The sequence below is a fragment of the Flavobacterium franklandianum genome, from assembly GCF_007097365.1.
Classification (GTDB): Bacteria; Bacteroidota; Bacteroidia; order Flavobacteriales; family Flavobacteriaceae; genus Flavobacterium; species Flavobacterium franklandianum.
In genome coordinates this window covers 57,672-115,342 of the sequence record NZ_VJZR01000003.1, presented here as the reverse complement: position 1 = coordinate 115,342, position 57,671 = coordinate 57,672, and the positions used below count along the sequence as shown (strand labels likewise).

The following is a 57,671-nucleotide window of genomic DNA, read 5'->3' as shown; positions in this document are numbered from 1 at the left end:
TCTTTGTCGAAAGTAGTATTACAAATCACTGCCAAAGAAGATGCTTTGGGCAAATTTTCGAAATTCATTTGATTAATATTCAATCCCAAGCCTACAATAGAATTAATAGTTCCGTCACTTTTTATACTGTTTTCAATCAGAATTCCACCTATTTTTTTATTGTATGACATAATGTCGTTAGGCCATTTGATACTTAATTCAGGAATATCAAAATCTTCTAACGTCTTAATTACCGAAAGTGAGATGGCAATATTAACATTAAATATTTGATTAATATCTGTAACAAAATCAGTAATCAAAACACTCATTATTAAGTTTTTACTGGGTTCAGAATTCCAAATCGCTCCCATTTGGCCTTTGCCTTTGGTTTGATTTTCAGCAGTAACTACGGTAAAATTTTCTAGAATTTGATTGCTAGATAAACCTTTTAGGAACTCATTTGTAGAATCTATGGCATCGAGTTTGATTAGTTGCATAGGAAGTTATTTGTGTAACAGAATTTAATATTATGTTAAGGTTCAAAAATAATCACAAAAAATGGTAACTTTACAAACTTATTTAAAAATAATTCATGGCAAAAAAGACAATAAATAATGATGTTCTATTGGCAAACATCATCAAAGGGATTGAAGAAGTAAAAGGAAATGATATCGATATTCTGGATTTAAGAGAAATAGACACCGCCGTTTGTGACTATTTTGTAGTCTGCAACGGAAATTCAAATACTCAGGTTAACGCAATTGTTAACTCCATTCAAAAAGTAGTTTCAAAAGAATTAAAAGACAAGCCCTGGCATGTTGAAGGATCTGACAATGCCGAATGGGTTCTGATGGATTATGTAAGCATTGTAGTTCACGTTTTCCAAAAGCACATTCGAGAATATTATAATATCGAAAGTCTTTGGGGTGATGCTAAAATCACCAAAATCGAAAATAAATACTAAAGAAATATACCTCTAATGGCAACAGATAATAAACCAAATTTAAATAAATTTAAAGTAAGTCCTTGGTTGGTTTACACCGCAATTTTATTAATTTTTTTGACGATAAGTTTTTTTACTGGTGGTTCAAGTTTTCAAGAACCAGTCAAGTTAGAACAGCCTGAATTCAATGCATTACTCGAAAAAGGAGAAATTGAAAAAATAATAATCTTCAATAAGAAGGATGCTGAAATATTTTTGACTGCTGCGGCTTTAAAACAAGCATCCAATAAAAAAGTATCCAAAAATGTTTTAGATCAACCCAACAAAGGGCCACATTATATATTAAATCTTGGTGATGTTCAAATTTTTGAAAAAAAATTAGAAATAGCTGTTGCAGAGAAAAAACTAAAAAATTATAATTTTCAAGAAAGCAGTAATTGGAGTGATATCATCATAAGTCTTTTACCAATCATCATCATCATTGGTGTATGGATTTTCATCATGCGAAGAATGTCTGGTGGTGCTGGTGGCGGTGGCGGACAGATTTTTAATATCGGCAAATCAAAAGCTAAACTTTTTGACGAAAAAACAGATATTAAAACTTCATTCAAAGATGTTGCTGGATTGGAAGGTGCAAAAGAAGAAATTCAAGAAATTGTTGAATTTCTTAAAAACCCCGAAAAATACACCAATCTGGGTGGAAAAATTCCAAAAGGAGCTTTGCTTGTAGGTCCCCCTGGAACAGGAAAGACCTTATTGGCAAAAGCCGTAGCAGGCGAAGCTCAAGTACCCTTTTTCTCCTTATCAGGTTCTGATTTTGTCGAAATGTTTGTTGGTGTTGGTGCATCAAGAGTTCGTGATTTATTCAAACAAGCCAAAGAAAAATCTCCAGCAATTATTTTTATTGATGAAATTGATGCTGTGGGAAGAGCAAGAGGAAAAAACAATATGTCAGGTGGTAATGACGAACGCGAGAATACATTAAACCAATTGCTAACCGAAATGGATGGTTTTGGCACCAATTCGAATGTAATTGTTTTAGCTGCAACCAATAGAGCCGATGTTTTAGACAAAGCCTTGATGCGTGCAGGTCGTTTTGACAGACAAATTTTTGTGGACTTACCAGACATTCGCGAGCGTGAAGAAATATTCAAAGTTCACCTTGCGCCATTGAAAAAAGTTGAAAATTTAGATACTGACTTTTTAGCCAAACAAACTCCTGGTTTTTCTGGAGCCGACATTGCTAATGTTTGTAACGAAGCTGCTTTGATAGCCGCTAGAAATAACAAAACTGCGGTTGACAAACAAGATTTCCTTGATGCTGTCGATAGGATTATTGGTGGATTAGAAAAGAAAAATAAAATCATCACTCCCGAAGAAAAGAAAGCTATTGCGATTCACGAAGCGGGTCACGCGACTGTAAGCTGGATGCTACAACATGCAGCACCACTTATCAAAGTAACTATTGTTCCTCGTGGACAAAGCCTTGGAGCAGCTTGGTATCTACCTGAGGAAAGACAAATCGTGAGAACAGATCAAATGCTGGACGAAATGTGTGCTACTATGGGCGGTAGAGCCGCTGAGAAAGTAACTTTCAACAGAATTTCGACAGGAGCTTTAAGCGATTTAGAAAAAGTAACGCGACAAGCTCGTGCTATGGTAACGATTTATGGTTTGAACGAAAAAATAGGAAATGTCACCTATTATGATTCAACTGGGCAAAGCGAATACAGTTTTTCAAAACCTTATTCAGAAGAAACTGCCAAAACTATTGATAAGGAAATCTCGATTTTAATAGAAAGTCAATACGAAAGAGCAATCAAAATATTAGAAGAAAATAAAGATAAATTAAATCAACTTGCAGATATTCTTATCGAAAAAGAAGTAATATTCAAAGATGACTTAGAAACCATTTTCGGGAAAAGAACATTTGACGACAATCTGGCAGGGGAAGTGTCTTAATAGTCTAAAACATATATTATTTTAAAATCTTAATTCAAAAGTGACTTTTGAATTAAGATTTTTTTATCTTTGAACGTTTTCAAATAATTTATCAAGTAGTATAGAAAAAATATGAGTCTTTTTAGAAAATTTTTTGGTTCTAATAATCCAGCTTCAGAGGAAGAAAAAGATAAGGAAAATAGCCCGTTCTCCCTTGAAAATGACGCTCCTTTAGATGAACAGTTCATATATAATTTCAAGAAAAACGGCGGAAAATTTTTGTATTGCGAAAATGAAACTGAAGTAAAAGATCATTTCGAAAATATCCTCGAAGAAAATGATTGGTTCGAAGGCGAAGCTTTGTGTTATGAGCCTGATCTCTTTGGCATTCTAGAAGAGAATAAAATCACACATCATAAAACATCTAACCCTTCATTTCTTTTGGCAAATTGTGAAAACCTCATTGCTGACGAAGGATCTATTCTGTTTTCTTCAAAACAAATTAAACAACACAAACCAAACGAACTTCCAACCAACATCATCATTATAGCAACTACCAGTCAGATCATTGAAACTAAAAGTGACGGATTGAGTGTTATAAAAAAGAAATATGTCAAAGATTATCCAACAAATATAACCACCATCAAATATTTTAAAAAAGCAGTTGATGAAGATTTTACACAATACGGAAGTTCCGCAAAAAATCTATATTTATTGCTTTTAGAAGATTTATAAGATGAATGAAACACTCAAGAGAACTATATCTGGTGCTATTTATGTGATTTTATTACTGACTTCGATACTGTTTTCGACTGAAAGTTTTTTTATACTATTTGGGATATTTTTAATAATTGCAATTTATGAATTTTGCAATTTAATTCAAAATCATAAAACACCTTCGATTCTATTTGGAATTGTGCTCTATACAGCTGTTACCCTTCTCAGTAACTATAATAAAATCACTACCGAAACTATCAATAGGACATTCAAAACTAATTTTAATCTAGCTATAAACACAAAACAATTAGACCTGATTTTATTAGTCATAGCCCTCGTTGTTTCCATAAAATGTATTCTATTTTTATTTTTTGATAAATTTCAAAAAATAAACATCTCTTCAAAATACTTGTATTTATTAGGGTATATTATTTTACCTTTTATATTCATCACAAAAATATCTTTTGGAGTCAATGATTACAATCCTAAAATTATAATTGGATTGTTTATCTTAGTTTGGACAAATGATACTTTTGCATTTATTGTGGGGAAATCCATTGGGAAGAATAAATTATACGAAAAAATTTCACCCAAAAAAACCATCGAAGGATTTATTGGCGGAATTGTTTTTGCCATAATAGCAGGATATTTAATATCAAAATATTATATAAACGCGAGTCCACAATTTAGCGAAAAATCAATTATGATTTGGGTCTCTATTGCTTTAATTACAGGTGTTTTCGGAACAATTGGCGATTTAATTGAATCTAAATTCAAACGCATTGCTGGTGTAAAAGACAGCGGAATCATAATGCCTGGCCACGGAGGCATTCTAGATCGTCTAGATAGTGTTATATTTGTAGCACCAATTATATTTTTATTTTATCAAATTTTATACTATGTTTCATAAAGAGGGCGCACAATCGATATTAATAGGCACAGTGATTACGGCTATTGTACTTTTATTATCCGACAAATTCATTGATACCAATTGGATTAAAATGACCATTCAAATAACTACTTTGTTGTTATTGATTATCATTTTGCAGTTTTTCAGAAATCCAAAACGTAATTTCATCTTAGATGAAAACCAAATCCTGTCTCCCGTAGATGGAAAAGTTGTTGTCATTGAAGAAGTGTATGAAGGCGAATATTTCAAAGAAAAACGCATTCAGGTTTCGATATTCATGTCGCCAATAAATGTTCATGTAACACGTTATGGACTTAGCGGTCTTGTGAAATTTAGTAAATATCATCCGGGGAAATTCTTGGTCGCTTGGCATCCAAAAGCGAGTGAAGAAAACGAAAGAACCACGATTGTTATCGAAAATAAAACATTTGGCGAAGTGTTGTATCGACAAATTGCAGGAGCTTTGGCCAGAAGAATTGTCAATTATGCCAAAGAAGGAATGCAAGTGGTACAAGGTGAAGATGCTGGTTTCATAAAATTTGGTTCCAGAGTCGATATCTTTTTACCTATTGGAACGCCAATTAATGTAGTACTCAACCAAAAAGCAATTGGAGGAAAAACGATTATTGCAACAAAAGTGAATGAATAATAAAGATTTAGATACTCGGTTTTTAGAAGCAGTTGAAATTGCTTCGAATATGACTCAGGCATCGCTACCTCAAGATGTTCAACTAAGACTTTATGCGTTTTACAAACAGGCAACTTACGGAACATTAAGTTACAATCATTCGGAAAGTTATGATTTAAGAAATGCTTTCAAAACTAATGCTTGGATTCAAGTAAGCCACATTTCGATTGAAGAAGCAAAAGAACAATACATAGAAATTATAAATTCCTTATTATAATAACTTGAATATGAAAAAGACAAACTTACTTCTAACCAATTTATTACTCCTTACTCTTTTAATTTCCTGTAACAATAAAAAATACACCGAAGTAGTCGAAGTGCCATTACCAACAGCAGAAGAAAAGGTAATCATGGGAATGCCCGAGGATGTAAAAGCTGATGAAGGTTCTTTTCAACTCGAAAAATTACCGTATTCTTATGATGCTTTGGCACCAAATATTTCTATTTTAACGATGGAAAACCATTATTCCAAACATTATTTGACCTATACCAATAATTTGAATAAAGCGATTGTGGGAACTCCATTAGAGAATCTAACCATCGAAGAAGTATTGGCCAAATTAGATCCAAGCGTTCTTGACATTAAGAATAATGCTGGCGGATATTACAACCATTCCTTGTATTTTAAAAGTATGGGGCCAAAAGCTGGTGGACAACCACAAGATACTTTGGCTGCAGCCATTACCAAAAAGTTTGGTTCTTTCGAGGAATTTACTACTACATTCAAAGACGAAGCTACAAAACAATTTGGTTCCGGTTGGGTTTGGCTCATTGTGGATAGATCTGGAAATCTTCAAGTTACAAGCACCCAAAACCAAGATAATCCTTTGATGCGAAATGCTACAGTTCCCGGCAAACCAATTCTGGCCTTAGACCTTTGGGAACACGCTTTCTACCTAGATTACCAATACAAAAGAAAAAATTATGTCGATGCTTTTTTCAATGTAATCAATTGGAAAAAAGTAGGAGAGAATTATGAAGAGGCTTTGAAGAAGAAGTAAACAATAAAAAAAGCTGAAGCAAAATTAATTTTACTTCAGCTTTTATTTTGGAAACACTATATTTCAGATAATTAGTAAACAATATTACTTAACACCACAACACCCATAGGCGCTATCGTCAATTTTTTCATTGCTTTTTTAGTAAAAACCTCTTTGTAATTTCCTTTTTTAAGAATCGGGTTTACAAAAAGAACTGCTTTATCACTTCGGTTAATAATCACAATCACTTCCTCGCTGCCTAATTTTCGACTAAAAGCATAAGTCTTTTCGGCATCATTGGTTTCAATCGTGGTGTAGCTTCCCAATTTTATCGCTTTGTATTGATTGCGCAAACCAATAAATTTCTTGTACCAATTGAATAAATCCGTATTGAACTCCACTTTATCCCCTTCGTGTTGGCTTTGGTCGGGATTAAAGGTTTCTGCTTTGTGTTTTTGGTCTGCCCAAACCATGGGTTTACGACAATCGGGGTCGTTACTGCCCCACATTCCAGCTTCGTCACCATAATAAATCATTGGCGAACCTAAATATAAGAGTTGAAAGGCTGCAATTAGTTTTTGCTTTTCCAATTGTTTGGCAGTAGGTTTCCGAGCATTATAATTTTTATTATTACTCTTCTGACTCCAGTTAAAATAATCGCCCCAATCGCCAAATTTCTTCCCATCAGGATTGGCTACTGCACTACCTATTCGGGTGGCATCGTGACTATCAACCAAATTCTGCATATTCATGGCAACACCTTCGCCAAATCCTTCACGCAATTCTTTCAATTTTGAATCAAATTGGGTAACTGAACTTCCTTTTAAATCCTGAACAAAAAAATCGTGCACTAAGAAAGAAAAATTATAATTCATCGTGGCGTCAAATTCGTCTCTGCTTAAATACGGTTTGGTTTTTTCAATGGGATCAACCAATTCAGCAGTAAGATAAGCTTCAGGATTAATAGATTTCACCAATTTTCGCCAATCTTTCCAAAAAGGATGGGCAATACAATAGGCTACATCCAAACGCCAACCATCAATTCCATATTGAGTTCCTTTATTCATTGGATTCATCCAACGTTTTGTGGCATTAAAAATATATTGTTTGGGTCCAGAAACAATTCCATTGCTATCCTCTTTAAACTCTGGCAAGGTTTTTACCCCAAACCAACCTTGGTATTCAAACTTGGTGCCTTTAGCTTTATCTTCCCAACTGTCAACCATAAACCAATCTTTATAGGCTGATTTTTCTTGCTTTTCGGCAACATCGCGAAAAGCAAAACTGTTTACTCCCAAGTGATTGAAAACACCATCAAATATGATAAACATTTTTCGTTTGTGAACCTCATCAATCAGTTTAAGTGCCAGTAAATCTGCTTTTGTCCAAACCCATTTTTCAGGATTTAAGGGATCTTCATTCAATATCATTTTTTTATCTCCTTCTGGATCTGGGCCAAATGTAGGATCAACATGATGATAACACAAAGCATCGTATTTATGAGAAGATGGCGCCCAAAAAATAGGGTTCATATAAATGGCATTGACACCCAAAGATTGCAAATAATCCAATTTATCGATAACGCCTTGCAAATCTCCACCATAGCGTCGGCGTTGAATATTATAATAAACATCTTTACGGTTTTTCTGTTCGTAAGGTTGCAGTTCATACCAATCGCTAGTCCAAGAATGTATTTGAAAATCGGAAGTACTATCAAATGGATAAGCTCCATCTTGATCGATCACTTTTGGATCGTTGGAAGGGTCTCCATTATAAAATCTGTCGGGGAATATTTGATACCAAACAACACCTTTACTCCAATTTGGAGTAAAATCATTTTGAGCAAATAAAGGCAAGAATGCTAAAAATAGCAAACTAATTGTTACTGTTTTTTTCATTGAAAAAAGAGGATTATGAAAACTTTAAAAGTTTACAATTGAAAAATAAACGATTCCGAAGGGCCAATACTGATTTGGGCTTTTCCTTCACCGTTTTCAACTCGCAATTGTGTAGTTTTTTTATGATACAATTGATCTATTATCGTGTAAGTTCCATCTTTCAGGTTCCATTTTTGAATAATATCCGCTGGAATTCGTAGGTCGAAATTACTGGAAGCTAGTGAATAAAAATTAGTCACAACTATCAGTTTTTGAGTATCAGACCAACGAGTATAAGCATAAATTGCTATGTCGTAACCTGGAGTACTATTGCGATTGGCAGTTTGTATTTCCTGAAAATTCCCCATCAAAGCTGAACTGTTGATAGAAAAATTCAATAATCTTTTATAGAAATCACGTAAATCCTTTTCGCTCTGTGAAAGTTGCCCACCATCAAATTTTCCTCCATTCATCCAGCGTTGGTGATTTGGAACTCCAATATAATCAAAAATAGAAGTTCGGGAATGCGTTCCAAAACCAGCGTTTTCATTTCCAGCTTCTCCCACTTCCTGACCAAAATAAATCATTGTTGGTGCAGTACTTATCGTTGCCGAAACTACCATTAGTGGTTTTCCTTTTTCTGGTGTTCCTGCAAATTCAGGACTTGCCAAACGTTGTTCGTCGTGATTGTCTAAGAAATGCAACATATGATGTTCAATATCTGCCATGCGATGTTGAATATCCGAAAGTCCGTCAGGCCAAGTTTTTCCTTGAATTACGGCTTTCAAATGGTCGTATGTTTCGACTTTATCATACAAATAATCCATTTTCCCGAGACGAATATAATTGCGATACTCATTTGGATTATACACTTCTGCCATCAAAAAAGCATCTGGATTATTCACTTTTATCGCCGAATTCATATAACTCCAAAATTCAACTGGTACCATTTCGGCCATATCATAACGGAAACCATCCACGCCTTTAGCAGTCCAATACAAAGCAATATCACGAAATTTGATCCAAGAATTCGGTACGCTTTTATCTTTCCAAAAATCGAAATGTTCTTGATAGGACTTGGTATCAAAACCTGCAGGAAGTTCTGGAAAGTCTTTCGAACCATCAGGGCGAATTCCATAATTGACTTTCACGGTTTCGTACCAATCGTTCTTATCTGGTTTTGCCAATCTTGAACCATTTCCAGTCCATTTCGCTGGAAATTCATTGAATTTGCCATCAATAAGTGGATTAGTTTCCCCGTTCAAAGGTTTGCCCGCATCAGGAATTTCGAAACGGGTATTCGGAATATAATAAAAGTTATTGTCACGTTTGTATTCCAAAGAAATATCATCATCGGCACCAAAATCACGAACGCCTATTGGATTTGTTTTTCCCTCATATTTTCGAGCAATATGATTGGGAACAATATCAATAATCACCTTCATTCCCGCTTTGTGAGTTCGGGCAATCAAAGCTTCAAATTCTTGCAAACGATTGGCTGGATTGACAGCAAGATCTGGGTTTACATTATAATAATCTTTCACAGCATACGGCGAACCAGCACGACCTTTTACCACTTCGGGATCATCGTTCGAAATACCAATCGAAGTATAATCACGAACCAAAGCATGATGCGGAACTCCAGTGTACCAAATAGAGGTAACACCCAAATCCTTAATTTCTTTCAAGGCTTTATCGGTAAAATCATTGAACTTCCCTACTCCATTTTCCTCGATAGTTCCCCAAGGTTTATTGGTCGTATTTTGGTTTCCAAACAATCGGGTAAAAACCTGATAAACAACTTCTTTCTTTTCAGGTGCGGTTTCTTTATTTACTGTATCCATTTGTATCGCTGTAGTTTTACAGGCTGCTGCCAAAAGTAGTGTGCTTATACTTGCAACAATAGTTATTTTTTTTATCATAGTAAATTATTTTTCCTGATTTTTAATGCTAATTACGAAATCTAATCCAAATGGATTAACAACTTCTAAAAATACTGTTTTTTTGGCATCAATTTGAGAATTATTCAAAAACTATTGGTTAGAATTGGAACTACAACGAAACAGTATTGCTTTTTGTTGATAATTTTTTGTCAAAATCGAATACCAATCCAAACGCATGATTATTTATAAATAAATCATAATATAGATTAGGGTTGTTTCCTTTTTCTTAAATTTGGCAAAAAATAAATCCATTGAAGAAAGTATTCTTTTTCATAAGTTGTTGCTTGGTAGTATTAAGTTTCCAAAACCTTTTGGCACAGGCTCCAAAAAAAATTATTGTCGAACATTCCGATTATTTTGATGTCAACCAAGTCGAAGCTCCAGATGCTGCTTTACTTACTGGCAATGTGCGCGTCAATCACGATGGCATCATTATGACTTGCAACAAAGCCTATTATTTTCAAAATGAAAATTACATCAAAGCTTTTGGAGACGTACAATTGGTTCAAGGCGACACCTTATTTTTAAACAGTAAATATGCCGAATATAATGGCAATATGAGAAAAGCTTTTGCCACAGGAAATGCCAAAATGCGTTCACCAGAATCTACTCTTGTAACGGACACCATCAACTTTGACCGAAACACCCAAGAAGTTTTTTACAATACCAACGGAACTATTACCAATAGAGATAATACACTAAAAAGCAAGGCGGGAAAATATTATGTTGCAGAAAAAAAGTTCCAATTCCTGACGGCTGTTACCATCACAAATCCTAAATATGTCATCAAGTCCAATCATTTGGATTATTACAGCAATTCGGGGCATTCCTACCTTTTTGGACCATCAACCATTACCAGTAAAACCAATTTTATTTATACCGAAAATGGATTTTATGATACCAAAAAAAATCTAGCCCATTTTCTTCGAAAGTCCTACATCAAATACGATGACCGAATCATTACTGGCGATAGTCTGTATTATGATCGAAATCGGGAATTTGCATCGGCAACTCGAAATGTAAAAATCACCGACTCGATCAATCGCGGTATTATCAAAGGGCATTATGCTGAATTGTACAAAAATCAAGACTCGATGTTTGTGACCAAAAGAGCCGTTGCAATTAACTTAGTCGAAAACGATTCGGTTTATATTCACGGAAAAAAAATGATGGTTACTGGACCTGAAGGCAACCGAATTATTCGCGCTTTCAAAAACGTTCGTTTCTATAAAATTGATATGAGTGGAAAATGCGATTCCTTGCATTCCAATTCGAAAACAGCTTTGACAAAATTGATAGGAAATCCAATTCTTTGGAACGGAGAAAGCCAAATTACAGGCGATTTGATGCACCTTATCGGAAATAATACCACTAAGAAATTAGACTCACTCAAAGTGCTCAACAATACTTTTCTGATCTCGAAAGACACGCTCGGAACAGGTTTTAACCAAGTCAAAGGACAAAATCTGTACGGGAAATTTCTGGATGGAAAACTCCACGATGTCGATATTATAAAAAATACCGAGGTTATTTATTATATGCGAAATGATGCCCAGGAACTCATTGGCATTAACAAAAATGTGAGTAGCAAAATCAATATTATTTTTGATAAAAACGCAATAGAAGACATTACTTTTTTCAAGCAAGTCGATGGTACGATTTTTCCCGAAAAAGAATTATTAGAACCCGACAGAAAACTACGTGGAATGGTCTGGCGTGGTGATGAAAGAATAAAATCGAAAGACGATCTTTTTCCACCCGAAGAAAATAGTGATAATGACAAACTAGTCCAGCAGGGTAAAGACGAAGAAGCCAAAGAGAATGTCCCTATGAAAGTTCGGAAAGAAACCTTGAATTACGATAAGAAGAAGAAAAAGAAGTAGGTTGCAGATTTCAGATTGCAGATTTCAGATTGCAGGTAGCCGTTTTACAGAAATAATATGCCCTTTATTTGTCATTCCGACGAAGGAGGAATCCCAACAAACGAGAGCAATTGATGAGAATGAAAGTTTCGTCATAACAATTAAAGAAGTGGAATGGACTTGTTATAAAAAAGGAAATTATGAAATTAAAGACAATATTCTCACTTTAAAAAAAGACAATCTAATACAAGAAACAGACAGTCTTTTTACCTATAAATACAAAACAGACTCGAAAAAAAAGGTATTAATTCCTCTTGAAAAAGGTTTTAATACCATAACAATCAAATTATCAAATAAAACTCCGTGAACTTTGCGAAAAACTCCGTGAACTTTGCGGTTAAAAACATAAAACGTGAACAACGATTTCATAAAATACCAAGCCCAAACGTCTCCCTATCCTTTAGGAATGGAAGTTTCGCACGCCAAAGGCTCTTATATTTTCGACACCAACAATAAAAAATATTTGGATTTTGTGGCTGGCGTTTCGGCTTGCACTCTCGGACACCAACCGCCAAGAGTCAATCAGGCAATCAAAGACCAATTGGACAAATATTCACACGTAATGGTCTATGGCGAATATTCGCAAAGTCCAGCGGTGGAATATTGCAAATTACTGGCTTCACTCCTACCCAAATCCTTGGACAAAACCTATTTGGTCAATTCGGGTACCGAAGCTATTGAAGGAGCCTTAAAACTCGCCCGAAGAACTACCGGAAGAAGTCAATTGATTTCTTGCCACAACGCCTATCATGGCAACACCATGGGCTCGATGAGCGTGATGGGATTCGAAGAACGCAAGCGAATTTTTCGTCCTTTGATTCCCGATGTCGATTTCATCACCTTCAACAACGAAGCCGATTTAGAAAAAATAACTACCAAAACTGCCGGAATTCTGCTCGAAACAATTCAAGGTGGCGCAGGTTTTATTGAGCCAGAAAACAATTTCTTAAAAAAAGTCCGTGAACGTTGCACCGAAGTAGGCGCATTAATGATTCTTGACGAAATCCAACCGGGTTTTGGTAGAACAGGAAAACTTTTTGGCTTTCAAAATTACGACGTCGTTCCAGATATTGTCGTTATGGGAAAAGGAATGGGCGGCGGAATGCCAGTTGGTGCCTTTACGGCTTCCTCAGAAATGATGGATTTGTTGAGCCACGATCCTAAATTGGGTCACATCACGACTTTTGGAGGTCATCCTGTCATTGCGGCAGCCTGTTTGGCGACTTTGCAGGAAATTACAGAGACTAATCTAATGGCGGAAACATTGGAGAAAGAAAAACTCTTCAAATCACTTTTGGTACATCCTTTGATAAAAGAAATTAGAGGAAAAGGATTGATGTTGGCCGCAATGACAGAAACTGCGGAGATAACCAATGAAGTGATTCTGAAATGCCAAGACAAAGGATTAATTTTATTTTGGCTTTTATTCGAAGGATGCGCCATTAGAATTACGCCTCCATTAACCATTTCAGAAGATGAAATTCGAGAAGGTTGTGCCATTATGATTGAGGTAATGGATTCAATTTATTGATTTTAGATTTCAGATTGTCATTGAAATTGAAATTGCAGTTGCCATTGAAAACCTGTTAATTAAATTGTTCACAACAATTCCAAATTTTTCTCACAACAATACTAAGGTTGCCTACTTTTATTTTGGGCAAACTCAAAAAAATTAACCTATGCAATTAAGCGAAGAAGAAGAGGAATATAACTTATCCTTATCTAAATTTGAGTCGATGTTAAAAACCAACAAAGTGCTCTTTTTTGACTCCGAGGAATTCGAAGACATCATCCTTCATTACCTCGATATGGGAAAAGCCAATTTGGCAAAGAAAGCCTTAAAATTAGCACTCGAACAACATCCAAAATCAACGGGATTAAAACTAGTCCAAGTTGAAATGTTGGTCTATGACGACAAGCTCGAACAGGCTGAAAAGTTGTTGAACGAATTGTACGCCATTGAACCAACAAATGAGGAAATTTACATTCAAAAAGCTAATATTTTTTCTAAAAGAGACAACCACGAAAAAGCGGTTGAATTACTAAATATTGCTTTAGAATATACCGATGATTATGCCGATGTGTATAATTTAATCGGGATGGAATACCTCTTTATGGACAATCTCGAAATGGCCAAAAATAGTTTTATCAAATGTTTAGAAGTCGATCTCGAAGACCAATCTGCCTTATATAACGTGGTATATTGCTTCGAATTTTTAGACCAAAATAAAGAAGCCATTGGTTATTTGACCAAATACATCGATAGTAATCCGTACAGCGAAATCGCTTGGCATCAAATGGGTCGTTTACATTACGGCTTGAAAGAATACGAAAGTGCCATTCGCGCTTTTGATTATGCCACCTTAATCGACGACGAATTCTTGGGCGCCTTTATGGAAAGAGCCAAAGCATTAGAACGTTTGAAAAAATACAAAGAAGCCATCGAAAGCTACAACAGAACCATCGAATTAGACGATGCAACTTCCTATGCTTTGCTACGAATTGGAAAATGTTATGAAAAGTTGGGCAACAAAGTTCAGGCTCTAAAACATTTCAATAAAACAGTTCACGAAGATCCACTTTTAGACAAAGGTTGGATTGCCATTACCGATTTTTATGTTCGCCAAAAGAACTTTCAAAAAGCCTTGTTTTTTGTTAATAAAGCCCTAGCAATCGATAATCAAAATCGGTTGTATTGGAAACGATTTGCTTCTATAAACAAACAATTGAACCAATTTGAAGAAGCGGAATTTGGATACCGAAAAGCAGTAGAATTTGGTGATTACGCATTGGACACTTGGTTGTTTTGGGTAGATATTCTTCAATTTTTGGGCGAATTCGAAAGCGCTATACAAACGTTGTTACAAGCCTCGGAATATTTTCCAGAAGAAAACGAAGTCGAATACCGATTGGCGGGATTGTATTTTATGGTTCAAGATGCCACTAAAGCCAAGTTTCATTTGAGCAATGCCTTGCGATTGAATTTTGACAATTACATCATTTTAGAAGATTTATTTCCAGTAGTTTGGTCTCGTAAAATGGTTCAAAACTACATTGCAAAACATAAAAAATAATTTTCACTATTTTATTTACCGCGAATTAAAATCAACACATAGAAACATAGAAAAAAGAGCAATATAGACCAATTCTTGGTTTCACATAGTTACGAGCTATGATGACTAAAATCAAGTGAAACGTCTGTTTTAAATCAACAAAGCTATGTCTCTATGTGTTTAAAAAAATATAAATTGAATTCTTAACTTGATAAGAATCTTGTAATTCGTGGCTAACAAAAAAACATAATGCTAGATACAATACGCAAACGCTTTGGTTTACTGGGACGCAACATCAGTTATTCTTTTTCGAAAGGATATTTTACGGATAAATTCAACAACAACAAACTCTTTGAAGGTTGTACTTACGATAATTTTGATATTCCAGAAATAACCGCTTTCCCAGAAATCATAAAAAACACACCCGAACTCAAGGGAATGAATGTGACGATTCCGTACAAAGAAGTCGTGATTCCATATTTGGATAAATTATCTAAAATTGCTACAGAAATTGGTGCTGTAAACACCATAAAATTTACAAAAAAAGGCAAATTGAAAGGCTACAACACCGACTATTATGGTTTTATGAAATCATTAGAACCGCTACTTCAACTTCATCACAAAAAAGCATTGATTTTGGGAACTGGCGGCGCATCCAAAGGGGTAGCATATGCCCTAAAAGAATTGGGTATTTTATACACTTTTGTTTCCAGAGAAGCCAAAGAAGGCATCATCGATTACGACCGAATTAACGCCACTACTTTTGATAATTATCAAATCATCATCAACTCGACACCTGTCGGAACAAGTCCAAATTCAGATGCTTTCCCACTGATTCCTTATGAATATTTCACAGACAAACACATCGCTTACGACTTGATTTACAATCCTGCGGAAACCCAATTCCTCAAAAAAGCCGCCGCTAAAGGCGCACAAACCAAAAACGGACAGGATATGCTTGTTTTTCAGGCGGAAAAAGCTTGGAGGATTTGGAATAAGTAGTTTTAAAAATATTTGTAATAAAAATCATTATCTTTGTTCTAACAAAAACAGTCTTTAATGAAAAATATTTTAGGAGTAATTTTTTTAGGGATGTTTTTTAATACTAATGCTCAAGATAGTAGCGTTGAAAAATCAATTTTTGGAATACAAACTGGATTTATGGGAATTTGGTTAAATAATGAAATCAAACTTACAAACAATATAACATTAAGAAGTGAAATTGGAATTGAAAACGATTTTTCAGTTGGCAATCATTATGAAGGTGCTGGGTTTATTATTCAACCTGTCCTAACTTAGAACCGAGATATTATTACAATTTAATAAAAAGAAATACTTACGGGAAGAATATTTATAACAATAGTGGGAATTATATATCAATCAAAACTAGTTATCACCCTGATTGGTATGTATTAAATTTAGATGAAAACATAACCAAAACAGCAGATTTATCAATAATCCCAACCTGGGGAATAAAACGTCAAATATGCCATCATTTTACTTACGAAACTGGTTTAGGCTTAGGAGTTAGAATAGTATATTTAAAACCATACTACTTCAATGGTAACGCACAAAATGTAGATGACTCCCCCGAAAATAAAATTCAATATGTCCCCTATTTAAACTTAAGGATTGGATATGTTTTTTAGCTAACTTTTTTAGGACGAGACAAATAGTCAGGCACGAACAGTAAGCTCGCGCTAATATAAGTTAAGCAGTAGGAATTACTACTCATAAACATCTAGGAAGCTATTGATTCCATATTAATATTTTGAACTTCAATAGAATTCAAATTTTTGAAATCCTTAATCCTATCATTCAATTTCAAAATTCGATTCAATTGTTTCTGTTGAATCTTGAATTTAGTATAATATTTATATAATTCTTTACCAATAAAAAAGGCGGTCAAAGAAACTCCTGTAAGTAAACCAATTAAGTAATAAGTAATCATAAGTCCTATTTTTAAAGTTAAAAATCAGTTAGTTGTATTTGAATTATTTATTTATTTTTAAATATTAAATGCCTTTAGTAATATTCTTTTCTACTATAAGTATTACGATATTTTTTATCCTAAATGGAAACGTTTTTAATAATTACAATACAAACTTATTTACAATAAACTGAAAAAAATATTAAAATCGTTTAAAAGAAGAAAAACTCTTTGAATTGCAAATTTTGTGATTATTTCAGACAAAATAGAGTTGCAGAAAGCTAAATTTGATTAAAAGTAATCGTCTTCAATTATTATTTTTCAGCGACTTTTCCTAAAAATCTATACAGCCATATACTTATCAAAAAAAATAATTACAGGCGCGAGCGGTTACTATCATTAAGATAAAAGGAAATTTATCATTATTTCAAATTGAAGACTCGAATAATTGCATCAAGACGAAGTAAAAAGTATAATATAAGTATCTAATGAAAATCTTCAATTATTGGAATTAAAAATTAGAGACTATTTTGTCCTTAACAGAGTAATATTGAGTGAGCCACCACTAATAGATAAAAAGTTTTCAATCTAATATCAGAAACTCGAACTTATTCTTAGTAAAAACCAAAACATCCAATTTTAAATCAGTTCAACTATTTAAAATTCACTTTTTTTGTGATCAGGAATCTAAAAAATAAACCCTGCTATTTTTGTATATTTGATGTCTTACAATCAAATAAAAAAAATGACATGAAACATATAGGCTGGATTGGTCTTGGCAATATGGGAAAACCTATGGCGAACAATTTGTTTAAGACAGGTTTTCCATTAACGGTATTCAACAGAAGTGCAGCTAAAACAAAATCTTTTGAAAATACCAATGTCATAATTGCCCAAAATATTAGTGAATTAGTGGGACATTCCGACATCATTTTTACCATGCTGAGCAATGATGAAGCCGTTTCAATGGTATATGAAGAAATTTTTGGGATGGAAGAAATAAGCGGAAAACTTTTTATTGATATGAGTACCATTTCTGAAGAACTTTCAGTAGGTATTGCCCAAAAGATGAAACAAGGAAAAGCTTCATTTTTAGATGCTCCAGTAGCTGGAAGCACGCAGCCCGCAGCAAATGGAGCCTTGACGATAATGGTTGGTGGCGATGTAAATGACCTAACTTTAGCCTTGCCTTATTTTGAAAAATTAGGCAAATTTATCAAACACGTAGGCCCAAATGGAAAAGGAATTGCGACCAAACTGAGCGTGAATTATTTCCTCTCGATTTTGTATCTAGGATTAGCAGAAACGGTATTATTTGCCGAAAAAAATGGCGTCAATCGTTCGGATTTATTAGAAATCATCAATGAAAGTGCTTGCGGAAGCGGTGCCACAAAAGTCAAAACCCCCTTGCTAATCAACGAAGATTACAAACCTGCATTTGCCTTGAGCTTAATGCAAAAAGATATTATGCTTGCTCAAAAAAATGGGGTGAATTTTCCTTTGACGAATGCCATTATTGAAACTTACTCCGAGGCAATACAATCAGGTTTGGGAAATCAAGATGTTATTTCGGTTATCAATTATTTAAAAGAAAAATAATTCGTTATTCGTTATTTCATTAAAAACGACACAAAATGGAAACTTTTGGCGCAAGTAAAGAATTTATAAAAGACGACGAATTCGAATGGGAAGTGGTTGACGAAGGCATCAAGCGCAAAATAATGGGCTATGATGACAATATAATGATGGTGAACGTACTTTTTGAGAAAGGATCTGTGGGAACTCCTCACGAGCATCATCATTCGCAAGTTACTAACGTTGCCAAAGGAACTTTTGAAGTAACCATCGGCGGCGTAACAAAAGTGATGAAGCAAGGCGATTGTTTCTATATTCCGCCGCATATTGTGCACGGCGTGGTTTGTTTGAAAGACGGTTTGCTGATTGATGTTTTCAGTCCGATACGAGAAGATTTTATGTGGAAAATGATGTATTAATATTAGACCTTACAGATTTTAAAAACCTGTAAGGTCTGTATCGAAAAACTAATAATTTTCGTAAATTTGCACTTCATTAAAAAAAATAAAAATGGAAAACGGAATATATGCTAAATTCAATACCTCAAAAGGGTCTGTTTTAGTAAAATTAACACACGATTTGACACCGGGAACTGTAGGGAATTTTGTAGCGCTTGCCGAAGGAAATATGGAAAACAAAATTAAACCACAGGGACAAAAATTCTATGATGGTTTGAATTTTCATAGAGTGATTCCTAACTTTATGATTCAGGGAGGTTGTCCTCTTGGAACTGGAACTGGAGATCCAGGTTACAAATTCGATGATGAGTTTCACCAAGATTTGCGTCACGATACACCAGGCGTTTTATCTATGGCCAACTCAGGACCTGGAAGCAATGGTTCTCAATTTTTTATTACACACGTTGCTACACCTTGGTTGGATGACAAACATACTGTTTTTGGTAATGTAATCGAAGGTCAAGATGTAGTCGACGCGATTGCTCAAGGTGATAAATTAGAAACTCTCGAAATTATTAGAGTGGGCGATGAAGCTAAAAACTGGAATTCTATCGAAGCTTTTGTTGGTTTGAAAGGGGCTCGTTTGAAAAGAGCAGAATCTTTGAAATCAGAAACTGAAGCTAAAATGGAAAAATTAGCGGCTGGTTTCGAAAAAACAGAAAGTGGTTTGCGCTACCAATTCATACAAAAAGGAGAAGGCAAACAAGCTGAAGCTGGAAAAACAGTCTCAGTACACTATGAAGGTTCATTAGAAAGCGGAAAAGTATTTGATTCTTCTTATCCAAGAAAAAAACCAATCGAATTTAAACTAGGAATTGGTCAAGTTATCGAAGGCTGGGACGAAGGAATTGCTTTGTTGAAAGTGGGTGATAAAGCGCGATTTGTCATTCCGTCGGATTTAGCTTACGGAGCGAGTGGAGCTGGAGGAGTTATTCCGCCAAATGCAACTTTGATATTTGACGTAGAATTAATGGACGTAAAATAGTATTCAGATTGCAGTCCCGAAGCTTCAGCAGTTAGTCGATTGTAAATTGTAATTAGAAAGATAATCCCAAAGCGAGAGTTTTGGGATTTTTTAGTTAAAAAATTGTAAGCCCCAAAGCTTCTAACTTTTCAAAAATTGGAAGCTAAACTTTATATTTAAAAAAAAACGATGGATTTAACCTGGACAGAATTCGAAAAAGTAGAAATGAGAGTGGGAACCATTCTCGAAGTGAATGATTTTCCCGAAGCTAATAAACCTGCTTATCAGTTGACAATTGACTTTGGCAATGTAATTGGAATCAGAAAAACATCGGCACAAATCACCAAAAGATATCAAAAAGAAGCATTGCTTAACCGACAAATTGTTGCCGTAGTGAATTTTCCTAAAAAGCAAATCGGGAAATTTATGAGTGAATGTTTGGTTTTAGGAGCTGTGGGAGAAGAAGGAGATGTGATTTTATTGGCTCCCGATTTTAAGATTGAGAATGGTTTGCGTATTGGATAAAAAAAAACTGTAAAATAAGAGCTGTTTAAAAAAGCGAATTAATTATTCGTTATGGTAATTATTTTTAAAGCTTTATATCCAGAGGGCAATAACCAATCTACCTTATCATTTTCTTAAAAAACAATAATAGCCACGTATAATGTTGTTAAAACCGCTATAAAAAAATCCGAAAATCTTTCGACTTTCGGATTTGATCATTGAATATTTAGATTATTTGTCAATTGGTAAAGTAGTAGAATGTCCCCATTCTGTCCAAGAACCATCATAAACTGCTTTTGGATTATCTGAAATAAGTTCCGTTGCTAATAAAAGAATGCAAGCTGTTATTCCTGAACCACAAGTAAAATACAAAGGCTTATCGTTTAAGTTGAATATTTCGGATAAAGCTTCCTTAGATTTGTATTTACCATCTTCTAGTAAATTCTCAAAAGGAACATTTATCGCCCCCGGAATATGTCCGTTTCTAATACCAACTCTTGTTTCTTCTATTGTAGCGTGAAAACGATCTGGAGACCTAGCATCGATTAAAACGGCTTCTTCTGAATTTATATTTTCTAGAATCTGTTCTTTGTTTTTGATTAATTCTGGTAGTAATTTAGCTTCAAAATTCCCCGTAGGATAAGTGTTTTTCCTTTGGATTTCAGTAGGAAAACCTTCTTTTATCCATTCGGGAAGACCTCCGTCTAAAACATAAATATTTGAATGTCCCATCGCTTTAAACATCCACCAAACTCTTGGACTCAGATAAATTCCTAAAGTGTCATAAACTACAATTGTACTGTTTTTGTTGATGCCTAATTTTTGACATTCAATAGTAAATTGAGCAACAGAAGGAAAGGTATTGGGTAAAGGATTTTGAATGTCACTAAAGGTGTTTTTTATATCGAAAAGCCGAGTTCCTTTGATTTGTACATCCTGAAATTGATTCTCTAAATGAGATTGGTTTTGGTCTAATCTGGCTTCTAAAATAATTAAATCCAAATAGTCTAAATGTTCAGAAAGCCATATTGGAGAAACGATAGTTTTTTTCATTTTTTCATTTCTGATAAAAGTACAATTCTATTCTAATAAAAAAAAGCCCAAAAATCGTTCGACTTTCAGGCTTCTTTAGGGCTGGTTAGTTATTTTGGTTGTTGTAATAAATTAAATATCTTCAAATTCGATATTTGTAAAACTAGAAGTCGATGGCATTTCTACATCGTCTATTTTGTCTGAATCGTAATCTTTTTTGAAATCTTTTTGGTGTCTTTCCGAAATTACTTCTTCGCCTTTATGGTTCAAAACATAAGAAGTCATTTCTTCTAGAATTTCAGCGAAAGCTGTAAAATCTTCTTTGTATAAATAAATTTTGTGTTTTTTGAAATGAAATGAACCATCTGCTTCGGTAAATTTCTTGCTTTCGGTAATCGTTATATAATAATCATCCGCTTTTGTAGCTCTCACATCAAAGAAATAAGTTCGTCTTCCAGCTCTTAGAACTTTAGAAAATATCTCTTCTTTTTCTAACATATCATTTTCTCTCATAATCCGTCTGTCTATTTAGTGTTGTTAAGCAGTACTCAAAAATCGAAAAAATAGTTGTATTACACAACATTTATTGCAATTCTTTTTCAGAAAGTTGTTTCAAATATAGAGCAGCATAATAACCTTCTTGATTTATCAATTGATTATGAGAACCTTGCTCAATGATGCGGCCTTCCTCAAGGATCATAATTCGATCTGCATTTTTTGCCGAAGAAACTCTATGGCTCACAATTATTGTCGTTTTGTCCCTGCAAATTTCCTGAAGGTTATTCAAAATGGTTTCTTCGGTCTCCGTATCAACAGCGGATAAGCAATCGTCGAATAATAATATTTTTGGATTTTTGATGATGGCTCTCGCAATCGAAACGCGTTGTTTTTGTCCACCCGAAAGCGTGATACCTCTTTCGCCAAGGATGGTTTCGTATTGTTTGTTAAAACCAATAATATTGTCGTGTACCACCGCACTTTTTGCAGCAGCTTCTACTTCTTCATCAGTAGCATCTTCTTTACCAAATTTGATATTGTTTTTGATGGTATCCGAAAACAAAAAAGCATCTTGAGGAACTATTCCAATACTGTTTCTTAAATCGTATAAATTAACTTTGCTGATTTCTTTTTGGTCAATGGTGATTTGACCTTCGGTTACATCATACAAGCGAGAAATCAATGAAATAATAGTCGATTTTCCAGAACCAGTATTTCCTAAAATAGCCAATGTTTCGCCTTCATGAACTGTAAAAGACACTTCTTGCAAAGCCTTAATATTAGTATCTTCGTAAGTGTAGCTTACGTTTTCGAAAGAAATCATGCCTTCGATTATGGATTTTTCTAGATTATTGTTTTGAATTTCTGGTACAATTTTTAGGAATTCGTTGATACGTTTTTGTGAGGCTTCGGCCTCTTGCACCATAGACGAAACCCAACCCAAGGATGCCACTGGCCAAGTTAGCATATTGACATATAAAATAAATTCGGCGATGGTTCCAATGCTTTTGATGGTTCCGTTGATGTACATTAATCCACCAAAATAGATTACCACTAAGTTACTTATACCAATTAGAGCCAACATTAACGGACCAAACAGAGCTTGAATTTTGGCTAAACTCAAACTTTTGATTTTACTTTCATTAGACAAATCTACCATATTATTTTGATGTTGTTCTTCTAAGGAATACGCCTTTATTACTCTAATTCCAGAGAATATTTCTTGGGTAAAACTCGAAACTTTGGATAAATATTGCTGAAAAATAGTACTCCTTATATTGATTTCGGAGCTTATTTTAAATATCGCATAAGACAAAATCGGCAATGGCAGCAAGGTATACAAAGTCAGTAGCGGCGAGACATTAAACATATAAACGATTACAATTGCAAAACGAATAACGGTGTTTATGGTGTACATTACGGCTGGGCCAACATACATTCGCACTTTAGAAACATCTTCGCTGATGCGATTCATCAAGTCGCCTGTTCGGTTTTGTTTGTAAAAATTTTGTGATAAGTTTTCGTATTGCCGGAACACTTCGTTTTTCAAATCGAATTCGATGTGCCGTGACATTACTATTAGCGTTTGACGCATCAAGAAAGTAAGGAAACCAGCGATAATTGTGGTAGCAATTATCAATAAAATATTCGAAATCAGTTCTTGTTGAATGATATCTTTTGTTACCGTTTTATCTTTTGCAAAATCTTCGATTATGGTGAAGGATTTGCTAATTAATTTAGGTGTAAACAAAGAGAATATTTGGGCGACAATTGTAATAACAATGCCTAGTAAAAAACTGTATTTGTATTTGACAAAATATTTATTTAAATATTGTAATTCTTTCATCTGGATTTATATTCTTTAAGAATTTCAAAGGTAATAGTAAAATTAGATATTTTTCAGGTTTAACTCTGTTTTAAAAAATGAAATTCTTATTTTTGCAAACTAATTTAAAAAAGTTCTTACAAGGTGGTAAACAGAAGACATATTCGCGTTAAGGTTATGCAATCCATTTATGCGATGCATCAAAATGGGTCTGATAATTTAGAAAAAGAAGAAAAATTCCTTTTTTATAGCATTGATGCTATTCAGGATTTATACCTTATAATGCTTTCCTCATTGATCGAAATTTGCAAAAAAGAAACCATCTTTTTGCATAAATCTAGCCAAAAACATCTTGCTACTCCGCAAGAACGTAAACCCAACGAAAAGTTTATTAAAAACGCAATTTTTCAGATACTTGCCGAAAATAACTCGTTGAGTATTGCTCTTGAAACCCGTAAAATCGACAATTGGACATTGAATGATGATTATATTTTAATTCTTCTTGACGATATCAAGCAGAGCAAATTATATGCGAAATATATGAGCAATGCGGTCAATACTTTCGAGGAAGATAAGGAATTTATTGTCAATTTGTTTCAGGAAGTCATTGTTCCAAACGAAAAATTATACGAATATCTAGAAGATAACAAATTGACTTGGATTGATGATATTCCTGTTGTAAATACAGAAATCATCAAACAATTAAAGGCTATAAAACCAGTAGAAGACGGAAATTTTAGGGTGCCAAAATTATTCAAAGACAACGAAGATCGTGATTTTGTTCAGCATTTATTTAGAAAAACAGTTTTGAACGAAACGGAATTTGCAAAGGAATATGTTGATAAAACACCCAATTGGGACAGCGAAAGAATTGCCGAAATTGACACCATAATCCTGAAAATGGCGATTTGTGAATTCTTGAAATTCCCATCGATTCCAATAAAAGTGACATTGAACGAATATTTAGAGCTAGCTAAAGAATATTCTACGCCAAAAAGCAGTATTTTTATAAACGGAATTTTAGACAACTTGGTCAAAGAACTCCAAACCGATAACAGGCTCCAAAAAGTGGGACGTGGATTAATGTAAATTTTAAAACAAAAATAATAATCAAATAACAAAAAAGAATTTAAAATTATGGAACAGTTAACTCAATTTGCACCGTTTTTATTAATGTTTGTGGTCATCTATTTCTTTATGATTAGACCACAACAAAAAAGAGCCAAAAACGAAAAAGAATTTGAAAGTGCTTTGAAAGTAGGTGATAAAATCATCACTAAAAGCGGACTTCACGGTAAAATTGCTGAGGTTGCAGAAACTACAGTTGTAATCGAAACAATGGCTGGAAAATTGAAAATGGAGCGTTCTGCTATTTCTATGGAAATGAGTGCTGCTTTGGCTAAAAAATAGTATTTAAGCTACTTCATAAAAAATCCCAAATTCCAATATTAAAATTGGAATTTGGGATTTTTATTTTAAAACAATAGATTTATTTCTTTTTATTCTTTTTGTTTTTCTTTGCTTTTTTAGATTTTGCTTTCGCTTTTTTCTCTTTAGCCTTCGCTTGTAGTTTTGCTTTTTTCGCTTTATCTTTTTTGGCTTTTTTTACCTTTTTGGCTTTCGCTTTCGCTTTTTCTTTAGCCTTAGCTTTTTTCGCTTTTTCTTTCTCTTTCATCTTGTTTTTTTTCTTTTTATTATCTTTTTTGGGTTTTTCCTCAATTATAAAAATGGTTTCTTCTATAATTTCTACTTCTTGATTTTCTTCTGCAACTGGAGTTTCAATTGCTGGCTCAACTACTTTAGCCGGTTTGCTTACTCTTGGTTTTCCAGCTTTTGGACTAACAGTAGCCTCTGTTGTAATTTCTGGGGTGAATTCGACAGAAATCTCTTCTTTTTTCTCTTCCATAATTCTTTTTATTAATACTATTGTTGAATGTAAATTTAATGTTAATTAATCTTTAACAAATGTAGTCATTAAACCAATTCGCCAATGTTAAGTTTTTCCTTAATTAAATTTCAAAAAAAAAACCATCAATGATGGTTTTTTAATAAATACTTTGAATATTTTATAATTTATTTCACTAAGGGTTTAGCGGTTAGTTCAGCGATTTTCACAATTACATCTACTGCTTTTTGCATACTTTCTACAGGAACATATTCGTATTTTCCGTGAAAATTATGACCGCCAGCAAAGATATTTGGACAAGGCAAACCTTTGTATGACAATTGGCAACCATCTGTTCCGCCACGAATGGGTTTTATAATGGGTTTTATTCCCAAATCTTTCATCGCTTTTTCGGCAATATCTACAATATGTTTTACAGGTAAAACCTTTGCTTTCATATTATAATATTGGTCTTTTACTTCAGTAATTACAATATCTTCACCAAATTGTTTAGCAAATTTCTTGTTGAATTTCTTGGTTATTTTTTTAATTAATTCTTTGCGTTTTTCAAACTTTTTCTTGTTGTGATCTCTAATAATGAGTTCCAAAACTGTTTCTTCTATACTTCCAGTTAAATGATGAACGTGAAAAAATCCTTCGTAACCTCTTGTTTCTTGTGGCGTTTCATCTTTTGGTAATTCATTAATAAAGTCATTGGCGATGAGCATCGAATTGATCATTTTACCTTTGGCATAACCCGGATGAACACTTTTGCCTTTAAACGTAATTTTGGCACCAGCTGCATTAAAATTTTCGTATTCCAATTCCCCTACTTGACTACCATCCATTGTGTAAGCCCAATCGCAACCAAATTTCTCCACATCGAAATGATGCGCTCCACGACCAATTTCTTCGTCAGGTGTAAATCCTACTCTGATTTTCCCGTGTTTGATTTCTGGATTTTTTATAAGGTATTCCATTGCGGTCACAATTTCGGTTATTCCGGCTTTATCATCTGCACCAAGAAGTGTTGTTCCGTCGGTGGTGATTAGTGTTTGTCCTTTGTATTGCAATAAATCTTTGAAATATTTTGGCGATAAAACAATATTTTGCTCCGCATTTAAAACAATGTCGCCTCCGTCATAATTGGGGACAATTTGTGGTTTTACATTGGCACCTGTAAAATCGGGCGTGGTGTCAAAGTGAGAAATAAATCCAATTGTTGGCACTTCGTGATCTACATTTGATGGCAAAGTGGCCATAATATAGGCTTTATCGTCAATGGTAACATCTTGCATTCCAATTTGTTTTAGTTCTTCGACCAATTTGTTGGCTAAATCCCATTGTTTTGGGGTACTTGGCGTAGTTTCTGAACTTGAATCTGATTCAGTGTCAATGATGACGTAGCTTATAAAGCGGTCTATTATATTTTGCATACCATTTTGTTTTCAACAAAGATACAAATAGGAATGATTGTGCAATGAAAAGTTAATTAAAGATGAGTTTTTAGATTGCTATTTATCTCTTCTACAACTTCTATAGATAAGTATGTATTTAATTTTTCTTTGGGAACTCAAATTTATACCCTTTACCAATGAGAATTAGTATTCCGTGTAGAATAGATTCGGGGAAAAAATCCAGTTTATCAAATAAATAATCATACATTTTATTGTCATAATTGGTTATGACAAAAGGGGAAGAATTCGAAAGTAAATAAATTTGGTTTGAGTTGGCATCGTTTAAAGCTTTATTTGTAAAAATACTAGCTATTACAATTTCTTTGTTTTCTTCCTTCAATTGGATGTACTCAAGAGTGGACAAAGGAAGTTTTTTCTTGGAGTAATATAAAAATATTGACTTTGCGGCATCGATCATTATCCATTTTTGAAATTCGTTGCAATAGACTTCATTAAATGAATGTCCTCCTGAAACTTGGGAGTCACAAGAGAGGCTTTTCAAACCCCATTCTTTGACTTTTAAATCGTTAATTACACAAAAATTAGAGAAAATTTGGGAAATATCACTGCAAACGCCACCTTCTCCATTCATCATTTTTAGTAAAGCCGTTGTCGATGATTTTCCTAATCCTGGGCCACCTTTGATATTGTTCCTCAGCCAAATGGAAATTGTTTTCGCTTTTTCAAAATCGCTTAATTCTTTATTTTTCCCACTAAATATTAAATTATTAATTTTGGAATACTATTTTTTGTATTGATATCATTGTAACAAAAGTCTTTAATCTCATTAGGAGATACAGTTTTAGAGACTAATCGATATCTAATTTTGTATAGTAATGGATGTCTTCTTAAGTACCAATTTAGGGATTTTCTCATGTTAAATTATCTATTTATGAAAATATTTATTTAAACAAAAGCGAAGTTTTTATGTTATACTTCTATTTCTTTATGTTTTCAAAAGCAGGATTATTTTTTTTTAAAAGTCCAACGAAAATAAAAACGAACAAAAAAATGACAAAACGTTAACTATTATTTACTAAAACCGCAAATTCTCTGACTTTATCCCAATCCGTATATTCAATTTTTGTTTTAGAATTTGTAGGTCCTTTTGTCATCCACATAATCAATTGAATCATCAATCTGTCAGTGAAAGGGTATTTTTGATAGTCCAGTTTTCCGGCAAAAACAGCTGCTGTTTTGGGAATCCAATTGATAGTTTGAAGAAACTTGATAAAATACGGATTGGTTTCTGGACTGGCTTTTTCTGGTTTTCTGGCTACAAGATTGACCGAAAAAAAGGCGTTTTCTATTTTCTCGAGTGCTGCTATATTTTGGTTTATGAATTCTATTATTTTCGGATTGTGTTTTCCGTAGCGGATGCTTGCTCCAATCACAAACTTATCGAAATCGGCCACGTTTCCTTGAAAATCCTCAATCGAAAAAAGTTTGACAGTATTCCCCTTTTCTTCTAAAACTTCTTTAATAACGTTACAAATTTTCAGGGTATGACCATCTACAGTAGAGTACAGAATTCCGATTTTCGTTTTCATATTTTGAAAATTATGATTGCAATAATTTAAGAATGTCTTTGGTTTCAGGGGTACCAAACAATAAAAACTAAAATAACCTTCTCATATACATCTAAAAACGAAGGCTTGCCTCACATTATGATTAATCAAATATATTAATTTTTTCTTGCAAATTATAAAAATTTTCAATAATGCGGATGCAATGCTTTGATAATGTGCCTTTCAGCTTTAATTCCCTGCTGAATTTTCATCACTTTGAACGATGGCTATTAAATCTTCTATAGAAATAGGTTTGGGTATGTATCCTATAATATCAGTGAAGGTTTTCGATTTGTTTTTATCCTCAATGGCTATAGATGAACTTACTATGTATATAATTATTTTTTTATTGATTTTGGATTTTATCAATTTTATTTCTTCCATAAATTCCCATCCATCCATAACAGGCATATTAATGTCTAATAAAATAATATCAGGTAAATATTCACTTTCTTCTATTGTGTTAGTTAAAGTATTTATGGCGTCTTTTCCATTCATAAAAGAAGAATGTGCTGAAAACACACCTGCTTTTTTTATTAATTTCTGAATGATTGTTTGGTAAATAACATCATCATCAACAATCCAGATTATTGTTTTTTTCATTTGATATAAATTTTAAATGTTGTTCCTATATTGAGATCACTTGCAACAGTTATGGTGCCACCCATAGCATCTACCTGGTTTTTTGTAATAAATAGTCCTATTCCTCTGGATTCTGGATTATTACTAAATGTTTTGTACATACCAAAAATTTTATCTCCATTCCTTGCTAAGTCAATTCCAATACCATTATCGCTGACTTCAATGACATTTTCGCCCTTTTCGTTATACAATTTTATTGTTATAATTGGTTTTCGTTGCGGATGTCTGTATCGAATTGCATTTGAAATTAAATTATAAAGAATGCTTTCAAGATACGCTGGATTATAGTTTATTACTGCATCATCTGTGACATTTGTAACAAAAGAAACTTCATTTAATTGAATTTGTTCACAAAGGATGTCTTTTGCTTTTGTAAAATAAATGTTCAAGTTCAAAGGACTTATCATTAAACCTATATTTGTATTTATATTCACTACCTCGTTTAGATGACTCATTGTTTCGTCTAGCGAAAGGGAAACTGATTTTAATAAATGCATCATTTCATTTCGTTCCTCCTCTGTATCTGCCGATTCGATTAACGAGATAATAGACTCGATATTGCTGGTGTGAGATCTTAAATTATGCGAAACGATATAAGAGAAATTCAATAGTCTTTTATTCTGTTCGGAAACTAAGTATAGAGAGTTGTTCAAAGTTTTCTCTGCTTCTTTCATTATGGTAATATCAATCATTATACCTCTTGAAATTACAGGTTTATCTATTTCAATAACAAAATTCACAATATCTCTAATCCATATGATTTTACCATCTTTGGCAATCATTCGGTACTCATAATCGTGATTTTTATGTGTTTTATTTACTAATTTAGAGGTTCTTAATGCGTACTCGCGATCTTCAGGATAGATATGGTCTTCCCAAAAATTAGGAATTCCCATATAAGCAGCTACTGTGTATCCTAAAATAGTTTCCACTTTTTTGCTTACAAAAGTAAAAGTCATAGTTTCAAAATCAAATTCCCAAACAATACCATCAATGGTATTGATTAGAGATTCTGTCCTTTGATGGGAATTTAAAATGTCTGCTTCTGCTATCTTACTATCCGTAATGTCTTGTGTCGATAGAATCACTCTTTCTAATGAATCTTCGTATCCTTCGATTATATTCCATCTTAAATTGATGTCACGAATTTGACCATTCGAAATTTTTATTTGGGAGTCAATACTGAATTGTTTGACGTTTTGAGAAATGGCAACTAGCTGTTGTTTTACTTCGTCAAAAGGCTCTATATCAATTAAATCGATCACGTTTTCTAATAACAATGCTTTGTCTTTGACCTTATGAAGCTTTAAACATTCATGATTAACATCAATAATTTTTACCAGCGAAACGCATTTGTATAATTCATCGGGATGTTCATCGAAAAAGGAATAAACAGTTTCAGGTTTTTTGTTCATTAAATCCAATTCGACTAGATGATTTTTTACTGCCGAAAAATCTTTTTCCCACAACGGAAGTGGTGAATTTTCGAAAATAGATTTAAATCGCGTTTCACTTTTTTCAAGCTGCGCTTGAGCTTCTTTTTTTGATGTGATATCTTTTATAACAGTAATATTAGTAGAAGGCTTTTGGTTTGATTCCCAAAGACGAGAAACCGTCAATTGAACCCAAATAGGATTTCCAGATTTAGTAATGTATCTTTTCTCTACAGAATACTCCTTAATTTTACCTTCTCCAAGACTTTTAAAATTTTGGATACTTTTCTCTACATCCTCGTGATGAGTAAAGTTGGTAAAGTGTTTATCTTTAATTTCATCAGAAGTATAGCCCAACATATCGCAAAATTTGTCATTTGCTTCAATTAAACATCCAGAACTGGCATCCACAAGTGCAAAACCTACGGCAGTTTGTTCAAACATAGACTTAAACTTCATTTCATTTTTTAAGAGTTTTTCCTCCTGTTCTTTTAACAAAAGCTTTAATTCTATTGGTTTTTTCAAGAATCTACTTGTCAAAATACTTAATGCTATTGCTATGATAAGACCTAAAAATAAACGTATTATGACCTCAGCGTAAATAGAATATGGTTTTTTAGCAATTAAATAGAGATTCCAGTCGCTATCAGGCATAGCGTAGTTTTTGTAATAACTTTTAGATAAATCTAGTTTCGAAGGGATGAAAAATTCCTCTTTGTTGGTAATTGGATTTTTCTTTGAAAACTGGAATTCATATTTGGATTTGTCTAGGAATTTAATTCTCGGAATATCTAATAGAGTCTCTAGTTTAATGACAACCGCCGTAAATCCCCAAAATTTATTTTCCTTGTGTACAGGGAGTATTCCCATAATACCTATTCCTCCTTGTGCTAATTTAAAAGGGCCAGCAAAAAAGATTTTTTTTGCTTTAATACATTTATTAGATTCTTTTTGAAGGGAATTAGACGTTAAAACATTTAAATTCATTGCGGCTTCGTTGCCTTTTAAAGGATACATATACTTAATGACACCATTAGGAACTATTTGAACGTTACTCACAATAGGATTTGATTCAAATAGTTCCTTGCCTATTAAATCGAAATTCTGTGGAATGCCCGCATCATCTATAGAAAGTTCTAATGCTACAGTGGTAGTATAACAAATAATAAGAGAATGTTCAATACTTTGATTAATATCATTTAAGATGACATTCATTTCATTATCCTGATTCTCACTTATCGTATAAACCCGTTGCGCAGAAATTATAATAACTGTAAAAACTAAAAATAGAAATAGTAAAAAACCAGAAGTTCTGGGTCTAATCATAAACCAGTTGGCTATGTTATACCATAATTTTTCAGTATTCATTTATTTTATTTAGGTAGGCTTGGGGGCCAATTATTATTGCGAACTACTCATAAAAGTATTTTAATTATTTCCAAAGTAGCTATAAATACCTTTGAGTTGTATTATTTGATTAATGATTTAAAATTATTAATCAAATAATACAGTTAGAATTTTGTTGCTATTTATCTTCTTTGCAAACTGGTGAAGGATTGAGTATTGAAGAGGCCTAATGTTTTTTTTAAGTGATTTGTTATTTAGATTTAATAAAACACGATTTTCTGTAAACAATTAGAATATGCTGCTTTTCCAGTCGTTATTAGTTTGAAACAATAGCGATTAAATCATCTACTGAAATAGGTTTTGGTATATAACCAATAATATCAATAAAGGTTTTTGATTTATTTTTATCCTCAATGGCTATAGATGAACTTACTATGTATATAATAATTTTTTTATGAATTTTAGATTTTATCCTTTTAATTTCTTCCATAAACTCCCAACCATCCATAACAGGCATATTGATGTCCAATAAAATAATATCAGGAATATATTCTTTATGAATTTCCAATATATTATTTAATGTAGTTATCGCCTCTTTCCCATTCATAAAAGAAGAATGTGTAGAAAACACTCCCGATTTTTGTATCAATTTATTGATGATGGTTTGGTATATTACATCATCGTCTATAATCCAGATAATTTTTTTGTTCATTTGATATAGATTTTAAATGTTGATCCTACATTGAGTTCACTATCTACAGTTATGGTTCCGCCCATAGCATCTATTTGATTTTTTGTAATAAACAGTCCAATTCCTCTAGAATCACTATTATTACTAAAGGTTTTGTACATCCCAAAAATCTTGTCCCCATTCCTTGCTAAATCGATTCCTATCCCATTATCTATAATTTCGAATACGTCAATATCATTTTCTTTGTACAGATTTATCGTTATTATTAGTTTTCGTTCGGGATTTTTATAACGAATTGCATTCGAAATTAAATTATAAATAATACTCTCAAGGTATGCTGAATTATAGTTTATCATCACATCATCTGGAATGTTTGTGATAAAAGTAACATCGTTTAATTGTATCTGCTCAGAAAGAATATCTTTTGCCTTATTGACATAATTGTTCAAATATAATGGTTTTGTAACCAAATTGATGTTTGTATTTATATTTACAACTTCGTTCAGGTGTTCCATTGTTTCGTCCAATGAATTGGAAACGGATTTCAGTAGCTGCATCATCTCCTTTCGTTCGTCTTCTGACTCTGCCGATTCTAGTAAATAAATAATAGATTCAATATTGCTGGTATGAGATCTTAAGTTATGAGAAACAATATGGGAAAAATTCAAAAGTCTTTTGTTCTGCTCTGTAACTATTTGTAGGGAGTTATTCAAGTCATTTTCGGCTTCTTTCATTATGGTAATATCAATCATAATACCTCTTGAAATTACTGGTTTTTTATTTTCATATACAAAATTTAGCATATCTCTTATCCAAATTATTTTTCCATTCTTATCAATCATTCGATATTCAAAATTTCGATTATCGTAGCTTTTATTTTCCTTGGCAGATAAGGATATGGCAAATTCCCGATCCTCAGGATGAATATGATCTTCCCAAAAATCAGGACTTCCAGAATATTCATCGACAGAATATCCCAAAATACTTTCTATTTTTTTGCTAATAAATGTAGAAGTTTTCGTTTCCAGATCATATTCCCAAACAATTCCATCGATTGTATCAATAAGTGATTTGAATTTAGCTTGACTTTTTTTAATTAATGAATCCGCCTCTCTCCTTTTTGTAATGTCTTTAATGAAAGCAATATAAGTTGTTGGTTTTTCATTGGCTTCCCAAAGAGGAGAAATAGTCAAACTTATCCAAATATAGTTGCCGGATTTAGTAAGAGTTCTTTTTTCAGAGAAATACTCTGTAATTTCACCAGTGTTAATTTTTTTTAAATTTAATGCTAATTTGTCCACATCATCAGGATGGGTTATGCTCTGAACTCCTTTCTTTTTAATCTCTTCTAATGTAAAACCCAATATATTACAGTATCTGGTGTTGGCTTCTAAAAAATCACCAGAATTGGCATCAATAATTACAAAACCTATTGTAGCTTGATCAAAAATGGTCTTAAACTTTAATTCATTTTTTAAGAGTTTTTCTTCTTGTATTTTTAATAACAAACCCAATTCCTCAGGTTTTTTCAATAATTTGGAAGTTAAAATCCCAAACAGCATCGCTATAATTAAGCCAAAAATAGCTCTAAGTAGAATTTGTGGGTAAACTGTATATGTTTTTTTTGCAACTAAATAGAGTTTCCAGTTGCTATCAGAAATAGATTGCGATATGTAATAATTTTTTGAGAAATCTCTTTTTAAAGGAAGAAAAAATTGTTCTTTGGATGTAATGAGATTTTTCTTTGAAATTTGAAAATAATATTTGGGATGATTAAAAGAATTAATTCCAGTAGTCTTTAATAAAGTTTCTAGTTTGATAACAACTGCCGAGAATCCCCAAAACGTATTTTTATGGTAAATAGGAAGTCTGCCTACAATGCCAATTCCTCCTTGTTTTAATTGTAAAGGACCAGCAAAAAAAATTTTATGGGTTTTAATAGACTTTTGAGCCTCTTTCTTAAGATCTTCAGTTTCTAAAATATTCAAATTCATCGCCGCTTCATTCCCTTTCATAGGGTAGATATATTTGATAATTCCATTCGGCATTAACTGAACAGCACTAACTAGAGGATTTGATTTTATAAGTTGTTTACTAATAGTATCAAAATTTTGAGGGATACCATCGTTGTTAAGAGTCAAAGCTAGAGAAACAGTCGTGGTGTAACAGTTTTTTAGAGATTGCTCTATGTTTTGATGCGCATCATCCAAAAGGAGATCCATTTCATAACGTTCGTCTTCTCTCTCAATATGATTGCGAAGAAAACTTACAGAAATAACGCCAATGCTAAGAATTAAGAACAGTAAAAATCCAGTTATTTTTGACCTTACTGCAAGCCAATTTGTGAAAATAGCCCAGCTTTTTTCATTTTTCATTTAGTAGGTTTTATAAGTTTAAAAGGCTTGGGACCGATTATTTTATGTATTCAATTGGTAAACTTAACAAAATTTTATTAGAAACGGATTTTAAGTTTGATGTTTTTTTTATTTTAAAAAATGAAGGAATTATTAAATAAACGCCATGATTTAAACCTAGTTCTTTCTTTTTCAGAATTATATAATGTTTATGCCAATTGCTCCTGCAAGGCTTTAATCGCATCTCTCAACTTAGCCGCTTGCATAAAATCTAAATCTTTTGCAGCTTTTTCCATAGCTTTTCGTTTTTCACGAATCCGTTTTTCGATTTCAGGTTTCGAAAGATATTCGGTGCTTGGTTCAGCTGCTGTGTTCAAAGTGTGACCCAATTCGAATTCTACCAATTTATTATTGGTAAAGGCACTTTCTATTTTTTTGTTTAAAGCCTGTGGAACTTGATTATTGGCACTGTTGAAATTAATTTGTTTCGTTCTGCGGTAATTGGTTTCGTCGATGGTTTTTTGCATACTTGCCGTAATTTTGTCGGCATACATAATCGCTTTTCCATTCAAGTTTCTTGCGGCGCGACCTATGGTTTGGGTTAATGAACGATGGCTTCTCAAAAAACCTTCTTTGTCGGCATCGAGAATGGCAACCAAGGAAACTTCGGGTAAATCTAATCCTTCACGCAATAAATTTACACCAATTAATACATCAAATATTCCTTTTCTCAAATCCTGCATAATTTCGATGCGTTCCAAAGTATCCACATCCGAATGGATGTAACGGCAACGAATGCCTACTTTATCTAAGTATTTTGCCAATTCTTCGGCCATTCTTTTGGTTAAAGTAGTCACCAAAACACGTTCATCTATTTCGGCTCGTGTTTGAATTTCTTCAATTAAATCGTCAATTTGATTCAAACTTGGACGGATTTCAATAATTGGATCCAATAAACCCGTTGGACGAATGACTTGTTCTATGTAAACACCGTCGCATTTTTGCAATTCATAATCCGCTGGCGTTGCCGAGACATATATTACTTGGTTTTGCATCGCTTCAAATTCCTCAAACTTCAACGGACGGTTGTCCATCGCTGCGGGAAGTCGGAAACCATATTCGACCAGATTTTCTTTTCGAGAGCGATCGCCACCATACATCGCGTGCACTTGCGAAAGTGTGACGTGACTTTCGTCAACGACCATCAAATAATCTTTTGGGAAATAATCCAATAAACAAAAGGGTCTTGTTCCGGCATCTCGACCGTCAAGGTAACGGGAATAGTTTTCAATTCCAGAGCAATAACCCAATTCCCGAATCATTTCCAAATCGAAATTGGTGCGTTCTTCGAGTCTTTTGGCTTCCAGATGTTTGCCTGTTTCCTTGAAATAATCCACTTGTTTGACCAAATCTTGTTGGATTTCCCAAATCGCACTTTGCAAAGTGTCGGGCGAAGTCACGAACATATTTGCTGGATAAATGGTGAGTTGTTCCATTCGCTCGATGACTTTGGACGTTTTCAAATCAAAGCTTTCAATTTCTTCAATTTCGTCCCCAAAAAAATGGATTCGGTAGGCATCGTCGGCATAACTTGGATAAACTTCGAGTGTGTCTCCTTTAATTCTAAAATTTCCTGGATTGAAATCGGCTTCGGTTCTGGAATATAAACTTTGAACCAAAGTGTGAAGTAATTTGGTTCTTGAAATGACTTGATTTTTCTCAATCGCAATCACATTCTTCTGAAACTCTACGGGATTTCCAATCCCATAAATACAAGAAACCGATGCCACCACAATAATATCTCTTCGTCCAGAAAGTAGAGAAGAAGTGGTGCTCAAACGCATTTTCTCCAACTCTTCGTTGATAGATAAATCCTTTTCGATAAACACTCCAGAAACAGGCATAAAAGCTTCCGGCTGGTAATAATCGTAGTAAGAAACGAAATATTCTACGGCATTATTCGGGAAAAATTGCTTGAATTCGGAGTATAATTGCGCCGCCAAGGTTTTGTTGTGTGCCAAAATCAAAGTTGGCTTTTGCACTTCCTCAATGACATTGGCGACGGTAAACGTTTTTCCCGAACCCGTTACGCCTAATAAAGTTTGATAACGTTCGCCTGCTTCAATGCCTTGAGTTAATTTTTCAATAGCTTGGGGTTGGTCGCCTTTGGGTTGGTAATCGGATACTACTTGGAATTTCATTTACTTGTGTTCAGAAGTACAAAGTTACAAAGGAAATCCTGAATAAAGAGTTTAGGGGAATTTAAAACTTTCGCTCCGCAAAGTCTCCGACTTTGAGGATGTGTTCATCAGTCTGTGACTGGCATAGAAATTAAAATAATCTAAAACAAAATCGGTTGAAAACCGAAAGTCACTACCTCAAAGTCGGAGACTTTGCGGAGTGGCCGGATCTAAAAAACTTGTTTTTCCAGTTCAAACTTCCAATTCTTCTGTTGCGCTTCCGATTGGAAAGTCCACGCCAGTATTCGGCTAGTTTTCTGACCTTGTGCCATATCTATGGTTTTTACTTCCACGACTCGCTCCGCAAAGTCTCCGACTTTGAGGATGTGTTCATCAGTCTGTGACTGACATAAAATTAAAGTAATCTAAAACAAAATCGGTTGGAAACCGAAAGTCACTACCTCAAAATAGGAGACTTTGCGGAGTGGCCGGATCTAAAAAACTTGTTTTTCCAGTTCAAACTTCCAATTCTTCTGTTGCGCTTCCGATTGGAAAGTCCACGCCAGTATTCGGCTAGTTTTCTGACCTTGTGCCATATCTATGGTTTTTACTTCCACGACATTTACTTTGTTCAAGGTTTTGTATAGGCTGGAAAGATTCTCTTTTTTGGAAACTAAGGTCGTGAACCATAGGCATTGCATTGGGTATTTGGCACTTTCGAAAATCATTTGGGTGATGAAACCCAATTCACCACCTTCGCACCATAATTCGGCATTTTGTCCACCAAAATTTAGAACAGGCTTCGTCGTCCTTGTACTTTCGAGGTTGTTGACTTTGCGAATGGATGATTTCGTGGCTTCATCTTGGGAGTTATGAAACGGCGGATTGCAAATCGTGAGCGAAAATCGATCTTCGGGCGTGATGATGTTCTTGAAAATAAAACGCGATTCGGTTTGCAATTGCAAGCTGATAGCATCCATTAATCGAGGATTATCTTCAATTATTTTTTTGCAGTTTTGAATGGCTTTTTCGTCGATTTCTGTTCCAACAAATGACCAACCGTAAACAGAATTTCCTAATATGGGATAAATACAATTCGCACCGATGCCTATATCCAATACTTGTACGTTTTCGCCTTCGGGAATAATTCCGTTGTTGTTTGAAGCCAATAAATCAGCAATATAATGAATGTAATCGACACGACCTGGAATGGGCGGACAAAGATAATTTTCGGGAATATCCCAATTCTGGATGTCGTAATCGGCAATTAACAAGGCTTTGTTGAGTGCTTTAACAGCTTGAGGATTACTGAAATCAATAGTTTCAATATTGTGTTCGTTGATGGCAACAAATTGTTGAAGTTCGGGGCAAACGGTACTTAATGCTTCAAAATTATATCCTAATCGGTGTTGATTTCTGGGATGTAAATTGGTTTTTTCGATAATCGTTTTAGACATCTTTTAATTTGTAAAATTGGGTGCAAAGGTACAAAATTCAATTTTGCCATGTGTTTATTATTAGTTATTTAGAAGTTAAATAATTGGTTAATTTAATTTTTTTGAAAAATGGCTAATCAGCTAAAAAAAAATCAAGCCATTTTTGAGTCTTGATTTAATAAAATTGACAAATTTTAAAATTATTTTTGTGCCTTAATCCCAGCATTCCATCAGCATTAAATCGCCTTGGTCATGTTCTATAATTACGATTCCGTCTGCTTTGACGTGGTTGCTGCTTCCGGTTCTGTAACCAATTGTTAGACTATCATTTTCCAATGGATAAAACAAATTCTTGGAATGAATTCCTGTTACATGACCAATTGGAATTAACGAAATTGTTGTATTGGCAGGATACCATTTTTCGTATTTTTTGGGTAATAAAAACACTTTTGAATGGTCGTCGAGTACTACGATTTTTAATAAATCTCGATATCGAGCGATGTTAGTGATATTGGTTATAGTGTGATCGGCACGTTTTCCGGTTGCCCAAACCACATTGACGGCAGGAATTTTTCTTTCTATAAGATAATCAAAAGCTTTCTCTAAATCGGTTTTATTTTGGTCAGGCGTGTGAACAATTTCTAATGGATATTGTTTTTCCTTGTAATAATTGGGGTCAAAACCTCGGTCGAAATCGCCAAGCAAAACATCTACTTTTATACCTAAATCCAAAACACGTTCCATTGCAGAATCTAAGACTATAACCAATGGCGACCATTCGAGTAATTGTCCCAATAATTCAGAGTTACAGGAAGCGCCGTTGGCAATGATTAAAGCCGGTTCTTGGTCATCGCGAACGATATGGTGTGAAGACATTTGAGGTTAGTGGTTAGAAGTTAGAGATAAAGATTAGAGGTTACAATAATAGAAAATGGAGTATAGAATTTAGATTTTTTGTAAATGTATGTAAAAATCTAAAATTTAACCTCTGAAATCTGAAATCACTAACCCAGAAAGCATTGATAATACCAGAGTGCAAAAACTAATTTTTCTTGTCCCATGAGCGACTCCTCGCCCTAGCTTATCTCCAAAGGAGAGGGAAACCAAAAATATTTTTTGAGGCTTAGAAAAAAATTTACTTAAAAGAGGACTTACGATGTTTGGCTGGAATGTCTCCTTATTGGATAACATAATCTCTACCATCGACTTCGCTTAAGGAGAAAAAACCTAATGCGTAATTATTCACATCGTTTTGATTGACAATATTACCTCTAACAGTTGCTGGAGGTGTTTGAAATGGACTTCCACCACCCGAACTATTCGAAATGGAAATGATTTTATTAACATAATTGTAATACAATTCCGAAACTCCGTAATGGGCAATGTCGATCTTAGTTCCTAGTTTTAAATCTTCATCACTAAATTGCCACGATTTTAGATTTCCGTTGGTGAATTCATCTTTTAAAATACTATAACTTGGGGTTTTATAAATGTCTGGAAAGAATTTTACCAGATAGAAATTTTTATCCATTGGATCTTGGAACGAAACTTGAATTTCATAGTCTTTACCCGAAAAGCCTCCATTATTTTTTTGAGAAATAGACAAAATTGGGGTCACGGATTGCATTGTTTCTGTTGCAGTGTAGGTTTCTCCTCTATAGATGACGGTCAATGTGTAGGTTTCGCCAAGTATAGGTTTGAAATTATTACAAACATATTTGCCTGTATTTGGAATTTCTGAAAATATATAATTTAAGTTTTTATTGCTTTTTACAGAAACACTAGCTCCAGAAATTTTAGGAATCACATTGCTGTAAAAATCAGTTGTGGTAGATAAAATTATTTTTTGTTCCGCCCCAGTAGTCCCTTTTTGCCAATTAATGGCGGCATCAATAACTAATCTAGGTGCAGCAGTATTCAAATCGACATTGATAACTTCTTCACAACTTATGAAGATTAAAGTAACAATGATTAATGCTATATATTTAGTGATTTTCATGATTTTAGAATTTGAAATTATAACTTACTGACGGAACTGCTCCAAAAATGGACAATTTCACAGCTTCGTTTGCACCTGAGGTTTGGTTTTCTCTGAAACTGATAGATGCCGCATTTTTTCGATTGTAAATGTTGTAAACACTAAACACCCATTCGCCTTGCCAGCCTTTTGTTTTATCGGGTTTAGGTGTGTATGTCGCCGACAAATCTAAGTGATGGTATATCGGTAAGTTGTCTTCGTTTCTACCACCATAACTAGGAATAGTGATTCCTTGGTATTCATATTGACCGTTCGGGAAAGTTACCGGTTGGCCTGATTGTAGAATGAAATTCCCTGCAAATTCCCATTTTTGATTCAAACTATAATTGGTTGTTACCGCTAAATTATGCAATTTGTGAAAGCCTGTTTTATACCAATTTCCGCTATTGATTCCTAGTTCGTTAGGAGTTCTGCCGGGAGTTTGTTGCTCTGAATTGGATAAAGTATAGGCTACCCAACCATTAAGTTTTCCAAAGTTTTTACGAAGCATAAATTCTAGACCGTAAGCTCTTAATTGTCCGTTAAGCACCACTTGTTCAATAGCATTGTTGGCAATTAAATCGGCACCATCTATGTAATCAATTCTGTTTTTTATTTTTTTATAAAAACTTTCGATTTCCATAGAATACATATCATTTTTGAAGTTTCTAAAATAACCAATAGCCACTTGATCGGCAATTTGGGGTTGAATGTATTGGTCGCTTGGTGTCCAGATATCTAGCGGAGTTGGTGATGCCGTATTCGAAACCAATTGTAAATATTGTACCATTCGATTATAACTTGCTTTAAATGAAGATTTTTCATCTAAAACATAAGAGCTTGAAAAACGAGGCTCTAGATTCGAAAAGGAAGTAATTACCTCATTATAGCCGTACGTTTTGGAACCAATTTGAATTGCTTTTTCGTAAATTTTGAGTTGGTCATTGTAAGTTACCGCTTGATTATTTTGGTATAAATTGACTGTAGAAGTTCCTAATCGATAAAACATACTAAAGCGCAACCCATATAAAAAGGATAACTTTTGTGAAGCTTGATGCTCTGCTTCTAAATAAACAGAAGGTTCGAAAGCATTTTTTTTGTCTAATTGTCTGAAATTGATGCTGGAATATTCATCAATTGGTTCGATAGTTCCAGGATTGAATATGTAATAAATGGAATTTAAACCAAAGTTCAATTTTATTTTGTCATTCATATAGTATTTAAAATCGTACTTCAAATTGAAGTTTTTAATACTCGATTGCCAATCAAAACCAACAGACGAAAGTGTTAAGCCATAATAATAATCACTAAAAATAGCGGAAACATTAGAAAACAATCGCTCTGAAAACAGATGATTCCAACGTAAATTGAAGGTACTGTTTCCGTAGGTATTTTCGAATTCTTTGCTGATATTAAAAAAATCTCTTCCAAAATAACCAGAAATATACAAGCTATTGTTATCGTTTAATTTGTAATTTAACTTGGCGTTTAAATCATAAAAAGAGGCAGAATTTTCGTTGTCAGACAATTTAAGAAACAAGTGAGCATAGGAAGTACGACCTCCAATAAGGAAAGAACCTTTGTCTTTTACAATCGGACCTTCGGCCAATAAGCGACTAGAAATAAGACCAATTCCCCCATTCATATGAAAGGAATTACTATTTCCTTCTTTTTGGTAAATATCTAAAACCGAAGATGCTCTTCCACCGTAACGAGCTGGAATTCCACCTTTGTATAGTTTTAAATCCTTGATGGCGTCGGGATTGAACACGGAAAAAAAACCAAAAACGTGTGAGGAATTGAAAATGGTTGCTTCATCTAATAAAACTAAATTCTGGTCTGCTCCACCTCCACGCACATTAAAACCTGATTGTCCTTCGCCCGCACTTGTAACACCGGGAAGCAATAATATTGATTTTAAAATATCCGCTTCACCCAAAACCACAGGCATTTTTTTGATGGTGGCCATTGTGAGTTTGTTAACGCTCATCTCGGGAGATTTGATGTTGGTGCTTTTTTTATTGCTCGTAACTACAACTTCTTTTAATTGTTGTTCAGCGCTTTGAAGTTTGAAATTTTTTTTGAAGTTTTGTGATAATTCAATTTTTTCTTCAATAGTTTGAAAACCTAAATAAGCGATTTGCAACGTATAATTCCCTTTGGGCAACGTTATTGAATAAAACCCATATTCATTGGTTGTAACGCCTGTTTTTAGTTCAAGAATAGACACATTTACACCAATTAAAGTTTCATTATTGTTCGAATCAGAAATCGTTCCGCTGATGGTGAATTTTTGCTTAGCTGATTCTATTGTGATAGTTTCTTGAGAAAATGAAGAAAGTGTTATTAAAAAAAACAGAAAAAAACCAACAATTTTGTTTGAGTTCATACTAAAATTTTAATGTACAAATTTGGTTAAATTGTAGTGAATTTTTTTTAAACAAATGTTAAAGTTTTGCAAATAAAAAAGACAACCGTTTCCAGTTGTCTTTCAAAATATAATAGATAAATACTATCGTATTAAGCGATTTTTGCCAATATAGAATTGAATGTTTCGCTAGGACGCATTGCCTTGCTGGTCAATTCAGGATTAGGCTGGTAATAACCACCAAGAATTTGTGGCTTACCTTGAGTTCCTATTAATTCGGCATTGATTTTAGCTTCATTTGCAAAAAACTCAACAGCTATTGGAGCGAATATTGTTTTAAGTTCGGCGTCATTATCTTGCGCTCCCAAAGCTTCAGCCCAATACATAGCCAAGTAAAAATGAGAACCTCGGTTGTCAATTTCTCCCAATTTACGTGATGGAGATTTATCGTTGGCCAAGAATTTTTCAGTTGCAACATCGAGTGTTTCGGCTAGAACAATAGCTTTTGTATTGTTTAGTGTTTGTCCGATGTATTCTAATGAAGCACCCAATGCCAAAAACTCTCCAAGCGAATCCCAACGCAAATAACCTTCTTCTAAAAATTGTTGCACGTGTTTTGGAGCAGATCCACCAGCGCCTGTTTCAAACAAACCACCACCGTTCATTAACGGAACGATAGATAACATTTTTGCAGAAGTTCCCACTTCAAGAATTGGGAATAAATCGGTTAAATAATCACGCAATACGTTACCTGAAACCGAAATGGTATCCAATCCTTTTATGATTCTTTCTAATGTAAATTTGGTAGCTTCGATAGGATTTAGGATTCGAATGTCTAAACCTGTTGTATCGTAATCTTTTAAATATTGAGTTACTTTTTCAATTAATGCTCTGTCGTGAGCTCTATTTTCGTCCAACCAAAATACTGCCGGAGTATTTGATAATCTTGCTCTGTTTACAGCTAGTTTTACCCAGTCTTGAATTGGAGCATCTTTGACTTGGCACATTCTAAAAATATCTTTAGCTTCAACAGATTGTTCCATTAAAACATTTCCATTAGCATCAACAACACGAACAACTCCGTCTGCAATAATTTGAAAAGTTTTATCGTGAGAACCGTATTCTTCCGCTTTTTGAGCCATCAAACCTACATTTGGAACGCTTCCCATTGTGGTTGGGTCAAATGCTCCGTGTTTTTTGCAAAAATCGATAGTAGCGGTATAAATTCCAGAATAACATCGGTCTGGTATAATGGCAATCGTGTCTTGTTGCTTTCCGTCCTTATTGAACATCTGTCCCGAAGTACGAATCATAGCTGGCATTGAAGCATCTACAATTACATCCGATGGAACTTGAAGATTGGTAATTCCTTTATCTGAATTTACCATTGCCAATGCTGGACCGCTTTCGATAGCTTGGTTTATTGCTGCTTCCACTTCAGTTTGCATTGGATGTCCTGCAATTTTTGCATACACATCACCCAAACCATTTCTAGTATCAACGTTTAATTCATCGAATAAGGCAACGTATTTTTCGAAAACTGCTGCAAAATATACTTCAACAACAGCTCCAAAAATAATTGGATCGGAAACTTTCATCATTGTAGCTTTCAGGTGAACCGAAAGCAATACGTTTTGTTCTTTAGCTTCTTTGATCGTTTTGGCAACAAAACTTTTCAAAGCGTTGAGGTTCATTACCGAACTATCAATGATTTCGCCAACTTTTAATGGAGTACTCGCTTTCAAAACGGTCGTTGCCCCATCATTCGAAATGAATTCTATTTTTACATCTGTAGCATCTGTAAGTGTAACTGATTTTTCACTTCCGTAAAAATCGCCAGTTTCCATCGAAGCGACTTTTGTTTTTGATTCAGATGACCAAGCTCCCATTGAATGTGGGTTTGCTTTGGCATAATTTTTAATTGCTTTTGGTGCTCTACGATCCGAGTTTCCTTCACGTAAAACTGGATTCACAGCCGATCCTAAAACTTTTGAATATTTGGCTTTAATTACTACCTCTTCGTCGTTTGCAGGTTCATCAGGGAAATTTGGAACCGCATAACCGTGAGATTGCAATTCTGCAATAGCTGTTTTTAATTGTGGTACTGATGCAGAAACATTGGGTAATTTAATTATGTTGGCTTCCGGAGTGTTGGCTAATTGACCTAATTCTGATAAAGAATCTACTACTTTTTGGTCTTCTTTCAAAAACTCAGGAAAGTTGGATAAAATTCTTCCCGCAAGAGAAATATCTCTAGTTTCAATTTCAATATTTGAAGTTGCAGTAAATGCTTGAACAATTGGTAAAAATGAATAAGTAGCCAGTAAAGGTGCCTCGTCTGTAAGAGTGTAAAAAATTTTAGATTTCGTTGACATTTTAATAAAAATTTTTTTAATATTTATTTTGGGTTACAAATGTAAGAAAAACGTTTTCGTAAATGGAAAAACACCTTGATTTAGTTTAAAAAATTATGAAATTATGATTTTTTAATTGGCTGAAAGCGAAATATTAAAAATCAGCTTCTTTTTTTGTCTAAATGAAAATACAAAGCTTTTTTGCCAAAAGTATGTGGAACTATTTTTATAACAAATAGGCTGTTCTTATCAAAAAAAAACTCCCAAATGAATTGGGAGTTTTATAATAAAGTGATAGTAAACTATCTTCTTTTATCTCTAATCTTAGCTTTTTTACCAGTAAGTTCTCTGAAGTAGTAAATTCTAGCTCTACGAACAGCACCTTTTTTGTTGATTTCAATTTTTTGCAAAGCTGGCAAGTTTACTGGGAAGATACGCTCTACTCCAATAGCACCTGACATTTTACGAATAGTAAAAGTTTCTGTGTTTCCAGAACCTCTTCTTTGAATAACAACACCTTTAAAAAACTGTGTTCTTGTTTTTTCACCCTCTTTAATTTCATAGAAAACTGTGATAGTATCACCAGCACCGAATACAGGGAAATCTTTTCTTGTTACAAACTCGTCTTGAACGAATTTCAATAAATCTGCCATTTTAATTTATATTTATGGTTTTAAAAAGAGCAACATTCACGGTTTTCGCCAGAGGTTGGTCTAATGAGGGTGCAAATTTACACCTTTTTTGGTAATTTACAAACTTTTTTTTAAGGTTGCAGATTTCGGATAGCAGGTTTCAGAAATTCAGATTTCAGATTCAAAAAAGGTAGATTGAGAATTCAGATTGCCAACTGCCAACTTTTATTTATTCCAACACTGCAAACTGCAAACTGAAATCTGCAACCTATTCCAACACTGCCATCTGCTAACTGCCATCTGCTAACTGCCATCTGCCAACTATTCCCCAAGCAAATCCGGTCGTCTATTCTTTGTGTGTTCATACGCCATATCCTCGCGCCATTTGTCAATTTTGGCAAAATTTCCGCTGGTGAGAACTTCGGGAACTTTCCAGCCTTTGTAATCGGCAGGTCTTGTGTATATTGGTCCCGATAACAAATTATCCTGAAAACTATCCGTCAAAGCTGAGGTTTCATCACTCAAAACGCCAGGAATTAATCGTATTAATGCATCGCACAAAACCAAAGCACCTAATTCTCCCCCACTCAAAACATAATCGCCAATCGAGATTTCTTTTGTGATAAAATGGTCACGAACGCGCTGATCCACACCTTTATAATGACCACAAAGGATTATAATATTTTCATACATCGACATCGTGTTGGCCATTTTCTGATTCAAAGTTTCCCCGTCGGGTGACATATAAATGATTTCGTCGTAGGTTCTTTCGCTTTTCAAATGCGTGATACAATCATCAATAGGCTGAATATTCATTACCATTCCAGCTCCACCACCATAAGGATAATCGTCGACACTTTTTTGTTTGTTGGTCGTGTAATCTCGTAGATTATGAAAGTGAACTTCCACAATTCCTTTGTCGATGGCACGTTTCATCATTGAAGCCTCAAACGGACTTCGCAATAATTCTGGGAGAACGGTAATAATATCTATGCGCATTTTTTTATTTTCTAGGTCGCAAAGGTACAAAGTTTTTTTTCAGGAGCTAAGTCTAGCACTTCATTACAATCTTGCGTTCTAAAACTGGTTTTTTCTACGCCCCAAAAGGAACTTCCTTTGGTCGTTCTTTTTGGGCAAGAAAAAAATCCATTGTAGCCCACAAGGATTTGCATTGCGGTCGGGGCTAGGGAATTGTACGAGAGCAAAATAATTATTTATACTTTAAAATTTTGTAATATAAATTTTATATATTTGATGAATAATAAAGAAAAACAAACCTTCGACTATATACCCAATTTTGGAAGAATATGCACTAGTATGTAGCGAGTATATGTTAGTGGCAACCAATCAAAAATCAAAAGTAAAATATGCCTATAAACACAATTTCCGACTTCATAAAAGAATTGCAAAAAATACCTAAAAAAAGAGATTTTGAGCTTTATTTTCGAGGACATTCTGATAAAAATTTTGTTTTAGAACCAAGTATTTATCGTTCAAAACGAATAATATCAAATGAAAATAAAATTTTCAAAGAATTTATATTAAGAACTCCGAGTGATTTTTTAAATGAAAAAAGTGCATTAGAAAAATTAGTAAAAATGCAACATTATGGTTTACCAACTAGACTTCTCGACATTACGACAAATCCATTAGTTGCTCTTTATTTTGCCTGCAACGAAAAAAGTAAGCAAGATGGAAAAGTGTTTGCTTTTAAAGTACCAAAAGAAGACATAAAATACTATGATAGCGATACAGTTTCAATAATTGCAAATATTGCAAAAAGGCCTTTAAGTTTTTCAATTGAAAAAATACGTAATTTAAAGAACTATGAATTTAATGAGCAAGAAGATTTAGGTTATTTACTACACGAAATCAAAGAAGAAAAATCATATTTTCAAAATATAATTAACGCAAGTGATATTGAAAGAGTTGTTGCTGTCAAAGTTAAACAAAATAACAACAGAATAATTAAACAAAGCGGTGCTTTTTTAATCTTTGGTGTAAATGGAACAAAAGCTTTACCAGCAAAAATTCCAAATGATTGGATAATTAATTTAGAGTTAAAAGATGTTGATTTTGAGATCAATAACAATAGTAAAGATGACATTATTGATGAATTAAATTTATTAGGGATAAATGAAGCAACCTTATTTCCTGAATTAGAAAACCAAGCTAAATATCTAAAGAAATATTACGGATAAATTGCCAGCCACTAACAGCCACTAAAACGGATTTGGGCAAGAGAGGCTCATTTAAATTAGTTAGTGACTATATTTTTAAATCGTGAACAACAAAACCAATTTATGACACAAAATCCAAAAATTTATAGAATTGATAAGGGAAATCGTCTTTTAAAAAAGTTGAAGACTACGGAATCTGTCATAGAAAAAATAATAAATACTTCGGCTATAGCAAATTTCAATCCTGAAAGTCTTAAACAGACAACAATTGAGAATGTAAATTACTTTTTATACATATTTAATATAAATGATTTTGTTTCCGATTGGCAAGAGTTTTTGCCAACTGAGCTAACTGAAGCCAACGATTTTACACAACAAAAACTGTCTTTAATTTTATTCATTGAAACTGAATTTGACATATTTTGCATAATTGGTGGAAATGCTTATCAAATCATTCTTCCATATATTGACCAATCTTTTGGACTTAATGTTTATGCTCGAATAATGAAACCTGAAAGCGATGAATTAGCTTCAATTAAATCAAGAGGAATTACAGGAGCTATCGTTGGCGAAAATCAACAATTTAGAGGTAAATATAAAATTATAGATTATATTAAGTTCGGTAAAATTCCACAAGAAATACATTTAAGACTGAGTACAGAAATTTCAGATTTACATTTTAATTTCCTAAAAAACAAACCAAATGAGAGAATACAAGTTTTTGTTGGTAAAGCTTTCAAAATAAAAAAAGGAGTAGATTTTGAAAGTCTTCATAAAATAATAAATGAACTTACAATAATAAATGAATTAGTTCCATCTGATTATCTTAGTTCATATCAAGAAATAACCGATCGTGATTTTATAGATAACTTCTGTAAGCCAGAATTAATGAATAGGATTTATAATGACATTGGAAATATTGACAATAAAAATTTAAGTCCTCATAATAAATTTGAACACGAGTTTACAAATCCAAACAACATCGAAAAATTTTACGAAGCTGACTATTATAAATTAAAGGAAAAGGATGAAGAAAAAGGTTATAGTGTTTTCAAAACTGTAAGCGACAGAACAGAAATATATAATGAAGTATTAAAAAGAGCTGTAGAAAGGTTTGGTGATAATGATCCATTTAATTTTAAAGTTTTTCTACAAGGTGTTAGAGTTACTTGTTATCAAAATAACATAAAAAAAAGTACTGTTTCTTCAGGGTTTATATTTCATATTTCTACAGAGTTTCCTGTACAAGGTAAGCCAATATTTCTCATTGATACTAAATGGTATTTATTAAGAGATTCGTTTATTAATGACTTAAAAATTAATACCGAACATATTTTAAAAACTTATGCGACACCTAGTAATGTTTTAAGTTTAAATTGGAATAAAAATGTAATCAAGATTGAAAAAAAATATAACTTACAATATAATGGAATACCTAATTACATTGTAGTTGATACCATAATTGCAGATGGTTTGGAACTTTGCGACATTTTAAAATACGATGATGAAAATCTATATTTAATTCACGTAAAATATGGTTTTAGTTCAAATATGCGTGAATTAACAAATCAAGTGGTTATTTCAGCTAAAAGACTGAAAGAATCTCTAGGAACGGAAGAAAAGACTATTTTAGACAAAGTGTATTCATGTTTAGTCGCTAAGCAACATAACATTGATAATTTATCTCTTCAAGAATTCAAAAATTTGTTCAATAGAAAAATAAGTTACGTTTTAGCTTTTACTTCTCATTTAAAAGAAGATTTAAAAGTTGAATCTAATTTAGACAAATTCACTTCAAATATTGCTCGATTTTCATTAATTCAATGTTCAAGCGATATGAGAACAAATTATTATAATTTGCTAACATATCAAATTAAAAGAGAATGATAGCCACTAATGCACCAGAGTAAGTTAGAATGCTGAACGCACTCTCCCGACTAAAAGTATAGTATTAGTTAAACCTCAATTTACCCTTTTTGCCAAAAAACAAATCATAAAGTATTCAAAAATGTATTGATTTACCGTTTTATATTGGTGAACTTTGGTATTCAATATTACTATTATGAAAAAGGAAATTTTAGCTTGGGAAAGTGCAGCACTCCTCACGGCAACTTTGTTTACGTTGAATTCGTGCAGTTCAATTCCAAAAGGAGCAAAAGCGATTCAGGGATTTGATAAAGAAAAATATTTAGGCAATTGGTTCGAAATAGCAAGACTTGATTTTGTGTTTGAAAAAAATTTAAATAACACCACCGCCGAGTATTCATTGAACGATGATGGTAGTATTAAAGTTGTAAATAAAGGTTACAATTATATAAAAAACAAAAGTGTAGCATCGACAGGGAAAGCAAAGTTTGTAGGTGATGCTACTGAGGGAAGGTTAAAAGTTTCCTTTTTTGGACCCTTTTATTCAGGATATAATATACTGGCACTCGATTCCGATTATAAATATGCTTTAGTTGTGGGTAAAAACCTCAAATATATGTGGTTGTTATCTCGGGAAAAAACAATGCCTGAAGCTATTAAAAAAGACTATTTAAAAATCGCAAAAGACCTTGGTTATGATACTTCCGCACTGATTTGGGTGAATCATAATTGATTACAAATTAATCCAAAAAAAACATCTCTAATTATGTTGCTCCTTAAAAATTTCCAATAAAATATCGGCTTCAATTATTGGGCTTTGTTTCATTTTCATCATTTTTAGAATACGAGCGGAAACAATTGGATTCAGTCCCATATCGATTCCTATTTGCAAAATGGCAACTTCTTCTTTTAGGTGCAAAACACCATCACAATGCATCAATAAAGCCAAACGATACAACTGATGAAACCGCTCAAATTCCGATTTTATCACAATATGAGGCAATTCCTGATGAAACAAATCATTAAAAATTTCCTTATTAATCTTCAATTCATTGGCAACAACTGCCAAAAATGCATATTCTTTTTTATGCAAATTACCGTCAATTGTGGCAAAAGCTATCATTTCTAAAAGTAAACTGATTTTTTCTTCGTGAGTATGCATCAAATTTGTTATTTTTAGCTAAAATATTGTTTTTTATCCGAAACACAAAATATAGCAATGATGCAACGATTGACTTTACTTATTCTTCTTTTTATAGCCACGGATAAAACCTTTGCCCAGAAAAACACTGCTTCAAAACAAGTTTCCACTTTTACTATCGAAGCACCACAATTGAATTGCCCCAAGAAAATCTGGATTTATTTGCCAAAGAATTATGAAACTTCAAAAAAGGAATACCCCGTAATGTATATCCACGATGCTCAAAATTTATTTGATGCTAAAACTTCCTTTGCAGGCGAATGGAATATAGATGAAAAATTGGATAGTCTCAGAGCTCAAGTAATTGTCATAGGAATTGAGCACGGTAATGAAAAACGAATCGAGGAATTAACACCGTACAAAAACGAAAAATACGGTGGCGGCAATGCTGATAATTATCTCGAATTTATCGTCAAAACTCTAAAACCAGCAATAGATTCGAAATACCGAACAAAAACAAATGCTAGAAATACCGCAATTATGGGAAGTTCACTAGGCGGTTTGGTTTCGTATTATGCCGTTTTAAAATATCCTGAAATATTTGGAAAAGCGGGTGTTTTTTCACCAGCATTTTGGTTCAATCGAAAAGAAATCATTGAATTAACTAATAATACTCCAAAACTCAAAACCAAAATTTATTTCCTTTGTGGAGATAATGAAGGGGATGCTGATGTGATTACAAATCTTAATACCATTGATGAATTGATTTCAGAAAAACGATGTGAATGTAAGAATTTGACAATGAAAAAGATAGTCAAAGGCGGACAACATAACGAAAAATTATGGCGAGATAATTTTGTTAACGCCTTTCTGTGGTTATATTAAAAAATAAATTTATATGATCAAACTAAAATCTACAATTTCTATTTCTGGTGTAATAATGCTATTATTATTCACTACAACTAGTTATTCCCAAAAAATTACGCATTATAAAATTAAACATTTGATTGAAAAATCAGAAATCCTTAAAGAACACTTTACTGGTTTTACTCTTTTTGATCAGGACAATGACAAAATAATTTATGAGCAAAACGGCAATAAACACTTTATTCCTGCATCAAATACAAAAATGTACACATTTTATACTGTATTAGAAATGTTGGGCGATTCTATTCCGGCTTTGAAATATGCAATCAAAGGTGATTCCTTACTGTTTTGGGGAACAGGTGACCCAACACTGGCTTATGAAAGTTTTAAATCCAACAAAGTATTGGATTTTTTAAAAAATTCAGAAAAGAAATTATTTTTTGTATCCAACAATTATAAAGGTAACTTTTACGGTTCAGGTTGGAATTATGATGACTATGAAGAATATTTTCAACCCGAAATGAATTCCTTTCCTATTGAAGGAAATATTACCAAAATAACTGCAAACAGCAATGGTGAATTAGTAGTACAACCATCTCTTTTACGACCATTTTTCAAAGTTGATACCAAAATTAATTCTGAAACATTCATTATCAAAAGAGACTTTTATAGCAATCGATTTACATTTCCTTCGTCGATCCCTAAACCTGGATTCAAGAAGCAAATTCCTTTTAAAACAAGTCCTGAGTTAGCCCTTGCAATTCTTAAAGAAAAAACAAAAAAAGAGATATCACTCATTGACATTGTATTACCAGAGAGTTTCAAAATTATTTACAGCGAAAAAACAGATGATGTATTAAGAGAAATGATGCTGTTCAGTGATAACTTTATAGCAGAACAATTGCTTTTAGTTTGCTCCTCTACATTGACTAACGATTTATCTACAAATTCTATAATTGAATATAGTAAAACTAATTTTATGAAAGAATTTGCGAATGATATAGCTTGGGTTGATGGTTCAGGATTATCACGTTATAATCTAATTACGCCAAATACCTCGGTTGCTTTATTGAAAAAAATCAGCGAAAAAATTAACGATGATGACAGATTGCACAGTTTATTTCCTGCTGGTGGTATTTCTGGAACCCTAAAAAGAGCTTATAAAACTGATGATGACAACCCATTTGTTTGGGCAAAAACCGGTACGCTAACCAATGTACATAATCAAAGTGGCTACATTATAACTAAAAATGGTAAACGATTAATTTACTCCTTTATGAATAATAATTTTACAAGAACTACTTTAGAAATTAGAAATGAAATGGTGAGAATCATCACCAAAATCTTTAATGAATATTAATCTCCAATTTCAAAACAGAAATTTTATAGTCAGATTGCTTTTAAAACGTACCTTTTTAAAAAATAAATATATGACGAACAACGATATACTCAAAAAACTACGCGTGGCACTGATGTTACGTGACGACTAAATAGTTGAAATTCTAGAATTAGTAGATTTTAGAATCTCAAAATCAGAATTAGGGGCTTTTTTCCGTGCCGAAGACCACGATAATTATGTAGAATGCGGGGATTAGCTTCCTGCGTAAGGGATAACATTTTTTTCGTATCCAAATCCAAGCCTGCCACAGCATGTTTTTGGTCGGCCATATTTAAGAGCAGATTCCGACCCATTACCCCCAAGGCCAACTATACCAAAATCGAATGTTTTCATATTAGGATCTAAATTTATTATACAAAAAAAAGGCTGGAATTTATTTATAAATTCCAACCTTAATCCAATAATTACGCTACAGTTACACTGTTTATAGCTTCTTTTAATGCTTTAGCTGCAGCAGCGGGATCTTCAGCGCCATATATGGCACCACCTGCAACAGCTACATCTGCACCAGCAGCTACAACATCTTTTATTGTATCGATGTTTACACCACCTGCAACAGAAAAGGGAACTTTTGCTAGTTTTCCTTCGCTAATAAGTGTTTGTACCGAGTATCCTGCTAATGTCTGTTCGTCAAGACCAGCATGTAACTCTACAAAAGCAACTCCAAAAGCAGTTACCTCTTGAGCTCTTTCTACTCTGTTTTTAACTCCAATAGTATCAACTACTACCTTTTTACCGTGTTTTTTTGCAGCTTCTACCGCTCCTTTTATGGTAGCGTTATCAACAGCACCCATAACTGTTACTAAATCTGCACCGGCTAAAAATGCGATCTCTGCTTCTAGGAAACCAGTATCGGCAATTTTCATATCTGCAAAAATTAATTTGTCAGGGAAAGCGGCTTTCATGGCCGTAACCACTTTTAGACCTTCCGATTTAATTAGCGGTGTACCTAATTCTATAATGTCCACGTACGGTGCTACTTTGTGTGCCAATTCTAATGCTGCTTCTGTAGTAAGTAAATCAATTGCGACTTGTAATTTTGTCATGTCTAAATGTATAAAAAAAATTAATAATATAAAAAAAAACGTTATTCCAGGTTGGCGTGTTTGGGCCATAGAGCTTCTTTAGTCAAACCTGATTCTTGCCATAAGGTCATAAAAACACCTTCTAGGATAAATAATGTAAATTGTTCAAAAAGGCTGCCTGCATATTGCTTAGAGACGGAAACGCCGAAGTCTGTTTTTGTTGCAGCGTTTACAAGTATAATATTGTCTGCCAATACGGCTAATTTGCTTTCTTCATCGGCAGTGATAGCGATAACAGTAGCTTGTTGACTTCTAGCTTTCTCGGCCGATGAGAGTACCGAAGAAGTAGTTCCCGATCCCGATGCCAGAAGTAGCAAATCTCCTTTTAAAATAGCGGGTGTATTCGTTTCTCCTACAATGAATACCGTATATCCTAAATGCATAAACCGCATGGCCGCCATTTTTAATGCAAGTCCGCTCCTCCCAGCTGCCATCACAAAAATTCGTTTGGCTGCTTTAATTTCGTGAACCAAAACCTTTATTTGTTGGGGGTTTATCTGATTTGCCAGTTGTCTATTTTCCTCTAAAATAGCAAGCAGATTATTATTTGTCAAAGTATCCGTGTTCATTTGTTTTATTTTAAGTAAAGTTGTGCGGTCCTCAATTCCAATTCGTATATTAACAGGATTGGGCTAATTATGAATGCTATTCTTGATTGTTGGTGTTTGTATATTGTGCGATTAAAACCAAAGGTTACCTTTAATATTTCTATGCAGCATTAAACTAAATAATTGAGCTGGAATCGCTTTTTAGCAACAACAGTTGGTCTTTATTTGAATAGTATTAATTACTGATGCAAAGATATGGCAGCAGTGAAGGGAGGATGTTATATAAACAAGACTATGCGGTATAAATTTGCGCCAATTCGTTTTGTAGGTCCGTTGGGGTTTCCTTTAGTTTAGCTTTTACAAATTTATTAAGTGCAGATGGGGAACTGAATCCAAGGTCAAATGCGATTTCTTTGTGTGAGAGATCAGTAAACAATAATTGTCTCTTAATTTCTGTAAGTATCCGGTTGTGAATCGCATTTATAGCGGTTTCGCCAGAATATTTTTTATTTAGTGCATTGAGCTTTTTAGTACTGATCGCCAGTTTTGAGGCATAGTATTGTACGGTACGCTCGCTTTTATATTGATGATTCAAAAGTTTTTTAAAGTCAATATAAGTATGTTGGTCTGGACCTTGAGTATCAGGATGTAGAACAGGATGCTGGCCATGTATAGATTCGATGAGTCCTAAAAGGAAAATTTTGATGTAAAAACGCGCCTGTTCCTTTTTGACAAGGCTGGGGGCATTATAAATATCTTGTATGTTCTTTATTATCGGAAGCACCTGTTCAAATTCATGGCTAGAAAGTGCGGTGCAATTCAGATGTGCAGATAGGTTAACATTATAAGCACTGAGCTCATTTTTCAATATATCCGAACAAAACAATACTTCTTCAAATAATATAATTTTACCAGTCAAATCACTATTCACATTTGACAAAAAGTGGATTTGATCCGGAAATATAACTGCTATTTTTCCTGAATTTAATAAATATATTTTGTCTTCAATGTGTATTTTAATATTTCCAGACTCCACGAGGATGATACAAAAATGATCTTTTTTATGTGGTTCCAAATAATCTTGAATACTTGCCGTCCCGAGATCAAAAACCCGGAAGGACAAATTTTTATCATCCGTTTTTTGAATGTTTTTCTTAATCTCAAACCTCTTTAAGTACATGTAATATTTTTATTTAACTGACCATCGCGAACAAATCAGCAACTCTAATGCATCGCGGTCATTGCTGTTTTATGTACAATGATATGCGCAACCATAATTTATTTAATTCAATAAGCTTACTAAATACAATTATTTTCTGTTCACATTAAGTCAATAGATTTGTAATCAATGTATAACATTAGAAAAACGCAGCTGAAGTAAATTTAAGTAAAAAAAATAAGTAACAAAGATACGTTTTTCTAAATTTTAAGAGAATGTTTTAGCTTAAAATTCAGCATACACTAAATTTAGTACTGTTGATGAATCAGTAGTAAAGGATTTTCGGATTTGCAAATAAAAACTGTATATTTAGTTGCGCTACATTTTTAACCAATTGAATTATTAAATTCTTCAATAGTTTCACAATTAAAAGCAGAATATATCCTTTTGCTGTCATATAAATTCATAGCTGTCAGGTATAAAAACCCCTCTTTTGTATGGATGTATATTAGTTTTAAATTTCCTTTTCAAGAAAAACTGGCTTCTCCATATTCATCGAACTCTTTAGTCATTTGTAACATTGTGACGCTGTACTCTCACCTTTCAGGCTGATACTGGTATTTTTGGTCATTAATAACTCAATTCGAATGCTTTCTCTTTAAAAGCTTTCTCATAAATTTCGCTGACTTATTTCATAAGTTACGAATTAGGATTTATTGCTTAACTTTCTGTGATGTCTAAGCTTGCATATTCTTTGTAACAATGGGAACGAAGTCGAGAGATTTTGCCACAACAGCGAAAAGGGATAAATCTATGCAACTTCATGGCGGTATATTTAAAACGGAAAGCAGCTATAAAGAGGAACCTAAAAAATAGTTCGTAAATTGGCACCTCAATAAAAAAAAATAGATATGCAAACTTTTGGCGCAAGCAAGGAATTTATAAAGATGACGAATTCGAGTGGGAAGTTGTCGGCGAAGGCATAAAACGCAAAATAATGGGTTATGACGACACGATTATGATGGTCAACGTCCTTTTCGAAAAAGGATCCGTTGGAACGCCTCACGAACATTATCATTCTCGCCAATCTACCCATATTCGGGTGTATATACGAAAGTTTGTTTCGCCTATATACTAGTTATCTACAACTTTTCATTCAACCCTCCCATTTGCACTTAAAGTGTTGTATTCATTGACTTTATAAAAATTAACAATGCAATTTTAAGCAACAAAAAGCAACGAAATACTTGTTTTGTTGTACCCAATGTTGTACCTTCGTATCACGATGCACCCAATTGAAAACCCTTTATTTACAACACTTTC

General features: G+C 33.5%; 54 protein-coding genes and 1 pseudogene (1 of these 55 only partly in view). 26 read left to right on the top strand and 29 right to left on the bottom strand.

What is annotated here, in order from left to right:
- On the bottom strand, nucleotides 1-476 hold the 5' portion of the coding sequence (locus FNW17_RS05280) for a biotin--[acetyl-CoA-carboxylase] ligase (RefSeq protein ID WP_144071064.1). The gene continues 253 nt to the left of window position 1, outside the view; only the first 476 of its 729 coding nucleotides appear in the window; its start codon is at nucleotides 474-476; its stop codon lies beyond the left edge, outside the window.
- A 95-nt stretch (nucleotides 477-571) separates the two neighbouring features.
- Here FNW17_RS05280 and rsfS point away from each other — a divergent pair, with 95 nt between their 5' ends.
- The 7 genes from rsfS (at nucleotide 572) to FNW17_RS05245 (ending at nucleotide 6,179) form a co-directional block, all read left to right on the top strand.
- Nucleotides 572-943: a ribosome silencing factor gene (gene rsfS / locus FNW17_RS05275; protein WP_143389977.1), complete on the top strand. Its 372-nt coding sequence runs from the start codon at nucleotides 572-574 to the stop codon at nucleotides 941-943.
- A gap of 15 nt (nucleotides 944-958) precedes the next feature.
- Nucleotides 959-2,884 carry an ATP-dependent zinc metalloprotease FtsH gene (gene ftsH, locus FNW17_RS05270; RefSeq protein WP_143389978.1) on the top strand — a complete coding sequence of 642 codons (1,926 nt, stop codon included), beginning with the start codon at nucleotides 959-961 and terminating at the stop codon, nucleotides 2,882-2,884.
- Nucleotides 2,885-2,995: 111 nt separating this feature from the next.
- The gene (locus tag FNW17_RS05265; RefSeq protein WP_143389979.1) at nucleotides 2,996-3,598 is read left to right on the top strand and encodes a lactate utilization protein B/C; all 603 of its coding nucleotides are present in this window, start codon (nucleotides 2,996-2,998) and stop codon (nucleotides 3,596-3,598) included.
- A 1-nt stretch (nucleotide 3,599) separates the two neighbouring features.
- The gene (locus tag FNW17_RS05260) at nucleotides 3,600-4,490 is read left to right on the top strand and encodes a phosphatidate cytidylyltransferase (RefSeq protein ID WP_143389980.1); all 891 of its coding nucleotides are present in this window, start codon (nucleotides 3,600-3,602) and stop codon (nucleotides 4,488-4,490) included.
- Entirely contained in the window at nucleotides 4,480-5,139 is a 660-nt protein-coding gene (locus FNW17_RS05255; RefSeq protein ID WP_143389981.1) for a phosphatidylserine decarboxylase family protein, read from the top strand. The genes FNW17_RS05260 and FNW17_RS05255 overlap by 11 nt, the downstream gene beginning before the upstream one ends.
- Nucleotides 5,132-5,395 carry an acyl-CoA-binding protein gene (locus FNW17_RS05250; RefSeq protein WP_143389982.1) on the top strand — a complete coding sequence of 88 codons (264 nt, stop codon included), beginning with the start codon at nucleotides 5,132-5,134 and terminating at the stop codon, nucleotides 5,393-5,395. Before FNW17_RS05255 ends, FNW17_RS05250 begins: the two co-directional genes overlap by 8 nt.
- Before the next feature lie 10 nt (nucleotides 5,396-5,405).
- On the top strand, nucleotides 5,406-6,179 hold the full coding sequence (locus FNW17_RS05245) for a superoxide dismutase (protein ID WP_143389983.1): 774 nt from the start codon (nucleotides 5,406-5,408) through the stop codon (nucleotides 6,177-6,179).
- Between the two features lie 71 nt (nucleotides 6,180-6,250).
- Here FNW17_RS05245 and FNW17_RS05240 read toward each other — a convergent pair whose 3' ends face one another.
- Nucleotides 6,251-8,056, bottom strand: a complete 1,806-nt coding sequence (locus tag FNW17_RS05240) for a glycoside hydrolase family 13 protein (RefSeq protein WP_144071063.1) — start codon at nucleotides 8,054-8,056, stop codon at nucleotides 6,251-6,253.
- 32 nt (nucleotides 8,057-8,088) lie between these two features.
- Nucleotides 8,089-9,957, bottom strand: coding sequence for an alpha-amylase family protein (locus FNW17_RS05235; RefSeq protein WP_144071062.1), 1,869 nt, complete (start codon nucleotides 9,955-9,957; stop codon nucleotides 8,089-8,091).
- A 272-nt stretch (nucleotides 9,958-10,229) separates the two neighbouring features.
- Here FNW17_RS05235 and FNW17_RS05230 point away from each other — a divergent pair, with 272 nt between their 5' ends.
- The 6 genes from FNW17_RS05230 to FNW17_RS05205 all read left to right on the top strand — a co-directional run bounded on the left by FNW17_RS05230 (nucleotide 10,230) and on the right by FNW17_RS05205 (nucleotide 16,252).
- Nucleotides 10,230-11,861, top strand: a complete 1,632-nt coding sequence (locus FNW17_RS05230; protein ID WP_143389986.1) for an OstA-like protein — start codon at nucleotides 10,230-10,232, stop codon at nucleotides 11,859-11,861.
- A gap of 1 nt (nucleotide 11,862) precedes the next feature.
- Entirely contained in the window at nucleotides 11,863-12,207 is a 345-nt protein-coding gene (locus tag FNW17_RS05225; RefSeq protein ID WP_144071061.1) for a hypothetical protein, read from the top strand.
- 45 nt (nucleotides 12,208-12,252) lie between these two features.
- Entirely contained in the window at nucleotides 12,253-13,431 is a 1,179-nt protein-coding gene (locus FNW17_RS05220; RefSeq protein ID WP_144071060.1) for an aspartate aminotransferase family protein, read from the top strand.
- Between the two features lie 148 nt (nucleotides 13,432-13,579).
- Nucleotides 13,580-14,974: a tetratricopeptide repeat protein gene (locus FNW17_RS05215; protein ID WP_143389988.1), complete on the top strand. Its 1,395-nt coding sequence runs from the start codon at nucleotides 13,580-13,582 to the stop codon at nucleotides 14,972-14,974.
- 228 nt (nucleotides 14,975-15,202) lie between these two features.
- Entirely contained in the window at nucleotides 15,203-15,955 is a 753-nt protein-coding gene (locus FNW17_RS05210) for a shikimate dehydrogenase family protein (RefSeq protein ID WP_143389989.1), read from the top strand.
- 57 nt (nucleotides 15,956-16,012) lie between these two features.
- The gene (locus tag FNW17_RS05205) at nucleotides 16,013-16,252 is read left to right on the top strand and encodes a hypothetical protein (protein ID WP_144071059.1); all 240 of its coding nucleotides are present in this window, start codon (nucleotides 16,013-16,015) and stop codon (nucleotides 16,250-16,252) included.
- A 442-nt stretch (nucleotides 16,253-16,694) separates the two neighbouring features.
- Here FNW17_RS05205 and FNW17_RS05200 read toward each other — a convergent pair whose 3' ends face one another.
- Nucleotides 16,695-16,904: a hypothetical protein gene (locus FNW17_RS05200; protein ID WP_143389991.1), complete on the bottom strand. Its 210-nt coding sequence runs from the start codon at nucleotides 16,902-16,904 to the stop codon at nucleotides 16,695-16,697.
- Between the two features lie 729 nt (nucleotides 16,905-17,633).
- Between FNW17_RS05200 and FNW17_RS05195 the strand changes: the two genes are divergently transcribed.
- The 4 genes from FNW17_RS05195 (at nucleotide 17,634) to FNW17_RS05180 (ending at nucleotide 20,405) form a co-directional block, all read left to right on the top strand.
- Nucleotides 17,634-18,482 carry an NAD(P)-dependent oxidoreductase gene (locus FNW17_RS05195; RefSeq protein ID WP_126563137.1) on the top strand — a complete coding sequence of 283 codons (849 nt, stop codon included), beginning with the start codon at nucleotides 17,634-17,636 and terminating at the stop codon, nucleotides 18,480-18,482.
- Between the two features lie 35 nt (nucleotides 18,483-18,517).
- Nucleotides 18,518-18,877, top strand: coding sequence for a cupin domain-containing protein (locus tag FNW17_RS05190; RefSeq protein ID WP_144071058.1), 360 nt, complete (start codon nucleotides 18,518-18,520; stop codon nucleotides 18,875-18,877).
- Between the two features lie 91 nt (nucleotides 18,878-18,968).
- The gene (locus FNW17_RS05185; protein ID WP_143389992.1) at nucleotides 18,969-19,901 is read left to right on the top strand and encodes a peptidylprolyl isomerase; all 933 of its coding nucleotides are present in this window, start codon (nucleotides 18,969-18,971) and stop codon (nucleotides 19,899-19,901) included.
- Between the two features lie 168 nt (nucleotides 19,902-20,069).
- Complete coding sequence (locus FNW17_RS05180) at nucleotides 20,070-20,405, top strand: tRNA-binding protein (RefSeq protein WP_144071057.1); 336 nt, start codon at nucleotides 20,070-20,072, stop codon at nucleotides 20,403-20,405.
- A gap of 210 nt (nucleotides 20,406-20,615) precedes the next feature.
- Here FNW17_RS05180 and FNW17_RS05175 read toward each other — a convergent pair whose 3' ends face one another.
- The 3 genes from FNW17_RS05175 to FNW17_RS05165 form a co-directional block, all read right to left on the bottom strand.
- A complete protein-coding gene (locus FNW17_RS05175; protein WP_144071056.1) occupies nucleotides 20,616-21,437 on the bottom strand; it encodes a sulfurtransferase in 822 nt (273 codons plus the stop codon).
- Between the two features lie 111 nt (nucleotides 21,438-21,548).
- A complete protein-coding gene (locus tag FNW17_RS05170; RefSeq protein ID WP_143389995.1) occupies nucleotides 21,549-21,929 on the bottom strand; it encodes a PUR family DNA/RNA-binding protein in 381 nt (126 codons plus the stop codon).
- Nucleotides 21,930-21,999: 70 nt separating this feature from the next.
- Nucleotides 22,000-23,760, bottom strand: coding sequence for an ABC transporter ATP-binding protein (locus FNW17_RS05165; RefSeq protein ID WP_144071055.1), 1,761 nt, complete (start codon nucleotides 23,758-23,760; stop codon nucleotides 22,000-22,002).
- Nucleotides 23,761-23,916: 156 nt separating this feature from the next.
- Here FNW17_RS05165 and nusB point away from each other — a divergent pair, with 156 nt between their 5' ends.
- Together nusB and yajC are read left to right on the top strand one after the other, a co-directional pair.
- Nucleotides 23,917-24,828 (top strand): transcription antitermination factor NusB, encoded by a 912-nt coding sequence (nusB, locus tag FNW17_RS05160; protein WP_143390030.1) that lies wholly within the window; start codon nucleotides 23,917-23,919, stop codon nucleotides 24,826-24,828.
- A 48-nt stretch (nucleotides 24,829-24,876) separates the two neighbouring features.
- A complete protein-coding gene (yajC, locus tag FNW17_RS05155) occupies nucleotides 24,877-25,149 on the top strand; it encodes a preprotein translocase subunit YajC (RefSeq protein ID WP_143389997.1) in 273 nt (90 codons plus the stop codon).
- A 79-nt stretch (nucleotides 25,150-25,228) separates the two neighbouring features.
- Here yajC and FNW17_RS05150 read toward each other — a convergent pair whose 3' ends face one another.
- The 17 genes from FNW17_RS05150 to trmD all read right to left on the bottom strand — a co-directional run bounded on the left by FNW17_RS05150 (nucleotide 25,229) and on the right by trmD (nucleotide 47,102).
- Nucleotides 25,229-25,645 carry a hypothetical protein gene (locus tag FNW17_RS05150; RefSeq protein ID WP_143389998.1) on the bottom strand — a complete coding sequence of 139 codons (417 nt, stop codon included), beginning with the start codon at nucleotides 25,643-25,645 and terminating at the stop codon, nucleotides 25,229-25,231.
- Between the two features lie 167 nt (nucleotides 25,646-25,812).
- Entirely contained in the window at nucleotides 25,813-27,060 is a 1,248-nt protein-coding gene (gene pepT, locus FNW17_RS05145; protein ID WP_143389999.1) for a peptidase T, read from the bottom strand.
- Nucleotides 27,061-27,178: 118 nt separating this feature from the next.
- Complete coding sequence (locus FNW17_RS05140; RefSeq protein ID WP_449404054.1) at nucleotides 27,179-27,802, bottom strand: transglutaminase domain-containing protein; 624 nt, start codon at nucleotides 27,800-27,802, stop codon at nucleotides 27,179-27,181.
- 301 nt (nucleotides 27,803-28,103) lie between these two features.
- Nucleotides 28,104-28,631: a menaquinone-dependent protoporphyrinogen IX dehydrogenase gene (gene hemG / locus FNW17_RS05135; protein WP_143390001.1), complete on the bottom strand. Its 528-nt coding sequence runs from the start codon at nucleotides 28,629-28,631 to the stop codon at nucleotides 28,104-28,106.
- Nucleotides 28,632-28,838: 207 nt separating this feature from the next.
- A complete protein-coding gene (locus tag FNW17_RS05130) occupies nucleotides 28,839-29,252 on the bottom strand; it encodes a response regulator (RefSeq protein WP_144071054.1) in 414 nt (137 codons plus the stop codon).
- The gene (locus FNW17_RS05125; protein WP_144071053.1) at nucleotides 29,249-32,092 is read right to left on the bottom strand and encodes a PAS domain S-box protein; all 2,844 of its coding nucleotides are present in this window, start codon (nucleotides 32,090-32,092) and stop codon (nucleotides 29,249-29,251) included. The genes FNW17_RS05130 and FNW17_RS05125 overlap by 4 nt, the downstream gene beginning before the upstream one ends.
- Nucleotides 32,093-32,387: 295 nt before the next feature.
- Nucleotides 32,388-32,783, bottom strand: a complete 396-nt coding sequence (locus FNW17_RS05120) for a response regulator (RefSeq protein ID WP_143390004.1) — start codon at nucleotides 32,781-32,783, stop codon at nucleotides 32,388-32,390.
- The gene (locus FNW17_RS05115; RefSeq protein ID WP_144071052.1) at nucleotides 32,780-35,137 is read right to left on the bottom strand and encodes a sensor histidine kinase; all 2,358 of its coding nucleotides are present in this window, start codon (nucleotides 35,135-35,137) and stop codon (nucleotides 32,780-32,782) included. The genes FNW17_RS05120 and FNW17_RS05115 overlap by 4 nt, the downstream gene beginning before the upstream one ends.
- Nucleotides 35,138-35,325: 188 nt before the next feature.
- On the bottom strand, nucleotides 35,326-37,317 hold the full coding sequence (gene uvrB / locus FNW17_RS05110; protein ID WP_144071051.1) for an excinuclease ABC subunit UvrB: 1,992 nt from the start codon (nucleotides 37,315-37,317) through the stop codon (nucleotides 35,326-35,328).
- A 209-nt stretch (nucleotides 37,318-37,526) separates the two neighbouring features.
- The gene (locus tag FNW17_RS05105; protein WP_394344363.1) at nucleotides 37,527-37,649 is read right to left on the bottom strand and encodes an RlmF-related methyltransferase; all 123 of its coding nucleotides are present in this window, start codon (nucleotides 37,647-37,649) and stop codon (nucleotides 37,527-37,529) included.
- 141 nt (nucleotides 37,650-37,790) lie between these two features.
- Nucleotides 37,791-38,753: a 23S rRNA (adenine(1618)-N(6))-methyltransferase RlmF gene (gene rlmF / locus FNW17_RS05100; protein ID WP_143390007.1), complete on the bottom strand. Its 963-nt coding sequence runs from the start codon at nucleotides 38,751-38,753 to the stop codon at nucleotides 37,791-37,793.
- A gap of 192 nt (nucleotides 38,754-38,945) precedes the next feature.
- Nucleotides 38,946-39,608 (bottom strand): thiamine diphosphokinase, encoded by a 663-nt coding sequence (locus tag FNW17_RS05095; RefSeq protein ID WP_143390008.1) that lies wholly within the window; start codon nucleotides 39,606-39,608, stop codon nucleotides 38,946-38,948.
- Nucleotides 39,609-39,909: 301 nt separating this feature from the next.
- On the bottom strand, nucleotides 39,910-40,731 hold the full coding sequence (locus tag FNW17_RS05090; RefSeq protein ID WP_144071050.1) for a DUF4249 domain-containing protein: 822 nt from the start codon (nucleotides 40,729-40,731) through the stop codon (nucleotides 39,910-39,912).
- 4 nt (nucleotides 40,732-40,735) lie between these two features.
- On the bottom strand, nucleotides 40,736-43,138 hold the full coding sequence (locus FNW17_RS05085) for a TonB-dependent receptor (protein ID WP_143390010.1): 2,403 nt from the start codon (nucleotides 43,136-43,138) through the stop codon (nucleotides 40,736-40,738).
- Between the two features lie 131 nt (nucleotides 43,139-43,269).
- On the bottom strand, nucleotides 43,270-45,492 hold the full coding sequence (locus FNW17_RS05080) for an NADP-dependent isocitrate dehydrogenase (RefSeq protein WP_144071049.1): 2,223 nt from the start codon (nucleotides 45,490-45,492) through the stop codon (nucleotides 43,270-43,272).
- 281 nt (nucleotides 45,493-45,773) lie between these two features.
- A complete protein-coding gene (gene rplS, locus FNW17_RS05075; RefSeq protein ID WP_143390012.1) occupies nucleotides 45,774-46,124 on the bottom strand; it encodes a 50S ribosomal protein L19 in 351 nt (116 codons plus the stop codon).
- 300 nt (nucleotides 46,125-46,424) lie between these two features.
- Nucleotides 46,425-47,102, bottom strand: a complete 678-nt coding sequence (gene trmD, locus FNW17_RS05070; protein ID WP_143390013.1) for a tRNA (guanosine(37)-N1)-methyltransferase TrmD — start codon at nucleotides 47,100-47,102, stop codon at nucleotides 46,425-46,427.
- 368 nt (nucleotides 47,103-47,470) lie between these two features.
- Here trmD and FNW17_RS05065 point away from each other — a divergent pair, with 368 nt between their 5' ends.
- The 3 genes from FNW17_RS05065 to FNW17_RS05055 all read left to right on the top strand — a co-directional run bounded on the left by FNW17_RS05065 (nucleotide 47,471) and on the right by FNW17_RS05055 (nucleotide 50,882).
- Nucleotides 47,471-48,304, top strand: a complete 834-nt coding sequence (locus FNW17_RS05065) for an FRG domain-containing protein (RefSeq protein ID WP_144071048.1) — start codon at nucleotides 47,471-47,473, stop codon at nucleotides 48,302-48,304.
- Nucleotides 48,305-48,406: 102 nt separating this feature from the next.
- Nucleotides 48,407-50,170, top strand: coding sequence for a TIGR04141 family sporadically distributed protein (locus FNW17_RS05060; protein ID WP_144071047.1), 1,764 nt, complete (start codon nucleotides 48,407-48,409; stop codon nucleotides 50,168-50,170).
- Between the two features lie 175 nt (nucleotides 50,171-50,345).
- Complete coding sequence (locus FNW17_RS05055) at nucleotides 50,346-50,882, top strand: lipocalin family protein (protein WP_144071046.1); 537 nt, start codon at nucleotides 50,346-50,348, stop codon at nucleotides 50,880-50,882.
- Nucleotides 50,883-50,909: 27 nt separating this feature from the next.
- Here the strand turns inward: FNW17_RS05055 and FNW17_RS05050 are convergent, their stop codons facing one another.
- On the bottom strand, nucleotides 50,910-51,311 hold the full coding sequence (locus FNW17_RS05050) for an excinuclease ABC subunit B (protein ID WP_144071045.1): 402 nt from the start codon (nucleotides 51,309-51,311) through the stop codon (nucleotides 50,910-50,912).
- Nucleotides 51,312-51,368: 57 nt separating this feature from the next.
- On the opposite strand from FNW17_RS05050, the gene FNW17_RS05045 reads away from it, so the two are divergent.
- The 3 genes and pseudogenes from FNW17_RS05045 to FNW17_RS05035 all read left to right on the top strand — a co-directional run.
- The gene (locus tag FNW17_RS05045; RefSeq protein WP_144071044.1) at nucleotides 51,369-52,175 is read left to right on the top strand and encodes an alpha/beta hydrolase; all 807 of its coding nucleotides are present in this window, start codon (nucleotides 51,369-51,371) and stop codon (nucleotides 52,173-52,175) included.
- A gap of 13 nt (nucleotides 52,176-52,188) precedes the next feature.
- Nucleotides 52,189-53,517, top strand: a complete 1,329-nt coding sequence (locus FNW17_RS05040; RefSeq protein ID WP_144071043.1) for a D-alanyl-D-alanine carboxypeptidase — start codon at nucleotides 52,189-52,191, stop codon at nucleotides 53,515-53,517.
- Between the two features lie 70 nt (nucleotides 53,518-53,587).
- A pseudogene (locus tag FNW17_RS05035) lies at nucleotides 53,588-53,749 on the top strand (DUF1456 family protein); the annotation flags it as partial.
- Here FNW17_RS05035 and FNW17_RS16730 read toward each other — a convergent pair.
- The 4 genes from FNW17_RS16730 to FNW17_RS05015 form a co-directional block, all read right to left on the bottom strand.
- Nucleotides 53,676-53,849 (bottom strand): hypothetical protein, encoded by a 174-nt coding sequence (locus FNW17_RS16730; RefSeq protein ID WP_317129767.1) that lies wholly within the window; start codon nucleotides 53,847-53,849, stop codon nucleotides 53,676-53,678. The pseudogene FNW17_RS05035 and the gene FNW17_RS16730 sit on opposite strands and share 74 nt — an antisense overlap.
- Before the next feature lie 111 nt (nucleotides 53,850-53,960).
- Nucleotides 53,961-54,602, bottom strand: a complete 642-nt coding sequence (gene hxlA, locus FNW17_RS05025) for a 3-hexulose-6-phosphate synthase (RefSeq protein ID WP_132002728.1) — start codon at nucleotides 54,600-54,602, stop codon at nucleotides 53,961-53,963.
- Between the two features lie 41 nt (nucleotides 54,603-54,643).
- Complete coding sequence (gene hxlB / locus FNW17_RS05020) at nucleotides 54,644-55,210, bottom strand: 6-phospho-3-hexuloisomerase (RefSeq protein WP_144071042.1); 567 nt, start codon at nucleotides 55,208-55,210, stop codon at nucleotides 54,644-54,646.
- A 271-nt stretch (nucleotides 55,211-55,481) separates the two neighbouring features.
- Nucleotides 55,482-56,369 (bottom strand): AraC family transcriptional regulator, encoded by an 888-nt coding sequence (locus tag FNW17_RS05015; RefSeq protein WP_144071041.1) that lies wholly within the window; start codon nucleotides 56,367-56,369, stop codon nucleotides 55,482-55,484.
- A 976-nt stretch (nucleotides 56,370-57,345) separates the two neighbouring features.
- Here FNW17_RS05015 and FNW17_RS16725 point away from each other — a divergent pair.
- A complete protein-coding gene (locus FNW17_RS16725) occupies nucleotides 57,346-57,486 on the top strand; it encodes a cupin domain-containing protein (RefSeq protein WP_317129766.1) in 141 nt (46 codons plus the stop codon).
- Nucleotides 57,487-57,671 lie beyond the last annotated feature (185 nt).

Bases quoted from the DNA above. Each gene is read 5' to 3' on its own strand.
- rsfS (WP_143389977.1), top strand. From the start codon at position 572: ATGGCAAAAAAGACAATAAATAATGATGTTCTATTGGCAAACATCATC.
- ftsH (WP_143389978.1), top strand. From the start codon at position 959: ATGGCAACAGATAATAAACCAAATTTAAATAAATTTAAAGTAAGTCCT.
- FNW17_RS05265 (WP_143389979.1), top strand. From the start codon at position 2,996: ATGAGTCTTTTTAGAAAATTTTTTGGTTCTAATAATCCAGCTTCAGAG.
- FNW17_RS05260 (WP_143389980.1), top strand. From the start codon at position 3,600: ATGAATGAAACACTCAAGAGAACTATATCTGGTGCTATTTATGTGATT.
- FNW17_RS05255 (WP_143389981.1), top strand. From the start codon at position 4,480: ATGTTTCATAAAGAGGGCGCACAATCGATATTAATAGGCACAGTGATT.
- FNW17_RS05250 (WP_143389982.1), top strand. From the start codon at position 5,132: ATGAATAATAAAGATTTAGATACTCGGTTTTTAGAAGCAGTTGAAATT.
- FNW17_RS05245 (WP_143389983.1), top strand. From the start codon at position 5,406: ATGAAAAAGACAAACTTACTTCTAACCAATTTATTACTCCTTACTCTT.
- FNW17_RS05240 (WP_144071063.1), bottom strand. From the start codon at position 8,056: ATGAAAAAAACAGTAACAATTAGTTTGCTATTTTTAGCATTCTTGCCT.
- FNW17_RS05235 (WP_144071062.1), bottom strand. From the start codon at position 9,957: ATGATAAAAAAAATAACTATTGTTGCAAGTATAAGCACACTACTTTTG.
- FNW17_RS05215 (WP_143389988.1), top strand. From the start codon at position 13,580: ATGCAATTAAGCGAAGAAGAAGAGGAATATAACTTATCCTTATCTAAA.
- FNW17_RS05210 (WP_143389989.1), top strand. From the start codon at position 15,203: ATGCTAGATACAATACGCAAACGCTTTGGTTTACTGGGACGCAACATC.
- FNW17_RS05205 (WP_144071059.1), top strand. From the start codon at position 16,013: ATGAAAAATATTTTAGGAGTAATTTTTTTAGGGATGTTTTTTAATACT.
- FNW17_RS05200 (WP_143389991.1), bottom strand. From the start codon at position 16,904: ATGATTACTTATTACTTAATTGGTTTACTTACAGGAGTTTCTTTGACC.
- FNW17_RS05195 (WP_126563137.1), top strand. From the start codon at position 17,634: ATGAAACATATAGGCTGGATTGGTCTTGGCAATATGGGAAAACCTATG.
- FNW17_RS05190 (WP_144071058.1), top strand. From the start codon at position 18,518: ATGGAAACTTTTGGCGCAAGTAAAGAATTTATAAAAGACGACGAATTC.
- FNW17_RS05185 (WP_143389992.1), top strand. From the start codon at position 18,969: ATGGAAAACGGAATATATGCTAAATTCAATACCTCAAAAGGGTCTGTT.
- FNW17_RS05180 (WP_144071057.1), top strand. From the start codon at position 20,070: ATGGATTTAACCTGGACAGAATTCGAAAAAGTAGAAATGAGAGTGGGA.
- FNW17_RS05175 (WP_144071056.1), bottom strand. From the start codon at position 21,437: ATGAAAAAAACTATCGTTTCTCCAATATGGCTTTCTGAACATTTAGAC.
- FNW17_RS05170 (WP_143389995.1), bottom strand. From the start codon at position 21,929: ATGAGAGAAAATGATATGTTAGAAAAAGAAGAGATATTTTCTAAAGTT.
- FNW17_RS05165 (WP_144071055.1), bottom strand. From the start codon at position 23,760: ATGAAAGAATTACAATATTTAAATAAATATTTTGTCAAATACAAATAC.
- nusB (WP_143390030.1), top strand. From the start codon at position 23,917: ATGCAATCCATTTATGCGATGCATCAAAATGGGTCTGATAATTTAGAA.
- yajC (WP_143389997.1), top strand. From the start codon at position 24,877: ATGGAACAGTTAACTCAATTTGCACCGTTTTTATTAATGTTTGTGGTC.
- FNW17_RS05150 (WP_143389998.1), bottom strand. From the start codon at position 25,645: ATGGAAGAGAAAAAAGAAGAGATTTCTGTCGAATTCACCCCAGAAATT.
- pepT (WP_143389999.1), bottom strand. From the start codon at position 27,060: ATGCAAAATATAATAGACCGCTTTATAAGCTACGTCATCATTGACACT.
- hemG (WP_143390001.1), bottom strand. From the start codon at position 28,631: ATGAAAACGAAAATCGGAATTCTGTACTCTACTGTAGATGGTCATACC.
- FNW17_RS05130 (WP_144071054.1), bottom strand. From the start codon at position 29,252: ATGAAAAAAACAATAATCTGGATTGTTGATGATGATGTTATTTACCAA.
- FNW17_RS05125 (WP_144071053.1), bottom strand. From the start codon at position 32,092: ATGAATACTGAAAAATTATGGTATAACATAGCCAACTGGTTTATGATT.
- FNW17_RS05120 (WP_143390004.1), bottom strand. From the start codon at position 32,783: ATGAACAAAAAAATTATCTGGATTATAGACGATGATGTAATATACCAA.
- FNW17_RS05115 (WP_144071052.1), bottom strand. From the start codon at position 35,137: ATGAAAAATGAAAAAAGCTGGGCTATTTTCACAAATTGGCTTGCAGTA.
- uvrB (WP_144071051.1), bottom strand. From the start codon at position 37,317: ATGAAATTCCAAGTAGTATCCGATTACCAACCCAAAGGCGACCAACCC.
- rlmF (WP_143390007.1), bottom strand. From the start codon at position 38,753: ATGTCTAAAACGATTATCGAAAAAACCAATTTACATCCCAGAAATCAA.
- FNW17_RS05095 (WP_143390008.1), bottom strand. From the start codon at position 39,608: ATGTCTTCACACCATATCGTTCGCGATGACCAAGAACCGGCTTTAATC.
- FNW17_RS05090 (WP_144071050.1), bottom strand. From the start codon at position 40,731: ATGAAAATCACTAAATATATAGCATTAATCATTGTTACTTTAATCTTC.
- FNW17_RS05085 (WP_143390010.1), bottom strand. From the start codon at position 43,138: ATGAACTCAAACAAAATTGTTGGTTTTTTTCTGTTTTTTTTAATAACA.
- FNW17_RS05080 (WP_144071049.1), bottom strand. From the start codon at position 45,492: ATGTCAACGAAATCTAAAATTTTTTACACTCTTACAGACGAGGCACCT.
- rplS (WP_143390012.1), bottom strand. From the start codon at position 46,124: ATGGCAGATTTATTGAAATTCGTTCAAGACGAGTTTGTAACAAGAAAA.
- trmD (WP_143390013.1), bottom strand. From the start codon at position 47,102: ATGCGCATAGATATTATTACCGTTCTCCCAGAATTATTGCGAAGTCCG.
- FNW17_RS05065 (WP_144071048.1), top strand. From the start codon at position 47,471: ATGCCTATAAACACAATTTCCGACTTCATAAAAGAATTGCAAAAAATA.
- FNW17_RS05060 (WP_144071047.1), top strand. From the start codon at position 48,407: ATGACACAAAATCCAAAAATTTATAGAATTGATAAGGGAAATCGTCTT.
- FNW17_RS05055 (WP_144071046.1), top strand. From the start codon at position 50,346: ATGAAAAAGGAAATTTTAGCTTGGGAAAGTGCAGCACTCCTCACGGCA.
- FNW17_RS05050 (WP_144071045.1), bottom strand. From the start codon at position 51,311: ATGCATACTCACGAAGAAAAAATCAGTTTACTTTTAGAAATGATAGCT.
- FNW17_RS05045 (WP_144071044.1), top strand. From the start codon at position 51,369: ATGATGCAACGATTGACTTTACTTATTCTTCTTTTTATAGCCACGGAT.
- FNW17_RS05040 (WP_144071043.1), top strand. From the start codon at position 52,189: ATGATCAAACTAAAATCTACAATTTCTATTTCTGGTGTAATAATGCTA.
- FNW17_RS16730 (WP_317129767.1), bottom strand. From the start codon at position 53,849: ATGGGTCGGAATCTGCTCTTAAATATGGCCGACCAAAAACATGCTGTG.
- hxlA (WP_132002728.1), bottom strand. From the start codon at position 54,602: ATGACAAAATTACAAGTCGCAATTGATTTACTTACTACAGAAGCAGCA.
- hxlB (WP_144071042.1), bottom strand. From the start codon at position 55,210: ATGAACACGGATACTTTGACAAATAATAATCTGCTTGCTATTTTAGAG.
- FNW17_RS05015 (WP_144071041.1), bottom strand. From the start codon at position 56,369: ATGTACTTAAAGAGGTTTGAGATTAAGAAAAACATTCAAAAAACGGAT.
- FNW17_RS16725 (WP_317129766.1), top strand. From the start codon at position 57,346: ATGGGTTATGACGACACGATTATGATGGTCAACGTCCTTTTCGAAAAA.